A 57,671-nucleotide genomic window follows, 5' to 3' on the forward strand; every position below is an offset into this window, starting at 1 on the left:
GGTTCGCACGCCGGACGACCTGACATTGCCCGAGGCCATGCGACGCCTGCGCGAAGCGATGCCGGATGCGTTGATCGACACCAACGACCTGCTCGACCTTTCGCGGGGCGCGGGCAGAGGCGCGGGGCGGGACGCGGGCCGGGTGCAGATCGCCCAAACCCGCCAGGACTATGCCCGCGACGCCGTCGGCTGGGGGCAGGTACCGGAAAGCTGCGGCAAGGGCCTCGTCCTCGGCCAGATCGACGGCAAGGTCGACGCCAAGCATCCGGCGCTGATCGACCGGGACCTCGTCTATGAAAGCCTGATCAAGGCGGACCGCCGGGAGACGGCGGAGGATCACGGCACAGCCATCGCGATCATGCTGATCGGCAAGCCGCGCCCCGGCCGGTCCGGCGGCTTGCTGCCGGGCGCCAAACTCTATGCCGCCAATATCTTCGAATATTGGAAGGGGCGCCGTAAGGGCAATCTGGCCGCCCTGATCCGGGCGATCGATTGGTTGGTCGGCAATGGCGTGCAGGTCGCCAACCTCGCCATCGAGGGGGGCGACAATGTGCTGATGCGCATGGCGACCCACGCCGCGAGCGCGAAAGGACTGATCATGGTGGCCGCCGCCGGGAACCACGGACCGGAGGCACGCCCCGCCTGGCCGGCCGCGGCGGCGGAAAGCCTGGCTGTCACCGCGATCGACCGGGGATTGGAACTCTACCCCTTCGCCAATGCCGGGCCCTATATCGATTTCGCCGCGCCCGGCGTCGATGTCCTGACCGAGACGCCGACGGGATTGCGCCAGCAATCCGGCACCTCCATGGCCACCCCCTTCATCACCGCGATGGTGGCGCTTCATCTCGACGCCGGTTTCCCGGCCGACCCGGATAAGATCCGCGCCAGCATGAAACGTTATGCCCACGATCTGGGGGAGGAAGGACGGGACTCGCGCTTCGGCTGGGGACTGGTCAGGCTGCGGCCGAACTGTCGATAGCGCCTTGGGAGGTCAGCGCCCCATGAGGCTCGGCAGATAGAGCGCGAGATCCGGCACCGCCGTCAGGATCACGATCGCGCCCCCCATCAACAGGAAGAAAGGCAGCGCCGCCCAGGCGACTTGCAGGATATTCCTGCCCGTCAGCGATTGCAGCACGAACAGGTTGAAGCCGACCGGCGGCGTGATCTGCGACATCTCCACCACGAAGACGAGATAGATGCCGAACCATATCGGGTCGATGCCCGCCTGCTCCACGATCGGCATGATGATCGATGTGGTCAGCACGATGATCGATATCCCATCGAGGAAACAGCCCATCACCACGAAGAAGATCGTCAGCGCGACCAGCAACTCGTTGGCGCTGAGCCCCATATCGCCGATCCAGGCGGCCAGCATGCGCGGAATTCCGGCGAAGCCCATCGCCGTCGTCAGGAAGGCCGCGCCCGCCAGGATGAAGGTGATCATGCAGGAGGTCCGCACCGCCCCCATCAGCCCGTCCCGGAAGCTCGTCCAGGAGAGGTCGCCCGAGCGCCAGGCGAGGATCAGCGCGATTACCACGCCGACAGCGGCCGCGTCCGTCGGCGAGGCGATGCCGAGATAGACCGACCCGATCACGCCCAGGATCAGCAGCATCACGGGCAGCAGTTCACGCCCGGCCCGCAGCCGCTCCGCGAGGCTCGTCCGGTCCTCCTGGGATGGCACCCTGGCGCGATTGACGAGCGCCCAGGCGACGATGAAGCCGGAGAACAGCAGCACCAGCAACACGCCCGGCAGAACCCCGGCGACGAAGAGGCGCGCGATCGACTGTTCCGTCGCGACGCCATAGACGATCAGGATGATCGAGGGCGGAATCAGCAGCCCCAACGTCGCGGAGCCCGCCAGCGTGCCGATCATCATCCGTTCGGAATAGCCGCGCTTCGTCAGTTCGGGGATCGAGATTTTACCCACCGTCGCCGCCGTCGCCGCCGACGAGCCGGAAACCGCCGCGAAGACCGCGCAGGCGAAGACATTCACATGCAGAAGCCGCCCCGGCAGCCGCGTCAGCCAGGGCGCCAGGCCGGAAAACAGATTGTCCGAGAGTTTCGATCGGAACAGAATCTCGCCCATCCAGATGAAGAGCGGCAGGGCGGCCAGGGCCCAACTGTTGCTCGCCCCCCAGGTGGAAGTGGCGAGCACCGTGCCGAGCGGCGCGTTGGAGAAGACCAGCAGCGACAGCGCCCCCACGAGGAACAGCGCGAAGGCAACCCACACCCCCATCGCCAGCAGGGCGAAGAGCAACGCCACCACGCCGGCGGACAGCAGGATTTCCGTCATCGGCCGTCCCCATCCATGGGCCCGCCCCCATCCGTGGACCGACCCATGGCCCCGGCCGCGGACCCCGAGGCGCCTTCGTCCCTACCGGCGAGCAACTGCTGTCCTTCCGCGTTGAAGGCCGCTTCCCCACCCAGGAGCAGCACGACCAGGTCGTCCAGGCAGGCGATGGTCAGCACACCGAGCCCCAACGTCATCGCCCCCTGCGGAATCCAAAGTGCGACTGGCACCATGCCGGACGTCACGTCGCCGAACGCGTGGGATTCAAGCGCCAGCACGCCCATGTACCAGGTGAAATAGGCGCTGAAGAGCGTCACGATCGCCGCGCCCAGGATATCGCACCCCCGGCGCGCACCCGCCGGGATATGCTGCAGCACCAGCGAGACACGGATATGCGCGCCATGCCGGAAGGCATAGGGCAGCGCGAAGAAACTGGCCGCCGCCAGGAAAAGCCCGGCGAAGGTCGAATAGGAGGGGATCACCAACCCGATGGCGGAGCCGGTCAACAGCCCCGCCACGCGATCGATGGCGTTGAGCGCCACCTGCGCGACGACCACCGCGCAGATGGCGACCAGGAACGCGGCGGCGATCAGGCCGCTTACCTCATATAGCCGGTTCAGAATGGCGCGCATGGGCGCTTCGGGACCTCGCCCGGGTCTCGTGACGGCGGGCGCGGCGAAACCGGGCATCCGGCCCCGACGCGTCCGCCGGTCACCGTCAATCGGCCTGATAGGCTTCGAGGATACGCTCGCCGGCGGGGCCGGCTTCCGCCTTCCAATCGGCGATCATCTCCTCGCCGATCTGCTTCAGGCCCTGCATCAGCGCCTCGGAGGGCTGATGCACCTCCATGCCGTTCTCGCTCAACATATCGGTCTTGGCCTGGGTCTCTTCCTGGCTCATCTGCCAACCGCGCGACTCGGCGGCCTTGGCGGCGTTGAGGACGGCGGTCTGCACGCTCTCATCCAACGCGCGGAAGGCCTTGCGGTTCACCACCACGATATTCTTCGGCACCCACGCCTTGATGTCGTAATAATGCTCGACGAAATCCCACGCCTTCGAATTGGCGCCGGTGGAGGGCGAGGTGATCATCGCCTCGACCCGCCCGGTGGCGAAAGCCTGCGGAATATCCGGCACTTCGACCTGCGTCGGGGCCATGCCGGCGAGCTGGGCGAACTTCTCCAGCGCCGCGTTGTAGGAGCGGAACTTGATGCCCTTCAGATCCTCGACCGTCTCGACCGGCTCTTTCGTATAGAGCCCCTGCGGCGGCCAGGCCACGGCATAGAGCGGCATCAGATCCTGCTCCGCCAGAAGTTCGGTCACGACCGGCGCCTGCGCGCGCCAGAGGGCTTCCGCCTGCTCGTAGGTGGTGGCGAGGAACGGTTGGGAGTCGATCCCGAAGGCCGCGTTCTCGTTGGTCAGAAGCGACAGGAAGAACTCCCCGATCGGTACCTGACGGCTGCGGACGGCGTTCTTGATCTCCGGATGCTTGAAGAGCGACCCGGCCGAGTGAACCGTGATCTCCAGCGCGCCGTCCGTCGCTTCCTTCACATCCTCCGCGAACTGCATGATGTTCTGCGTGTGGAAGGTCGCGTCCGGATACGGGGTCGGCATATCCCAGCTTTCCGCCGACGCCCCGCCCGAGGCGAGGCCGCCCGTCGCGAGCACCGCGGCCAGCGCGGCCGCCCCGGCGGTCTTCCCGATTGTCTTGCTCCACTGCATGGCCGTGACACCTCCTGTCCTGTTCGACGACGCCCGGTCGGCGCCCTTATGATCGCGGATTGTGGGACGGCCGCCGCCGCGCTGCAACAATAACGACGCCGAGCCGTCACGTTTCACGCGGAATCACTGCTCGCCGGGCAGGCTCCGGCCGCCGCCATCCTCGATCGACAGCAGGGACGCGTTACCGCCCGAAGCCGTCGTATCGATGCTGAGCGAGCGTTCGTGCACGAAGCGGTGCAGGTAGTTCGGCCCCCCGACCAGCGGCAAGCCGGGTGCCGCCGATTCGCCCGGCGCCTCTTCCGGGCTTTCCCGGAAGAGGATCAGGGGGCGGATTTCTCCGTCGCTATCGGCCAGGATCGCATTGATGCCGCAAGCCCGCTCGAACGGCCCGGCATAGGCGACCGCGTTCACCTGCCCCGAGGCGACCAGATCGGTGAGCGGCCGGTCCTTGCCCGGCGCGACCGCCACCGCCTTGTTCTTGGGCACGCCGGCCTTGTGGAACAGGGTAGCGACGCCCCCGGCCAGCTTCCCATCCGGATGATGGATCAGCACCATGTTGCCGGCGGCAAGCGCGGCCCCGCACTGCGCGACCAGCGCGCTCAAGGCGCGCGGACCCTCGCCCGCCACGCAGGCGACCAGCCCGCGCGGCCAGAGGCTCATCTCGTTGCGCTCCCCCGTCGGGCCGGGCAGGGCCAGGGGCTCCGTGAACTCCGCCGTCACCTGGGCCGCATGGACGCGCAGGAAATGGGCCGCGCGCGCGCGCTCCGCCTTGTCGGCGCCGTCCACGCCCTTGAGCGGGCCGCCGTCCCGGTCGAGCATATCCGCCGCCTCATCGAGTGCATCGGCCCGCGTTTCCACGTCGCCGCCCCATTCGCGCCCCTCCGCCTCGATCGCGGCGAGGGCGGATTTCAGGCTCTCGCCCGAGAGCACCTTTTCCGCCAAATCCGGCGATGTCGCCCAGTCCGCGCCGGCGCCCGAACCGCCGCCGTTGGTCTCGGCCACGAAGCGGTGAAGATAGTGCGGCCCACCCGCCTTCGGCCCGGTGCCGGAGAGCCCCTGCCCGCCGAAGGGCTGGACGCCGACGATGGCCCCGATCTGGTTGCGGTTGACGTAGGTATTGCCCACCCGTGCCCGGTTGAAGGCCTGTTTCCAGGTCTCGTCGATCCGGGTGTGAATGCCGAAGGTCAGGCCATATCCGGTGGCGTTGATCGCATCGACGACCTGATCCAGCCGGTCGGCCTTATAGCGCACGATATGCAGGATCGGGCCGAAGACCTCGCGTTGCAGGACGTTGATATTGTCGATCTCGAAGGCGGCGGGGGTAACGAAACTTCCCGCGTCGGTGCCGCCGCCCAGCTTCGCGCGCTTCACCTCGTTCGCCTCGCCCAGCATGCGCTTGATGTGGCTGTTGAGCATCGACTGCGCTTCCTCGTCGATGACGGGACCGACATCGGTGGAGACCAGCGCGGGGTCGCTTACCGTCAGTTCCTCCATCGCGCCCGCGATCATGTCGATCGTGCGTTCCGCCACGTCGTCCTGGACATAGAGAACGCGCAGGGCCGAGCAGCGCTGCCCCGCGCTTTGGAAGGCGGAGATCATGACATCGCGCGAGACCTGCTCCGTCAGCGCGGTCGAATCCACGATCATCGCGTTCATGCCGCCGGTCTCCGCGATCAGCGGCGGAATCTCGCCCGCCCGCTTGGACAGCGTGCGATTGATGATGCGCGCGACCTCGGTCGAACCTGTAAAACACACGCCGGTGACGCGCGGGTCCTTGACCAGCGCGCCGCCGACCCGCTCCCCGTCGCCCGGCAGGAGATGCAGCACCTCCCCCGGCACGCCGGCGCGATGCAGCAGGCGCACGGCCTCCGCCGCGATCAGCGGGGTCTGCTCCGCCGGCTTGGCGATCACCGCGTTGCCGGCGACCAGCGCCGCCGTCACCTGGCCGTTGAAGATCGCGAAGGGAAAGTTCCACGGGCTGATGCAGGTGAAGACGCCGCCGCCGGTCAGCGCGACCTCCCCGCCCCGGCCGTCGGGCGCGCGCAGCCGCTCGCCCTTCGCCAGATCGTTGCGCGCGCGCAGGGCGTAGTAGCGGCAGAAATCGATCGCCTCCCGAATTTCCGCGACGGCGTCCATCACGGATTTCCCGGCCTCGATGACACAGAGGCCCATCAGGCGCGACATCTCCGCTTCCATCAGGTCGGCCGCCTTTTCCAGGCAGGCCGCGCGCTCCTCCGCCGGGCGGGCGGCCCATTCGCGCGCCGCCTTGCTGGCGGTGGCCAGCGCGCCGTCCACCTGATCGGCCGTCGCCTCGCTTACCTCTCCGATGGTGAGCGCGTGGTTCTGGGGCGAGACGACGGATTTCTCCGCCTGCCCGTCGCGCGCCGCGCCGTCGATGATGGGGCCGCCGCGCCAGCTTTTGCCCAGGACCTCCGACATCTCCTCGCGCAGACGGTCGAGCACCACGCGATCGCTCAAATCCACGCCCTTGGCGTTCGTCCGGTCATGGCCATAGATATCCGCCGGCATGGGAATGCGCGGATGCGGCTTGCGGCGATAGGCGGCGACGGTCCGGATCGGATCGGCGATGATCTCCTCGACCGGCGTGTCCATATCCTGCATCCGGTTGACGAAGGAACTGTTGGCACCGTTCTCCAACAGCCGCCGGACGAGATAGGCCAGCAGGTCCTCATGCTGGCCGACGGGCGCGTAGATGCGGCAGCCGGCGCCGATGCCGTCCTGCTCGATCACCTGTTCGTAGAGTTCCTCGCCCATGCCATGCAGGCGCTGGAATTCGAAATCCCGCTCATTGCCCGCGAATTCCAGCACGGCCGCGATCGAATGGGCGTTGTGCGTCGCGAGTTGCGGATAGAAGGCATCGCGGTTGGCGAACAGTTTCCGCGCGCAAGCGAGATAGGAGACGTCCGTGTTGGCCTTGCGCGTGAAGACCGGATAGCCGCCCAGCCCCAATTCCTGAGCGCGCTTGACCTCCATATCCCAATAGGCGCCCTTGACCAGACGCACCATGAAGCGGCGCCCGTGCCGCCGTCCCATGTCGGCCAGATAGTCGAGCACATGGGGCGCGCGCTTCTGATAGGCCTGGACGACCACGCCGAAGCCGCTCCAATCCTTGAGGTCCGGGTCCGCCGAGATCGCCTCGATACAATCGAGGGAGATGTCGAGGCGATCCGCCTCCTCCGCGTCGATATTGAGGCCGATATCGTGCTTCGCCGCCTCGACGCAGAGCGCGCGCAGGCGCGGCACCAACTCGTCCATCACGCGCGCGTAGTGACCGACCTCGTAGCGCGGATGCAGCGCCGACAGCTTGACCGAGATGCCCGGCCCCGCGATCGGCCCGCGCTTCCCGGCCCGGGCGCCGATCTTCTCGATCGCCTGCTTGTAGCTTTGGAAATAGCGCTTGGCGTCGGCCATGGTCCGCGCCGCCTCGCCCAGCATGTCGTAGGAATAGCTGTAGCCGCGCTTCTCGAAGCTCTCGGCGCGCTCCAGCGCCTCCTCGATGGTCCGGCCCATGACGAACTGCCGGCCCATGATGCGCATCGCCTGATTGACGCTCTCGCGCACCACCGGCTCGCCCAGGCGCGCCACGAGACGACGCATGACGGCATCCGGCGAACGTCCCTTGTAACCGTGCATCCCGACGACCTTGCCCGTCATCATCAACGCCCAGGTGGAGGCGTTGACGAAGAGGGAGGAGGAATGGCCCAGATGCTTCTTCCAATCGGCGGTGCCCAGCTTATCGCGGATCAGACGTTCCCGCGTGCCGTCGTCGGGCACGCGCAGCAGCGCCTCCGCCACGCACATCAACAGGACACCTTCCTGGGTGGAAAGGCCGTATTCATGCAGGAAGGCGTCGATGCCACCCTGGTGCGCGGTCTCCTTGCGCACCGTCTCGACCAGCTTGCGGGCATAGGAATCGATATTGGCGCGGGATTGGTCCTTCAGGTCGAGTTGGCCCAGCAGGCTCTCGATGCACGCGGTCTCGTCCGCGCGGTAGTGCCGGTCGATCGCCGCGCGCAGCGCGCTCCGCTCGCCCAGCGGCTTCCTCAGGACCATTGCTCCCGCCATTACCCGTTCTCCCTGCCCGTTCTCTGTCCCTGATCTTGGTTTCACCCGGCGGAAGCGAGCCCGCCGCCGGCCGAGGCCGGCGGCGGAACCCGATATCTTCCAGGCACCCGACGACACTTAGCGCGCCATCGAATGCTTTTCTAGAAAAGCATCACCCCGCCGTTTCTATCCGACCGGACCGCAGCGACGCCTCCGTGCGGTCGTAGTCGTCGGTGACCGTCTTCGACGGGGCGGGCCCGATCTTGCTGACCAGGATCGCCGCGACGCCACACAGGATGAAGCCGGGCACGATCTCGTAGAGGTCGAAAAGACCGCCCGAGAGCTGCTTCCACACGACGACCGTGACCGCCCCCACGATGAGACCGGCGGCCGCGCCGTTGCGGCTCAAGCCCCGCCAGAAGAGCGAGAGGATGACGATCGGCCCGAAGGCCGCGCCGAACCCGGCCCAGGCGTAGCTAACGAGGTCGAGGACGTTGCTGTCCCGGTCCATCGCCAGCAGCGTCGCGAGCAATGCGATCCCGACCACCGCGAGGCGACTGACCTGGACCAGTTCCTTCTGGCTGGCGTCCTTACGCAGGAAGGCCTTGTAGATATCCTCCGTCAGCGCCGAGGAGCAGACCAGCAACTGGCTATCGATCGTGCTCATGATCGCCGCCAGGATCGCCGCCAGCAGGAAGCCCGACACCCAGGGGTGGAACAACACCTGGACGAAGGAGATGAAGACGGTCTCGCTGTTCGCCAACGGGTTGTCGGCGAAATAGGCGATACCGGAATAACCCACGAAGATCGCGCCATAGAGGCCGAAGATCATCCAGCCCATGTTGATCAGACGCGCCGTCGGCACGTCGGACGGGCTGCGCACCGCCATGAAGCGGGCCAGGATATGCGGCTGACCGAAATAGCCGAGGCCCCAGGCCATCAAGGAGATGATGCCCATCAGGGTCATGTCCGTCATGACGCCGTTATAGCTCGGGTCCATCTGGCCGACCGTGTCGGTCAACTGGTCCCAGCCGCCCATCTCGTTGACCGCGATGATGGGAACGACGATCAGCGCCAGGAACATCAGGATACCCTGCACGAAGTCGGTCCAACTCACCGCCATGAAGCCGCCGAGGAAGGTGTAGGAGACGATCACCAGCACCCCGATCCACAGCGCCCATTGATAGGAGAGGTTGAACGTCTCCTCGAACAACACCCCGCCGGCGACGAGGCCGGAGGATACGTAGAAGGTGAAGAACAACAGGATCACCGCAGCCGAGATGATGCGCAGGATATGCGAGCGATCATCGAACCGATTCTCCAGATAGTCCGGAATGGTGATCGAATCCTTCGCGACCTCGGTATAGACGCGAAGCCGCTTGGCGACGAACTGCCAGTTGAGGTAGGCGCCGATGACGAGCCCGATGCCGATCCATATCTGGTTCATGCCCGATGCGTAGACCGCGCCCGGCAGGCCCAGCAGGAGCCATCCGCTCATATCCGACGCGCCCGCCGAGAGCGCCGCGACGGCGGGGTTCAACCCACGGCCGCCGAGAATATAATCCGAAAGATTGCTGGTCAGCTTGTAGCAGATCAGCCCGATCGCCAGCATCCCGATCAGATAGATCGCGAAGGCGAATATCGTTCCCATGGCCATGGTGCCGTTCCCTTCCCCTGTCCGCTACTTCTTGAGGAAGTAAGTGAGAAGAGAGAGCGCGAGCACGCTCAACATCGGCACGAACAGCCAGAACCACGTCGCCGTGGACAAAGCCCCTTGCATGATCAACCTCCACCCATCGTGATGCGGCCGCCGGTGGGTCCCGGAAACGCCGCTTATTAGTTCGGTTGCCTAATCACGGTAGGCGCGTCATCCAATGGTTGTCAAAAAGCAAATATTCCGGCGTTCATCGACTCTCGGACTGGCCGAATCGAACATGAGGGATTGGCACGGTCGGAAGGGGAAGCTTTTCCTCTATAGAATCAGGCGAGAATTGTCAGACATCGTCATCGAACCGACCGAAAAGAGGCCATGGCCTTCCAGGAACCCGACGTCCCCCTCACCCGCCCGGCCGCGGACGAAATCCGCAAGACCACCTGCTATATGTGCGCCTGCCGCTGCGGCATCCGGGTGCATATGAAGGATGGCGCGATCCGTTATATCGACGGGAATCCGGATCATCCGGTGAACCGGGGCGTGCTCTGCGCCAAGGGATCGGCCGGGTTGATGCAGCATCTCTCGCCCGCGCGCCTGACCAAGCCGCTGAAGCGCGTGGGACCGCGCGGCGCCGGCGAATTCGAGGAGATCGAGTGGGAGGAGGCCCTGCGCCTCGCGACCGACTGGCTGGGCGATGTCCGCACCCGCGATCCCAAGCGTCTGGCCTTCTTCACCGGCCGCGACCAGAGCCAATCGCTGACCGGCTGGTGGGCTGCCAAGTTCGGCACGCATAATTTCGCGGCCCATGGCGGCTTCTGCTCCGTCAACATGGCGGCGGCCGGGCTCTATTCGATCGGCAGCAGCTTCTGGGAGTTCGGCGAACCCGACTGGGAGCGGACCAAGCTGTTCCTGCTCTTCGGCGTGGCGGAGGATCACGAGTCGAATCCGATCAAGCTCGGCCTCGGCAAGCTGAAGACGCGCGGGGCGAAGGTGATCTCCATCAACCCGGTGCGGACCGGCTATTCGGCGATCGCCGACGAATGGGTCGGGGTGCGGCCGGGCACCGACGGCCTGTTCGCGGGCGCGCTGATCCGGGAGTTGCTGCGCGCCGACCGGATCGATCATGCATGGCTCGCCGCGATGACGGATGCCGCCTTCCTGGTGATCCGCGATCCCGGCGCGGCCGATGACGGCCTTTACGCCCGGGACGAGGAGGGGCGCGAACTGGTCTGGGACGGCGCGCGCGGCGCCTGCGCGCCCTCCGACGATCCGGACGCCCGGCCCGTCCTGGCGGGGGAACGCGCGCTGCCCGACGGCCGGCGCGCCGTACCGGCCTTCCAACTGGTGGCGGAACGGTTCCTGGAGCCCGGCTTCGCCCCGGAGGAAGCGGCCGCCAAGACCGGCGTGCCCGCCGCCACGATCCGCCGCATCGCGCGTGAGTTGGCGGAAGCCGCCTTCGACGATAGCGCGGATTTGGATGTCGCCTGGACCGATTGGGCCGGACGCCGGCACGACAAGATGACGGGACGCCCCGTCGCGATGCATGCGATGCGCGGGATTTCCGCCCATTCCAACGGGTTCCATACCTGTCGGACGCTTCATCTGTTGCAGATGATGCTGGGCGCGATCGACCGGCCCGGCTCCTCCCGCCACAAGCCGCCCTTTCCGCGCCCCTGCCCGCCGGGCCCGAAACCGGCGGGGCCGGCCGCCGGGCCGAACGAGGCGCTGTCCGGCATGCCCCTCGGCTTCCCGACGGGGCCGGAGGATCTGCTGGTCGAGGAGGACGGCACCCCGCTGCGCATCGACAAGGCCTATAGCTGGGAATATCCGATCGCCGCGCACGGCCTGATGCACATGGTGCTGCACAATGCCTGGGCCGGCGATCCCTACGAGGTCGACGTGCTGTTCATGTACATGGCGAACATGGGCTGGAACAGCGCGATGAACGTCCCGGCGACGCTGAAATACCTGACCGACAAGAAGGAGGACGGCAGCTACCGTATCCCGAGGATCATCTATTCCGATGCGTATTATTCGGAGACGGTGGCCTATGCCGATCTGGTCCTGCCGGACACCACCTATCTGGAGCGGTGGGATTGCATCTCGCTGCTGGATCGCCCGATCAGCGGGGCGGAGGGGCCGGGCGATTCCATCCGCTGGCCCGTGGTGGAACCCGACCGCGACGTGCGGCCGTTCCAGGATGTGCTGCTGCAACTGGGCGCGCGGCTGCGCCTGCCGGGATTCGTCGACGAGGCCGGCAATCCGGCCTATCCCGGCGGTTATCCCGATTACATCGTCAATCACGAGCGCGCGCCGGGTATCGGCCCGCTGGCCGGTTGGCGCGGCGAGACGGGCGCGGATCACGGCCGCGGCGCGGTCAATCCGGACCAACTGAAGCGCTATATCGAGAATGGCGGCTTCTGGCGGGAGCATTTCCCGGACGACCAGCTCTATTTCAAGCACGCCAACAAGGCCTATCTGGAGAACGCGCACGCCAAGGGCTGGATTCCCTCCAGCGACCGGATCGTCCTTCGCCTCTATTCCGAGGTGATGCAGAAGTTCCGTCTGGCGGCCCAGGGCCACGGCCCCAACCAGCCGCCGGAGAAGGACCGGGCCCGCGTCGCGCGCTATTTCGACCCCATCCCCTTCTGGTATCCGCCGTTCGAGGGAACCTCCGAGGAGGCGGGGCAGAGCGCGGCCGACTTCCCGCTCAGCGCCATCACCCAGCGCCCGATGCATATGTATCATAGCTGGGGAAGCCAGAATGCCTGGCTGCGCCAGATCACGGCGCGCAACCGCCTCTATCTCCACCCGGAAACAGCGACGGCGATCGGCGCGCGCGACGATGATTGGGTTTGGATCACCTCCCCCATCGCGCGGGTGAAGGCGCAGATCAAAACCATGCACGGGGTGGAGAAGGGCACCGTGTGGACCTGGAACGCGATCGGCAAGCGGCGCGGGGCCTGGGGCCTCGACGAAGGCGCGCCGGAGACGGAGAAGGGCTTCCTCCTCAACCATCTGATCAACGATCTGCTGCCGGTGCGCGACGGCGGGTTGAGCTATGCCAACGCCGATCCGGTGACGGGGCAGGCCGCCTGGTACGATCTGCGCGTGCGGGTCGAGAAATGCGCCCCCCACGAGGCCGGGACGACGGAGCCGATGTTCGAGCGCCTGGAGGCCCCGCCCCCCACCGGCGGACGGCCCACGGTTCTGCGCGCGGTCGGCCGCAATGACGGGGTCGCGCAAACCACCCCCGCCCGCCAGGCCGACTGGATCGGCCAGCGCGCGGTGCATGCCGCCGCCGGCACGGGCATCGCGGCCATGGGCGGCGGACGGCGGATCGACGAGGCGCTCCCGACCGAGGGCGCGGACGAAGAGGAGACGCGGCGATGACCAGCCTCCCGACCGTCGAACCGGCCCGCAAGCTCGGCCTCGTCATCGACCTGGACATCTGCGTCGGTTGTCATGCCTGCGCCGTCCATTGCAAGGAATGGAATACTGGCGGCCATTCCGGCCCGCTGCCCGACCACAACCCCTATGGCGCGGACCCGTCCGGCGTCTGGTTCAACCGCATCCACAGCTTCGAGGTCGAGGCGGAGGACGGCCAGGGCGGGCGGACCGTGCATTTCCCGAAAAGCTGCCTGCATTGCGAGGATGCGCCCTGCGTCACCGTCTGCCCGACGGGGGCCAGCTATAAACGGGCCGAGGACGGAATCGTCCTGGTCAATGCCGACCATTGCATCGGCTGCAAGCTGTGCAGTTGGGCCTGCCCCTACGGCGCGCGGGAATATGACGAGGACGCCGGCGTGATGAAGAAATGCACGCTCTGCGTCGATCGGATCTATAATTCGGCGCTGCCGGCGGATATGCGCGTTCCCGCCTGCGTCAGCACCTGCCCGGCCGGCGCGCGCAGCTTCGGCGATCTCGGCGATCCGGAGAGCGACGTGTCCAAGCTGGTCGCGGCGCGTGGCGGCTACGACCTGATGCCGGAGCAGGGCTGCAAGCCGACCAACAAATATCTGCCGCCGCGCCCCCGCCGGATGGAAGCGACGGGCGACGATCCCGACACCACCGAACAGGCCGCGCCGGAAAGCGTGATCGCCCGCTTCATGGATCGTATCCTGTCCCTTTAACGGGAGAGACGATCATGGCCGACATCCGTGCCTATGAAGACCGCGATTGGCCCGCGGTCTGGGCGATCCTGCAGCCGATCTTCGACGCCGGGGACAGCTATCCCTATCCCGGCGATATCGCGGAGGAGGAGGCGCGGCGCCTCTGGACCCGGGCACCGGAGGCAAGCTTCGTCGCCGAGGAGAAGGACGCGGAGGGAAGCACCCGCATCCTCGCCACCTATTTCCTGAAACCCAATCAGTCGGGGCGCGGCGCCCATGTCTGCAATTGCGGCTACGCCACCGACCCGGCCGCGCGGGGCAAGGGGCTGGCCACCGCGCTGTGCCGCCATTCCCAGGACGAGGCGCGGGCACGCGGCTATCGCGCGATGCAGTTCAATTTCGTCGTCGCCACGAACGTGGGGGCCGTCCGCCTCTGGCAGCGGGAGGGCTTCGCGATCGTCGGCACCCTGCCCGGTGCCTTCGCGCATCCGACGCACGGCTTCGTCGACGCCCATGTGATGTTCAAGCGGCTGTGAGTCCCCACCGTTCGGGGATGCGGCTATTTGATGCCCGCGCGCATGAAGCTCTGCACGAACTGGCGCTGGAACAACAGGAAGGCGATCAATAGCGGGCCGGAGGTCATCAGCGTCGCCGCCGTGATGATCGACCAGTCGATCCCCTGATCGACGGCGGAGAAGACGGAGAGCCCGACCGTAACCGGCCGCGTCTCGACCGAGTTGGTGACGATCAGCGGCCAGAGGAAATTGTTCCAATGATGGCTGACGGAAACCAGCCCATAAGCCAGATAGGTCGGCTTGGCCAGGGGCACATAGACCTTCAGCATGACGCCGAGGGGGCCCGCCCCCTCGACCCGGGCAGCCTCCTCCAATTCCTTCGGCACCGTCATGAAGGTCTGGCGCAGGAGGAAAATCCCGAAGCCCGACGCGATATAGGGCAGGCCGATCGCCGCGATGGTGTCCACCAGCCCCAGCATGCGCATGGTGGCGTAATTCTCCACGATCAGGATATCGGGCATCACGAGGAGTTGCAGCAGCACCAGCGTGAACAGGATAGACGAACCCGGAAAGCGATAGCGCGCGAAGGCATAGGCCGCGAGCGTGCAGAGCACGAACTGCCCCACCAGGATGAAGGTGACGAGCAGCACCGTGTTGAGGAAATAGCGCGCGAAGGGCGCCGCCTCCCAGGCGCGCGCGAAATTGTCGAGGGTAAGCGGCGCGAGAGGATCGAACCGGGTCGCGAATTCCCCCGGATGGAAGGCCGTCCAGAGCGCGTAGATCAACGGCAGGAACCAGATCAGCGCCAGCGCCCAGGCCCCCAGCGAATTCAACAGCCGGTCATAGTCCACGGACCGGCCGATACCGGCGGAGAGGGAGCGCGCCGTCATCGGTAATGCACCCTTCTGTCGATCAGATGGAACTGCCCGATCGCGAGCACGGAGAGAATCGCCAACACCACCACCGTCAGTGTTGAGGCATAGGCGGTATCCCAGAACTTAAACGCGGTCTCGTAGATGTAGTAGAGCAGCAGGGAGCTGTGATTGTCCGGCCCGCCCTCCGTCATGACGAAGATGTGGTCGACCAGCCGCACCGCGTTGATGACCGCGTTGATGGACACGAACAGCGTCGTCGGCATCAGCAGCGGAAAGGTCACGCGGCGGAAGAAGGTCCAGCGGCTCGCCCCCTCGATCGCGGCGGCCTCGCGCAGGCTGGGCGGTATCGATTGCAGGGCGGCCAGATAGAAGATCATGAAGAAGCCCGCCTCCTTCCAGATCGCCACCACCATGACGGCGCCGAGCACGAGTTGCGGGTCGCCCAGCCAATTGACCTGCGCGCCGCCGAACAGGGCACGCACCTGATCGATCAGACCGAAACCGGGGGTATAGAAGAACATCCAGATATTGGCGGTGGCGATCAGCGGCAGCACGGTCGGCGCGAAATAGGCCATGCGGACGAAACCGCGCCCCTTCAGCTTGCCGTCGACCCAAAGCGCCATGGCGATCGCCAGCGCGATCGATACCGGAATGGTGACAAGCGCGTAGAGCGCATTGTTCTCCAGCACCCGCCAGAAGGTCGCGTCGTTCAGCAGGAACTCGTAATTCGCGGTGCCGACGAATGTCGCCGGCCGCGCACCGCGCGGCGTGGAGAAGAAGCTGTCGATGATCGTCTTGACGGCCGGAACATGGGTGAAGGCGAACAGCAGCACCAGGGCAGGCGTCAGCAGCAGCCAGCCGTGGATCCATTCGATACGTCGCGTCATCGCCTCATATCCCCACCCGATGGGGGTCACGGCCGGGCCACCGGCGGCGGGGTCCAGGACCCCCGCCGCCGACGGTCGGCCGCCCCCGCCTCAGCGATAGGCGCTCAGGATGCGGTCGGCCTGGGCCTGCGCTTCATCCAACGCGGTCTTCGGGTCCTTCTGACCCGTGATCGCGGCTTCCAGCGCGTCGTTCAGGATCGTCGTGATGCGCTGGTTCTGGTAGGTGGCAAGCTCCGCCACCGCATATTCCAACTGATCGCGCGCGACCTTCGCCTGCGGGAAGCCTTCGACATACTCCTTCATCGCCGGCGTCTCCCAGGCGTCGGGACGCGGGGCGACATAGCCGGTCGCGATCGACCAGCGCGCGGCCTGCTCCGGCGCGGATATCCACTTGATGAAGTCGAGCGAGGCCTTCTGCTGCGCGTCGGTCGAGTCCTTGAAGATGTAGAAATTGCCGCCGCCGGTCGGCGCGCCCGGGCGCACCTTCGCGGGCAGCATGCCGACGCCGAAATCGAAGGGCGCGTTCTCGCGCACATTCGTCAGATTGCCGGTCGTCGTCCACATCATCGCCGTCTGCCCCTCGAAGAAGGCTTTCGGCGTCGCGCCCCATTCGATGATGCCGGGCTGCATGACCTCATGCTTGGTGGAGAGGTCGACGAGATATTGCAGCGCCTCGATCACCTTCGGATCGTCGAAATTGGTCTCGTTGCCGGCGTCGTTCGCCAGGATCACGTCGTTCTGCGTGGTCAGCCCCTGGAACAGCCAATAGGGAAAGCCGGAGGACGGGATGCGCACGCCCCATTGGGTGACGTTACCGTCGGCGTCGCGCTTGGTCAGCTTCTTGCCGAATTCGACCTGCTCCTCCCAGTTGGCGGGGGGCGTCTCGGGGTCCAGCCCGGCCTCGGCGAAGGCTTCCTTGTTCCAATAGAGCACCGGGGTGGAGCGCTGGAACGGAATGCCGTAGGTCTTGCCGCCGGTCGTGCTGTTATCCATGAAGGCCGGATAAAAAGCGTCGAGCCAGGCTTGGTCGGCCCCGTCCTCGATCACGTCCTCGAAGGCGACGATGGCGTCTTCCTCGATCAACGTAAACATATCGACCGACAGGATCACGGAGAGCTGAGGCGGCGTGCCGCCGCGAACGGCCGTCAGCGTCTTGGTGATCGTGTCCTGATAGCTGCCGGCATAGACCGCGTCGATGGTCACGTCCGGATTGGCCTTCACATAGTCGTTCGTCAGATCCTCGATCGTCTGGGCGGCCTTGCCGCCGACCGCGACGGGAAAGAAGAACTGCAATTCGACCGCCTGCGCGCTGGTCGAGAGCATGGCGCCAAGCGCGGCCGCGCCGGCGAGCATACCCGCTTTCTTCAGGATGGACATGGTGACCTTGCTCCTCATGCTTGGGGAAGGATGGTGGGTTCGGAATACCGGCGCGCCGTCGACCATCGGGTCACGCCTTGCTTATCGCGGGGATCGGCGCGGGACCGTCGCCATCCAGGCGCCGGCCGCTCCCGCCGTCGAAGAAATGCTGCGCGCGCGCGGGCCATGTCAGCCGAATCGGCGCGCCGGCCTGAAGCCGCCGCCGATGCGGCAGGCGCGCCGTCAGGACCTGATCCGCCGTTCGGCAGGAAACCAGATTGTCCGCGCCGAGATATTCCACGCTCTCGACCGTCGCCTCGATCCCCGGCGTGCCGGCATCGGCCAGCGCCAGATCCTCCGGCCGCACGCCGAGAAGTACGGGACGCGCGTCGGCCACCGGCACCGACGCGCGATCCAGGATCGCGCCGCCGCGCGAGGTGCCGCCATTCTCCACGCCGGCGGCGCGCCACCCGTCCTCGCAACGCGCGATCTCGATCAGGTTCATCGGCGGGGTGCCGATGAAGCGCGCGACGAAGGCGCTGGTCGGCCGGTCATAGAGGGCGCGGGGGGCGTCCGCCTGCTCGACCCGGCCCTGGTTCAGCACCACGATACGGTCGGCCATGCTGAGCGCCTCGGCCTGGTCGTGCGTGACATAGACCATGGTAAGGCCCAGCGCGCGTTGCAGGGCCCGCAGTTCGTTGCGCATCTCGTGCCGCAGCTTGGCGTCGAGATTGGAGAGCGGCTCGTCCATCAGGCAGATCGGCTTCTCCGCGATGATCGCGCGGGCCAGCGCCGTGCGCTGCTGCTGACCGCCGGAAATCTGGGATGGCTTGCGATGAAGCAGGGGTGTCAGCCCCAGCATCTCGGCAACCCGGTCGAGGCGCCGCGCGCGCTCCGCCTTGGCCACGCGCCGGACCTTGAGGCCGAAGAGGATATTCTCCGCCACGTTCAGATGCGGGAAGAGGGCATAGGACTGGAAGACCATCGCGATATCGCGACCGTTCGGCGGGCGATGCGTCACGTCCCGGCCGTCGATCAGGACCTGCCCGCCGCTGGCGCTTTCCAGCCCCGCCACCAGGCGCAGTGTCGTGGACTTGCCGCAACCGGACGGCCCCAGCAGGACGGTGAAGGCCCCGGCCTCCGCCGTGAAGCTCACCCGGTCCACGGCCACCGTCTCGCCCCAGCGCTTCTCCAACGCGCGCACCTCGATCGACACGCCGCTCATGCGACCTCCTCGTCCCGGCAGAGGACGAGGGTACGGCCCGCCGCCTCCAGCGCCGCCACGATCGTCGTCGGCGGTGGCGCGTCGCAGAAGATGACATCGGCGTCCGTGATATGGCCGCCGCGCACATGGGCGGCACGACCGAACTTCGTCGAATCCAGGACCAGATAACTGGCGCGGCAATTGCGCCGGATGGCCTCCCGCACCCGAATCTCGTCCTCATGGAAATCCAGAAGTTCGCCGTCCGCGTCCACACCGCCCACGCCGTAGAGGCCGATATCGACCTTGAAGCGGGCGAAGAAGGCCTCGACCTCCGGGCCGATCACGTCGCGCGCGGCCAGCCGGATGGTGCCGCCCGGCATATGCACCTCCGCCCCCGGCGCGTCGCAGGCGCTGAGCGCCGCCATCAGATTGTTGGTATAGAGCCTGAGCCCGCGATGGCGGACGAGGTGACGCACGGCGATCTCCGGCGTCGTGCCGATGCTGACCGCGATGCTGGCGCCCGTCGGCACATGGCGGGCGACGGTGCGGGCAAGTTGCTCCTTCGCCGCGCCGTTCAGGATGCGCCGCTCGCCATAATTCAGGTTGGTTTCGGGGCTGGGAAGCTCGACCCCGCCATGTCGGCGCTTCAATACGCCGAGGTCACTGAGATCGTTTATGTCGCGACGGATCGTCTGCGTCGTCACCGCGAAATGCGCGGCCAGTTCCGCCACCGTCTGAAATCCGTGCTGGCGCACGCGCTCGGCGATCTGCGCCTGCCGCTCCGTCACACCGCCGATCGACCCGCCCGTCATCTCGTCCGCGCCTTCGCCTTCCCTTGGGTTGGGTGGGGAGGCCGGACGCATCGCCGCGCGACCGGCCACCCCGACCGTCGATGTCAGGGATAGACGCGGTCGGTTTCACCACGACGTCGCGCGCATGACGTTTTGGTTTCAAATGAACGTTCGGATGAACTTTCCGTATGCGATCGCGCGGACACGCACCCGCAGCCCCGCGCCGTGACGGCCCGGCGGAATGTTGGCGAAATCTATGGTTAAGGGATACGGCGGGTAAGGGATACGACCGGTCAGGCGATCGGCTTGCGGGCGACGAGGTCGATCAAGGCGGACATGCCGGAATGGCCGCTTCCTTCCTCGATCTCGCGGTCGTAACTCATCAGTTCCAGAATCTCGAAATCGCCGAACGCCTCGTTCAACAGATCCTCGGTATACATGTTCTCCGCATGCGGCGGCCCGCCCGTGCCGTAGGCGATCTGCTCCGGCCGGTAGCCATGCAGCAGCAAGGTGCCGCCGGGCTTCAGCGCACGTTTCATGCCGGCGAACAGTGCCGGGCGTTCGTCCGGCGTCGCGAACTGAATGAAGATCGCGACGACGAGGTCGAAGGCCGCCTCCGGCCAGTCCCAGTTCAGCACGTCGACCGCTCGGAAATGAACCGACACCGCGCGGTTGGACGCCAGGGCGCGGGCCTTCTCCAACGCCACCTCGGACGCGTCGATTGCGGTGACTTCCAGCCCCTTCCGCGCCAGGAAGACGGAATTGCGTCCCTCCCCGTCCGCGACGGAGAGCGCGCGCTGCCCCGGCAGAAGGAAGCTTTCATGCGCCGTCAGGAACCCGGCCGGTTCCGTCCCGAAGAGATAGCCGGGGACGGCATAACGCTCGTCCCAATTGCTCATGACCGGGCCTCCTTCTCATGCTCCGGCGTCGGCTGGCACAGCTTGCCGCGCTCCGTAATGAATAGGATCACGAGCGACAGCGCGGCGAAACCGCTGAATCCCGTCGCCAGAGGGAGGATCGTGCCGTCGAAGGCTTGACCGACCAGGAACCCGCCGCCTGCGCCGACCAGGATCGTCACCGCCCCGATGATGGAGGAGGCGATGCCCGCCACATGCTGCTGCGGTTCCATGGCGATCGAGTTGAAATTCGCGAAGATCAACCCCACCAGCGGCATGGTGCACCCTAGCAACGGCAGGAAAACATAGGCGGAAAGAAGATCGAGATGCGCCAGCACCAGCATCACGACGGAGAAGACGAGGAACATGATCACCGCGCCGTGCCCCATGATCCGCATGCCGAACCGCTCCACCAGCGCCGAATTGACGAAGGAGGCGAGCGCGATTCCGCTGGCCACCACGGCGAAGACCAGCGGGAACCATTGGCCGAGGCCCAGCACCTCCGCCAACACCTGCTGGGCGGAATTGATGAAGCCGAAAAGCGCGGCCAGGAAAGTACCGGCGGACAGCATATAGCCCACCGTCTGCCGCGCGCCGAAGATCGAGCCCAGCGCTTCAAGGACCGGCGCGACCTCGATCGGCCGCCGATACTCGGGATTCAGGGTCTCCGGCAAGCGGCGCAGACAAATCCAGAAGACGATGACCGCATAAACGAACAGCAGCACGAAGATCATGTGCCAATTCGCGAACAGCAGCACCCCCTGCCCCAGCGAGGGCGCGACCACCGGCACCGCCATGAAGACCATGAAGACCAGCGACATGACCCGCGCCATCTGCCGGCCGCCGTAACAGTCGCGCACCACCGCCACCGCCACCACGCGCGGCGCGGCCGAGCCCAGCCCCTGCACGAAGCGGCCGATCAGCAGCGCCTCCATCGACGGTGAGATCGCGCAGAAGAACGCCGCCGCGCCGTAGATCACCAGCCCGGCCAGCAGCACCGGCCGCCGGCCGTACCGATCCGAAAGCACCCCCATGGCCAACTGCCCGAGACCGAACCCGATCAGATAGGCGGAGATAACGGTCTGGGCATAGTTCGGGTCCGAGAGATGGAAGCTCCGCTCGATATTCGGGAAGCCCGGCAACATGATGTCGATGGCGAGCGCGTTGAGGGCCATGAGAGCCGCGACCAACGCGACGAAACCGCCGAAGCTCAGGGGAGCATGGCGGTTGGCGGGGGAGGGTTTTTCAGGCATGAGTTTCGAATAGGCGAGCACGCGCGGCCTGTCCACCCCCAGCGCCATGCCCAAACCGCAAAGCTGCTAGGCCGTGGCGGATAAGATGAGTCTCCGCGCCCCTCCCCTGATAAGGGAGAGGGGCGCGGAGACGGCCTCAAGCCGCGCGCTCGCGCTGCTTCGTTTGCCAATCCGGGGCGATCCAGACATCGGCGTTGGACGGCGCCAGGGGATCACGGCCACGCACGATATCGGCCGCCTTCTCCGCCACCATGATGGTCGGGGCGTTCAGGTTACCGTTGGTGATGGTGGGGAAGACCGAACTGTCGATGACGCGCAGATTCTCCATCCCACGCACCCGCGTCTCGGAGTCGAGAACCGCCATTGGATCGTCCCCCGCCCCCATCTTGCAGGTGCAGGAGGCGTGATAGGCACTCTCCGCCGCGCCACGAATCCAGGCGTCGATTGCCTCGTCCGACTGGATATCGTCGCCCGGTTGAATCTCGCCCGCATTGTAGTCCGCCATGGCGGGCTGGGCCATGATCTCCCGGGTCAGGCGGATCGCGCTGCGGAAGGCTTCGCGATCCTCCTCCGCCTCATTGTAGTTGAAGAGGACGGAGGGCTTATGACGCGGGTCGGTCGATTTGATCGCGACGCGTCCCCGGCTCTTCGGCTTGTTCGGCCCGACATGCACCTGGAAACCATGGCCGTCGAAGGCCGCCCGCCCGTCATAGCGCATCGCCCCCGGCAGGAAGTGATATTGAATGTCCGGCCATTCCAACCCGGCGCGGCTGCGGATGAAGGCGCAGCTCTCGAAGTGGCAGGTCGCGCCGAGGCCGGTCTTGAAGAAGTACCATTGCGCCCCGATCAGGAACTTGTGCCAGGGGTCCAGATGGGCGTTGAGGGTGATCGGCTGCTTACAGCGGAACTGGAAATAGACCTCCAGATGGTCCTGCAGGTTCGCGCCGACGCCCGGCAGGTCGTGCACCACGTCGACGCCCGCGTCCTTCAGCACCGCGGCCGGACCGATGCCCGACATCTGCAACAGCATGGGTGAGCCGATCGAGCCGGCGGAAAGGATGACCTCACGCCGGGCGGTCGCCCGGATCACCTTGCCGCCGCGCTCATATTCGATCCCGGTGGCGCGCTTGCCGTCGAGCAGGATGCGGCGGGACACCGCCTCGCTCACGACATGCAGGTTCCGGCGGTCGCGGATCGGCTTCAGATAGGCATTGGCGCAGGAGGAGCGCACGCCATCCTTGATCGTCATGTGCATCGGGCCGAAGCCTTCCTGACGATAACCGTTATAATCCTCCGTCACGCCGTAACCGGCCTGATCCCCGGCCTCGATGAAGGCACGGTAGAGCGGGTTTCGCATCCGGTTGCCGAGCGACGTGCCCAGCGGCCCGTCGCCGCCGCGATAGGTATCCCCACCCTCGACCCAAGTCTCGGCCCGCTTGAAATAGGGCAGGCAGTGACGATACCCCCAGCCGTCGAGACCACCTTCCGACTCCCACTGGTCGAAGTCGCGCGCATGGCCGCGCACATAGGCCATGCCGTTGATCGAGGACGAGCCGCCCAAGACCTTTCCGCGCGGGCAATCGAAGCGGCGGCCGTCCATATGGGGCTCGGGCTCCGACTCATAGCCCCAGTTGAAACGCGGCATGTTCATTGGGATCGACAGCGCCGTCGGCATCTGGATGAAGATCGACTTATCGCTGCCGCCCGCCTCGATCAGCAGCACGCTGACCTCGGGATCCTCGGTCAGTCGGTGCGCCATGACGCAACCGGCGCTGCCCGCGCCGACGATGATGTAATCGAAGCTCTCGCCGTTCTCGCTCATGATCCTTGTATCCCATCGCGTTCCGCGAGCGCGATTTGCGCGCGCACATAGTTCCAGGCGATCCGGCGCGCCGCCGCCGGATCGATCGAGCGCGGAGCCACGGCCGCCGTCAGCCACAGCCCGTCGATAATGGCGGCAAGGCCATCGGCCGCCTCCTCCACCGCCGCCTCGTCCGCGATCACGCCGCGCAGCGCATGGCGTAGCGTGCTGCGCAGACGGCGCAGATAGAGCCGCGCCAACCGCGCCAACGAGGGCGAATGCGGCGTCTGCGCCCAAAAGCTGAGCCAAGCCGTCTGCACCGCGCCGGAGAATTGATCGATGGAGAAGCTGGCCTCGATCACCGCCTCCAGGCGCGCCTCGGGCGTCTGGGCGGTGGCGAGGCGCGTATTCACCTCCCGCCTTAGATCGCGCAGCATCGCGCGCATCGTCGCCGCCAGCAGCGCGTCCTTGCCGCCGAAATAATGATGAATGATCCCGGAAGAGACCCCGGCGCGCGCGCTGATCTGCTTTACCGTCGCCTCCGCCAAGCCCTGCTCATGGATCGCGGCGACCGTCGCCTCGATCAACTGGCGGCGGCGGATCGGCTCCATTCCAAGTTTCGGCATCGATCCACTCGCCTGATTAGAGATGCGAACGCTATTGTTTTTATATTGGACGGTCAATTAAAAAAAACGAGAACACACAATTATAACGATAATATCATGATGTTCCGACATCTTCTCCATAGTGGAATTGATCCCCATGTGGAGAAGAGAAGGTCGACGATCCGGTCCTGCCGCCGCGCCATGTCGGATGCCCGGCCGTGAAGCAGTGGCTTCCGCCCGGCGCGCACGTATTGAACAAGGAGGAGAAGTTCCCGATGGGCGATATGATCAAGTTCGACTGTCCCGAAGGCCATCAGGCCGACGGCTATCTGGCGGAGGCCGAGAACCCGAAGGGCGCCGTCGTCGTGATCCAGGAATGGTGGGGCCTCAACGACCAGATCAAGGGTGTGGCCGACCGGTTCGCCGCCGAAGGCTATACCGCGCTGGCCCCCGACCTCTTCGCGGGGCGGATCGCGGGCGACGCCGACGAGGCGAACCACATCATGACCAACCTCGATTGGGTCGGCGCGGTCGATCAGGAGGTCAAGGGCGCGGCGCGGCTGCTCAAGGGCAAGGCCGACAAGGTCGCGGTCATGGGCTTCTGCATGGGCGGCGCGCTCAGCATTATCGCGGGCGTGAAGCTCGACGAATGCGACGCCGCCATCTGCTATTACGGTATCCCACCCAAGGAGCAGGCCGATCCCAGGCAGATGCGCGTCCCCTTCCAGGCGCATTTCGCGACCAATGACGGGTGGTGCACACCGGAAGCGATCGGCGCGCTCGAACAGGCGTTGAAGGAATCACCCGCGCCGGTGGTCGAAATCCATCGCTATGACGGCGAGCACGCCTTCTTCAACGAGACCTCGGACGTCTATGACAAGAACGCGGCCGAGACCAGTTGGGACCGCACGATCGCCTTCCTGGACAAGCAGTTCGGAAGCTGATGCGCCCGGGTACCAGGTGGCCCGGCCCGCCGGGTCGGGTCACCCGCGCTCCAACACGCGAAGACGCGACCAGGCGTCGTCGCAATCGACATAGCAGCCTTCCAGCTTGCGCCGCCCCGCATTGGGGTCGAACGCACCGCGCCCGTGCAAAACCCGACGATTATGGAAGGCGATCAGGTCGCCGGGACCGAGCCGCAGCCGCAGTTCCATCGCCGGATCGCGCAGGATTTCCGTGAACCGCCGCAGCGCATCGCGAAGCGGCGTCATATCGTCGAACGGCACGTTCAGCGGCGCCGTCAGCGCGTCGTGATAGCGCACCTCCATCAAATCCCCATCGGGATCGAGCGCGATGGTCGGCGCCCGCCACCTGATATCCTCGCCGCCATCGACGAAGCGGAAGGGGATGGCGTGGCGGGTCAGGCGATCGAACGCCTCGGGCGCATCGGCACGCAGACGCTCGGCCGCGCGGAATCCATCCACCAGCAGGCTTTCCCCGCCCGGCGCCTCTGACAGATGACAATGCAGGAATTGAATGCCCGGCGGCATTTCCCGGTTCGGCAGGTCGGTGTGCGCCTTCAACTCCAACGCGGTGTAGGCGACATTGTTCGGATCGGGCTTATTCTCGACCTGGAAATTCACGCCGAAATTCGTCTCGCGCAGGAAGGAAATGCGCCGCGCGACATCCATGACCGCCCCCTCCCGCGTCGGCACGCCACGCAGGATGGCGAGGCCGCGCTCGCGCAGATCGACCAGCATCGCATGCAACACCGCGTCGTCCGCCATATAGGCGTCGTGGGTGTGTTCCGGCATCGCCGCGCGCAGGTCGGCCGCGTCCCAAGTCCTGACCGGCCGCTTGTTCGCCAGATGGCCGGCGCCGTCATAATCCTTCGCGGCCAACCAGCCGGCGCCCAGCCGCGTCTCGTGTCCATCGGACCATATCAGGCGCAGGGCCGCGCCCTCCTCCACCACCGACTGTTCCATGGGCGCGATGGCCGGGTCGATCACGAAACTGTCCACCGTTCGCTCCCAGGTATGGGGATGCAGGCATTCGACGCACCGGCAATTGCCGCGCAGCCAGAAATGATGGAAGCGGCTTTCCCTCCTGCCGTCCGGATGATCGCGCCAGAGCAGCACCATATGATCCCCGCGCGCCTCCACGGCCGCGATCCGAACATTTTCCGCGATCTCCCCACCCGTGCGATCGGCACGGTCGGTCTCGCTTACCAGGATGTTGCCCGCAAGCATCGTTCGCCTCGTATTGAATGGATCGTCTAAACGGAAAGCATCGATCTGGTTCGGATCGCCCGGACATGCAAGAAGCGTCCCCGCTCGGACCTTCTCCGCGCGATAGCATGCGCCCCCGCCCCATCCGGTGACAAGCGCCCTCGCAAAGGATATAGAGCGCCATGAAAATCTTTCGTTTAAGCGAGGGGACATCCCCCGTTCTGATAAGCATCCCCCATGTGGGAACCCGGCTTCCGGGCGAGATCGTCGAGCGGATGACGCCGGAGGCACGGATGCTGGCCGACACCGACTGGCATGTCGATCGGCTGTATGATTTCGCGGCCGACATGGGTTGCGCGGTGCTGGCGGCGGATTATTCGCGCTATGTGATCGATCTCAACCGGCCGCCCGACGACGCCAACCTCTATCCCGGGCAGGACACGACGGGTCTCCTTCCGATCGACACGTTCGCGGGTGATCCCCTTTATGTGGACGACGCGATCCCGGACCATGCCGAGACCATCCAGCGGCTGGATGCCTTCTGGCATCCCTATCACGATACGCTGGCGGAGGCATTGAGCCGCATCCGCGAGCGTCACGGCCACGCCGTCCTATGGGAAGCGCATTCTATTCGCGGCGATGTTCCCCGCTTCTTCGAGGGACGCCTGCCCGACTTGAATATCGGTACCGCCAACGGGTCCGCCTGCGCGCCGTCCCTCGCCCAAGCCGTCGAAGACGCCGCGGCGCGCCACGGCGCGGCCTTCAGCCGCGTGACCGACGGCCGCTTCAAGGGCGGTTACAGCACGCGCCACTATGGGCGCCCGGATGCGGGTTGGCACGCGATCCAACTGGAGATCGCTCAACGCGCCTATATGGACGAGGATCCCCCCTTCACATACCGGCCGGAACGGGCGGAGCTATTGCGCGCGGTGCTGACCCCCATGCTGCGCGCGGCGATCGACTGGCGCCCCGGCTGAGAGCGGGGCCCTGCTGAACCGGCGATGCCAGCGCCGTTCAGGACGCCTTCGCGCTCACCGCGCGTTCCTCCGCGCAAGAGGACGGCTCCAACCGTCTTTCCGGCGGGAAGGTAATGCGCACGGCCGTTCCCTCGCCCAGCTTGCTTTCAATCGCAATGCTGCCGTCGTGCAGTTCGACCAGCCGCTTGGACAACGCCAGACCGAGGCCGATGCTCGTGCCGCCCTGGGCGTCATCCGCTTCGCTCGCGGCGAAGGGCTCGAACACCCGATTCACCGTCTCCTCGGCCATTCCTATGCCGGTATCGCGCACCGTCAACACGACCGCGCCGCCTTCCTCCTCGACAAGGGCGATCGTCACGCACCCGCCCGAAGGCGTGAAGCGGATGGCATTGGCGACGATATTGATCAGCACCTGACGCAGCTTGGTGGCATCGCCTCGAATACACGGGCGGTCGCGTTCCGCGCCGCCGGCCAACCCGGGCGTATGGATAGCCACCCCCTTCTCCCGCGAAAGCCCGTTCAGCATGTCTCGGCATTCAACGACGATCCGGTCGAGCGAGACAGGCGCCACGGACAGCGTCAACGCGCCATACTCGCTACGCCCGAGGTCGAGCACGCTGTTCGCCAGATCATTGAGATGCTGGGCGCTGAGCATGATCCGCTCCGAATAGTCCTTATAGCGGGGATCGCCGACCGGCCCCCAGATCTCGCTGCGGATCGTATCCGCGAAGCCGGCGATCGCGTTCAGGGGGCTTCGGAATTCATGGCCGATGATCGCGAAACTGTTCGATTTCAACCGCTCCGCGATGGCGGCGCTCTCCTGCGCGGCGGCGAGTTTCGCGACCAGGGCCTCGTTCTCCAGGATCAACCGAACCCGTCGCGTCGATCCATGGCCGAACCGATGCCCGGTGCTCCAAACCACGAACGCATAGATGCATCCCATCGCGGCCGCGCTCAGATGCTCGACCGTCTGGATCGATGCGAAGCCCAGAATCGGGCCGACCGAGGCCGGAAGGACGTAAAGCCGAAAGGCGACGAGATCCGGGGTAAGCGAGAAGATCGCGCCCGCCATCATGCCGCCGACGGCGATCGCCACCAAGGCCTCGGACAAAGGCGGCAAGGAGCCGAATGCGACCACAAGCCCGCAAAGTCCCCAGAGCACCCCGCTCAGCAAGACACTGGCCCGCGCCATCCGATCGAGGCGCGAAGCCTCCATGCGGCTCCCAGACCCGGTGGCCACCCGCCGGCACCATAGCCGCAGCCCGCAACTTCCGGCCATGGCGGCCAGCCAAATGACGAGCGCCCAAGCAATATCCGGCCGCCAAAGCGCCCCTACGAGAATCGTTCCGACCGCCATGTTCGAGAGCGCCGGAAAGGGAGATTGGTGGAATCGCGCGCGCAATTCCTCCCGCAGCCGCGCGTCGGAAACGTCGGGCTTTTCGATCGAGGGCGCGGAATGGGCATACCGACTATCGTCGAGCATGGAAAACCGCCGGTGCGCGCTGCGGGAGCCAATTCGTCATGATTATTGTAGCGTGTTCCAATTCACATCCGCGAGTGACATTCCATCGATTCCGACAGCATGCCCATTAAGACAACTCGAACGAAGGCGGTCTTTCCCATCGGAAACCCATGCCTGGAAACATGGCTTTCAAACATCGCTTATGAACATGGTATTGGCCGCCAGTGATCCAAGACGGGCCCTTCACGCATGGGATGCCACCCGTTTTTAATCCACCAAGCCGCCGCGATCGTACTCTTTGGGAGATAATAGCGAGGGCCGAGACGGAATAGAAGGACACTCACGTCCGACCGTCGCATGGTAACGGCATTTTTACGAATGGTCTGATATTCGCCCGCCCGTTCGCCGCGCCCCCGGCAAAGCCGCATCCAAGGAGTCGACGATAAATGCGCTTTTATACCGCCATGACCCATCTTTCCCTGCCACGCAGCTATTTGGGTAAGATACTGCTGGTCAGCTTCCTGGGCGTGCACGTCCCGCTAATCGGCACGGTTCTGTACGTGGTGATTGGAAGCGGACTTTCCCTCGACGATTCGTTCGGCATCCTGCTCGCCCTGCTCATGGCCACGTTGCTGGGAACGGTGGCGACCCTCGCCGCCCTTCATGCCCTTCTGGCCCCTGTCACGAAGGCATCGGACGCGCTGCGCGCCTATCTGGCGGACGGGACGATACCCGTCTTGCCGACCCGTCACGGCGACCGGGCGGGAATTCTGCTCGCCAATGTGCAGGAGGCGGTAACTCGCCTCGACCTCGCGCTTGACGCCACGCGCCGCCAGCGCGACGAGGCCGTGACCACCAAGCGCGAGAAATTCGAGATGCTGGCCGGCCTCAGCCACGATCTGCGCACGCCGCTCAATCATGTGATCGGTTTCGCGGAACTTCTCTCGACCGAAGCGTTGGGGCCGCTCGGCCGAAAGGAATATGTCAATTACGCCGAGGATATCGGAACCAGCGGCGGCGATCTGTTGAGCGTCGTCACCGCGATCCTGGACCTGAGTGGCGCGGAGGCCGGCACGGCGTGCATAGAAATGGAGCCTCTATCGCTGCTCGACGGTATAAGGCGGGCGATCAATCTGGCGCATCACAAGGCGCAGCGACGGGGCATCGCGCTGGAGATCGATTCGGATATCTCCGGCGATATGATGGTCACAAGCGATCCGCGCTATCTGAAGCAGGTTCTTCTCCACCTTCTGGAGATCGCGATCGACGCCCCGGATTCAACGACGCGCGTGTTCGTGGCGGCCGCGCCGCGCGGTGGAAAGGTAACGATCTATATCGAAAGCGACGCCGCCTGGGCCGACGGGGACGTTCCGCCGGAATTTCAAACCGCCCCGGGCGTTCTGGAATCCTTCGAGAAGGTCAAGGCGTCGACGATGCGCCATACCAGCCCCTCCGCGCTTCGCCTTTCGCTCGTAGCCTCGCTCGCCCGGTTGATCGACGGGTCGCTCAAGGTCGGCACCTCGATCAATGGCGGCCGTCAGATGGCCGTCGCCCTCCCGGACGGCGGCGCGCCGCTTCAAGAGGTCACCCGCCACGCGACGGAAAGGCTGTAATCCATCCTCAACGATTGCCTCCCAGGGTGACCGCGACGCGAAACCCGACGTCGTAGGCCTTGTGGGTCAATCGGCCGCCGGCACGATAGGCCGGAATCGAGACCGTCCGGTCGAAGTACCAGGAACCGCCCTTACGGGTGCGCCGGGTGCAGTCGCGAACGGCGGATTGCGAATGGTCGGGACGCCAGCAATCGGCCGTCCATTCCATGACGTTGCCAAGCATCTCATGCAGGCCGTAACCATTGGGCGGCAGACTGCCGGCGGGAACGGTGCCATGCACCGCCTCCGCGCGGCAGCCGCTGCACTGGACGCGTGCTTCACCGCCTTCCTCCCCCGGGGCGGGCGCGATGCCGGGGGCGGGGGCGCCGCCCAGCGCGGCATATTCCCACTCCATCTCGCTCGGCAGGCGGTAGGGACGGCCGGTCCGCGCGGCGAGCCAGGCCGCATAGGCCGTCGCCTCCGCATGGGTGACATAGATCACGGGGCGCGCGCCCCGGCCCCAATCCCGGTCCCAGGGCAGGGTCGGGCAACCACCGTCCTCGACGCAGGCCGCGTATTGCGCGAAGGTCGTCTCCGTCCGCGCCATGGCGAAGGGATGGTCGATCACGGCCCGATGGGCCGGCGCCCCGGCGCGGCGCCCACCGTCGCGCCCCATGGTGAAGGTTCCGGCCGGAATCGGCACCATTTCCGGACAGTCCGCGCAATCCCGAAACGACCCCTTCTCGTACGCGTACGGCTGGCTCTCCGCGCAAGCGCCGAGCACGAACGCCACGAACGGAAGAAGCGCGAGAACGCGCGCCCTCACCGCACGACCTGACCGCCGCGCACCACGCCCGCGCACGGGTTCCAACCCATCCGATAGGCGAGCGCCGCCGGCGTCTCGATATCCCAGAGGACGAAGTCCGCCCGCTTCCCCACGCGCAGCGATCCGCGATCGTCCGCCAACCCAAGCGCCCTGGCACCATTGATGGTGATGCCGGCGAGCGCCTCCTCCGGCGTCATGCGGAAGAGCGTACAGGCCATGTTGAGCACCAACAGCAACGAAGTGACGGGCGAGGAACCCGGGTTGACGTCGCTGGCCAACGCCATCGCGACCTTGTGCCGGCGGAAGGCATCCATCGGAGGTAATTGCGTTTCCCGTAAGGTATAGAAAGCCCCCGGCAGCAGCACGGCGACCGTTCCCGCCCGCCCCATCGCGGCGACCCCGGCTTCGTTGGTATATTCCAGATGGTCGGCGGAAAGCGCGCCGAACGACGCCGCGAGCGCCGCGCCGTCGAGGTCGGAGAGCTGGTCGGCATGGAGTTTCACCGGCAGACCAAGCTTCGCCGACGCCTCGAACACCCGGCGCACCTGATCGGGGGAGAAGGCGATACCCTCGCAAAAGGCATCGACCGCATCGGCCAAACCTTCCTCGGCCACGCGCGGCAGCTGCGCCGTTATCACATGGTCGATATAGCCGTCCTTGTCGTCCTTGAAGGCGGCGGGCAGCGCATGGGCGCCGAGAAAGGTCGTCCGCACATCGACCGGCCGGCTCTCCCCCAGGCGGCGGGCGACGCGCAGCATCTTGGCTTCCGTCTCGGGGTCGAGACCGTAGCCCGACTTGATCTCGATCGTCGTCAGCCCTTCGGCCAGCAGATCGTCGAGGCGTCGACCGGCACTATCAAGCAGTTCTTCCTCATCGGCGGCGCGGGTCGCCTCGACCGTGGAGACGATGCCGCCGCCTGCCTTGGCGATCTCCTCGTAGGAGGCGCCCTCCAGCCGCAGCTCGAACTCCCGCGCGCGGTCGCCACCATGGACGATATGGGTATGGCAATCGACCAGCCCCGGCGTCATCCAGCGCCCCCCGGCATCGCGCACCTGCCGGGCCAGGGCCTCCGGCGCATCCGGCAGCTTGGCGCGCGGGCCGACCCAGGCGATGCGGCCATCCTCCACCGCGAGGGCGCCATCGGGAATGGCCCCATAGGCGGCCCGCATCGGCTCCATCGTCGCGAGATCCGCATTGATCCAGAGTTGATCCCACATCGCCCGCGCTCTCCATAGCCGTTCGGCAATTCGACGGTTCGCAAACCCGCGCGACCGGACTTGCCGGGCGGCGGAAGAGGCGTCAGGTTGCGCCAACGACCACCGTCGGGGCAAGCGGACGATGACCGAGCTTTTCGCGGAACGGGCATTATTGGCCGATGGCTGGGCGCGCGATGTCCTGATCACCTGGGACGAGGGCGGGCATATTACCGGCCTGCGACCCGGCGCCGATCCAGGACGGGCGCCCCGCGCGCCGGGGCCCATCCTGCCCGGCATGACGAACCTGCACGGCCATGCCTTCCAGCGGGCGATGGCCGGGCGGGCCGAGACGCGCGGGCCGTCGCATGCGGGGGAGGACAGCTTCTGGACCTGGCGCGAGACGATGTACGACCTCGCCCTCGCCCTACAGCCGGAGGATGCCCGTATCATCGCCCGCCATCTGGCGATCGAATGCCTGAAACGCGGCTATACCGCACTGTGCGAGTTCCATTATCTTCACCATGACACGGACGGCCACGCCTATGCCGACCCGGCGGAGATGAGCCTCGCCACCGTCGGCGGCCTGCGGGAAAGCGGGATCGCGGTGACGCATTTGCCCGTCCTCTATGCCCGTGGCGGTTTCGGCGAAGCGCCGCTGGGCGATCGTCAACGACGTTTCCATACCACGCCCGAGACGATCCTGGAGATCGTCCGGCGCACCGCCGCGCGGCATGGGACGGACCCGCTGGTTCGGGTCGGCCTCGCGCCCCATTCGTTGCGCGCCGCCCCGGTCGAGATGATCGCGGAGGCGGTGGACGGGCTGGACGACATCGACGATGCCGCCCCGATCCATATCCATGTCGCGGAGCAGGAGAAGGAAGTCGCCGACTGCCTTGCCACGCACGGCGCGCGTCCCGTCTCCTGGCTGCTCGACCGCGTGGCGGTCGATGGGCGCTGGTGCCTCGTCCACGCGACCCATCTGGACGGGTCCGAGACGCGTGCCCTGGCGGCGCGCGGCGCGGTGGCCGGGCTGTGTCCGACGACGGAGGCCAATCTCGGCGACGGTCTCTTCCCCCTTCTGCCTTACCGCGAGGCGGGCGGCGCCATCGGCATTGGATCGGACAGCCATGTCAGCCGCGACCCGGCGCGGGAACTGGCGTTGCTGGAATATGGCATCCGCCTGACGGAACGTCGCCGCAACCGCGCGACCGACATGGATACCCCCTCCGTCGGGGGGACGCTCTGGCGGGCGGCGGCCGCGGGCGGCGCCCAGGCGGCGGGCGCGGATGCCGGCGCGATAGCCCTCGGCCGGCGCGCCGACCTGATCGCGCTCGACGGCGCGCATCCGGATATCACGGAACGCGACGGGGACGCGATCCTGGATGGCTGGATCTTCGCCGCCGATGAAACGCCGGTCGATTCAGTCTGGGTGGCGGGCCGGTGGGTCGTCGGCGAGGGGCGGCACGCGCTGGAGGGCGAGGCCGCCACCGCCTATCGGCGGTGTCTCGCGCGGCTGTTCGCGGCGGCATAGCCACCGCTTCGGCGCGGGCGCCCTACCCCGCCTGTTCGTGTCCGCCCAGGGCCTGATGAACGATCAAATCCTGCAGCCGGTCGAAAACCATCGGATCGACGCGCGTGAAGGCAATGCAATAGACCATGCCCTCGTCATCCTGGCCGACCACGAGGGCGGGAATCTCGACCGGCTCTTCATGCGGGGGCATCAATTGGGCGGCCACCGTCTCGCCGACCTCCAGCACATCCCCTTCATTGGTGTAGAAACCGCATCCACCGAGACTGAGATCGGTGACCCGTCCGGCGAAGCCGTTCATGGTCGCGGGCACGCGTATCGGCACCCGACGTTCCTTTCGCCGGTCACCTCCCTTGATGATACGCATGAGACGGCTGAACATGATAGAACAGTCCTTGTATCGAACGCTCCCGCCCTTTTGGATGCGAGAACCATGCCACGCCCTTAAAGCCCGTGCCAGGGCCTTTCCCGTCCATGACATAAGGATCGATGAATGAGTGACGCCGCTTGGACCCGCCCCCCCAGCTTATGGGCGGCCACCGCGCCGGTCGGGCCGGATTGTCCACCCCTCGTCACTGCGGAAACGGCCGAGGTGGTCATCGTGGGAGGCGGATTCACCGGCCTTTCGGCGGCACTGCATCTGGCCGAGGAGGGGCGAAGCGTTCGGCTCCTCGAAGCGGCGGAGCCCGGATTCGGAGCGTCCGGGCGAAACGGCGGTCAGGTCAATCCCGGCTGGAAACCGGATCCGGACGCAACGGCCAAGGCCTTCGGCGGCGGGGCCGGCGGACGACGCGCCGTCGCCTTCTCCGGCGGGGGACCGGATCTCGTTTTCGATCTAATAGAGCGTCACGGCATCGCATGCGAGGCCGTGCGTCCCGGCTATGTCCAGGCGGCGAAAACACCGTCAGGCGCCAAGCTGCTGCGCCGCCGGGTCGAGAGTTGGGCACGGCACGGCGTAACCATCGACTATTTGGAACAGGGCGACGCGTCGGAACTTCTCGGAACGGACGCCTATATCGCGGCCACCCGCGATCCGCGCGGCGGGAACCTCAATCCGTTGGCCTATGCACGGGGTTTGGCGCGGGCGGCGCTTGCCGCCGGGGCGGCACTACATGGCGAGAGCGCCGTGACGCGGATCGAGCGCATCGGCGAGGACTGGCGTATCGACACCGCGGGCGGTTCGGTCATGGCCCAGCATGTCCTGATCTGCACGAACGGCTATACGGACACGCTCTGGCCGGGTTTGCGGGAAACAGTCGTGCCAATCGCCAGCGTCATCGCCGCCAGCGAACCGATGCCGGAGCACGTCGCCCAAAGCGTCCTGCCGGGTCGTCACGCCCTCTCCGACACCAGTCGGGAGATGTTCTATTACAAGCGCGACGAGGCCGGCCGGTTCCTGATCGGCGGGCGGGGTCCGATTTTCTCGCCCCCCGATTCCGGCCCCGCGCATCGTGCCCGAAAGATGGCGGTAAGGCTCTTCCCGCAATTGGCGCGGATCGGCTGGCATTATGAATGGGGCGGGTATGTCGCGCTCACGCCGGATTGGTTCCCGCGCCTGATGCGGCCGGCGGAAGGGGTGATCGCGGCGCTCGGCTATAACGGGCGGGGCGTGGCGATGGCGACCGCCATGGGCCGCGAACTGGCCCGCGCCCTGACGGGAGAGGAAACGGCGCTGCCGATCACGGACGGGTTGCGGCGCGTGCCCTTGCATCGCCTCTACAAGGTGGGGCTTCTCGGCAACAAGGTGAAGGCGAAGCTGCTCGACCCGCTGGGGATCTGATCCCGCGACGCGGCGCGGGCCTCCCACACGGCCAGCGCGTGACCGGCATGGGCTTCACGCGCGCGCGCATTCGATATTATCATCCCCTTCGCGGCCTATATTCAGGATGCCGGGCGCGGGGGGAAATTCGGTGGGATCGCCGCTTTTTCTTATGAACGAGGCCGAGGGGACGGAGCCCGGATTCTGGGCGGAAACCCGATTCCTCGACCTGGAGACGCGTTCCAGCGGCCTGCATCTCCTGGAGCCGTTCAGGGCCTTCGAATTCGCCCTGCAGGTTCTGGACGCGGGCGCGGAAACCTTCCGGCGCTTCTCGCCCTGGGACATAAGTGGCGCGCTCGAACGCGAGGTGCGGAAGGAAAGCCGTGCCTGGGCGTTATTCGGCGTCTCCGCGAACACCTATGCGCGGGAATCCTTTCGCACCAAAAGGGGTGGAACCGTCGAGATCACCTGCCATTGGCTGATCGTGGAGGCCTATTGGGCGATCCTGTTCTTCACCGAGGCGCACGGCACGGCCAGGCTGATGGTCGCGTGCCCCCATGGCCCGGATCTCGATCCCGACGACCTGCGTGTCGCGCAGATGAACGCCAGCAACCTTCCAGAGCCGCCGCGCCGGCAGATCGAGCGTTTCGTATGGGACAATGGGTAACGATCGAAACCGGCCCCCAACCCGACGCACGGTGGCGTTCGGGAGGCGAAATGCTATATAATGAGACATCGCATGATCGCGCGCGCCCCGTCGGCGGAACATCCTATTGGGGAGCATCTGCTGGGAAGTGCGCGGCGAGGAGACGGCTAGATGGCTGAATTCCAAACGAACGGCGCCCCGCTGAAGGCCGCCGGGTCCGAGGGTCATGGCACGAAGGACGCGGGCCGGCGACGCCTTCAGCCGATGTATTCCGCGTTGAGCCTTCGGCCGGACGGGCCCTATATCGCGGCAATGGAGGCCGACAGCGTCTCCGACGGCCCGGCGACAGCCGCGCGCGCGGCCGCCGCGCGCATCGTCGATTCCTTGGCGGAGCGTGACCGGGGTGAGCGAGAATAACGCCGCCGACACCCGACACGCCTCCCCCGATGCCCACGCCGGCGGATCGGGACGCTGGTTCCAATCCCCTTTCGTCCCGCGCCATCCGTTCGTCCTTCTTCTGATCCTGGCTGTCCTGGCGGGCGGCGCGGGCGTCACGGTCGAGGCCGCCTTCTTCCGCGCCAACTATCAATTCTTCCTGAACCTGCTCGCCGGTCTCTATGGTTTCGCCGGGACCATCATCCTCGTGATACCGACCTTCAAGGGATATCGGGACACTTCGCGAAGCGACGGGGGCGAGCCGAAAGGCTCCATTCAGCCGTTCCCGGAGACAAGACCGCCCGAACAGGGCCCGCTCGCGCCGCGTACCCTGCACAGGCGGATCGTCGCGATCGAGGCCAAGGCCACCATCCCGCCCGACGCGATCCAATGGTACGTGGACGGCCTCTGGCTCGTGGCCGGGGCCTTCTTCCTGCAGATCGTCACGGCCCTGCTCGGATGGTGCCACGCATAGATCATGCGAGCGGTGATAATGCGCGCTTGCGTTCTCGACGGCGCTACGCGAACACTTCCCGCATTGATCCATCAAGACGTTCGGGGGCTTCGTGAAGGACCATGTACAAGTCTGCGTCATCGGCGGCGGCGTCGTCGGGGCGAGCGTGCTCTATCATCTGACCAAGTTCGGCTGGAAGGACGTGGTGCTGGTCGAGCGTTCGGAGCTTACTTCCGGCTCGACCTGGCACGCGGCCGGCGGCTTCCACACGCTAAACGCCGACACCAACATGGCGGCGCTGCAGGGCTATACGATCAAGCTCTATAAGGAACTGGAGGAAATCTCCGGCCAGGCCTGTGGCCTGCACCATGTCGGTGGCCTCACCATCGCGACGGACAAGGATCGTCTCGACTTCCTGCGCGCGGAACGGGCCAAGCACCGCTATATGGGCCTGGAGACCGAGATCGTCGGGCCGGAGGAGATCGCCAAGCTCTCCCCCATCACAAATACCGACGGTATCCTGGGCGCGCTGTACGATCCGCTGGATGGCCATCTCGACCCCTCCGGCACGACGCACGCCTATGCCAAGGCGGCGCGCATGCAGGGCGCTGAAATCTATCTCCGCAACCGGGTGCTGGAACTGAAGCCCACCCCGGACGGCCACTGGGACGTGGTGACCGAACAGGGCACCATCCGCGCGGAGAAGGTGGTGAACGCCGCCGGCCTCTGGGCGCGCGAGGTCGGCGAGATGGTGGGCCTCCAGCTTCCCCTCCACCCGATGGAGCACCAATATCTCGTCACCGGCGACATCCCGGAGGTCTATGATCGCGACCGGGAACTGCCGCATGTCATGGACCCGGCGGGGGAAAGCTATCTGCGCCAGGAAGGGCGCGGCCTCGTCCTCGGCATCTACGAGCAGGAGGCCGAGCCCTGGGCCGTCGACGGCACGCGCTGGGACTTCGGCCACGAACTGCTGCCCGATAAGCTCGACCGCATCGCCGAGCCGCTGGAGGCCGCCTATCGCCGCTATCCCTGCCTGGAGCGCGCCGGGATCAAGAGCGTCATCAACGGCCCCTTCACCTTCGCCCCAGACGGCAATCCGCTGGTCGGACCGGTGCCGGGCCTGCCGGGCTATTGGACGGCCTGCGCCGTGATGGCGGGCTTCAGCCAGGGCGGCGGCGTCGGCCTGACGCTGGCCGAATGGATGGTGGAAGGCGAGCCGACGCGCGACGTCTTCGCCATGGATGTGGCGCGCTTCGGCGATTACTGCACCAAGGACTATACGCGCAAGACGGTGGTGCAGAACTATCAACGCCGCTTCGCCGTCAGCTATCCGAACGAGGAACTGCCGGCCGGCCGGCCGCTTAACACCACGCCGGCCTATGGCATCTGGAAGGCGCGGAACGGCGTCTTCGGCCATGGCTACGGCATGGAGGTGCTGAACTATATCGCGCCGGCGGGGGAGGAGCCGTTCGAGATCCCCTCCTTCCGCCGTTCCAACGCCCATGACGTGGTGGGCGCGGAATGCCGCGCCGTGCGCGAGGCGGTCGGCATCAACGAAATTCACAATTTCGGCAAGTACGAGTTGTTCGGCCCGGCGGCCGAGGACTTCCTCAACCGCATCATGGGCAATCGCGCGCCGAAGCCGGGGCGCATCTGCCTGTCCCCGATGCTGAGTCGGCGCGGCAAGCTGATCGGCGACTTCACCATGAGTTGCCTGGACGAGGGGCATTACCGCCTGACCGCCAGCTACGCCGCCCAGGCCTTCCATATGCGCTGGTTCCTGGAGCATATGCCCTCGGACGGCCTGGAACTCACCAACATCTCCGATAGCCAGATCGGCTTCCAGATCGCCGGTCCGAAGGCGCGGGAACTGCTTTCCCGGGTGACGCGCGCGGATGTCTCCAACACGGGCCTGCCCTTCCTGTCGGTCATGCGCGCCGATGTCGGCGGTGTTCCGGCGGTGGTCGCCCGGGTCAGCTTCACCGGCGATCTCGGCTATGAAATCTATGTCGATTGGCGCCATCAGATCGCGCTCCATGACGCCTTGATGGCGGCCGGCGCGGACCTGGGCATCCGGCCCTTCGGCATGCGGGCGATGATGTCGCTCCGGCTGGAGAAGACTTTCGGCGCCTGGCTGCGCGAATACCGGCCGGACTTCACGGCGGCGGAATGCGGCCTCGACCGGTTCATCCGGTTCGACAAGAACGAGGATTTCATCGGCCGTGCCGCCGCCGCGGCGGAGCGCGAAAGCCCGCCGCGCATGACCCTGGCGGCCTTCACGGTCGAGGCGGCGGACGCCGACGTCGTGGCCGACGAGCCGATCTTCAAGGACGGGGCCGTGATCGGCTTCTGTACCTCGGGCGGCTACGCGCATTATGTGGGCAAGTCGGTCGCGCTCGGCATGATCCCGCGCGAGATGGCGGCGGACGGCGCCGCCTTCGAGATCGAGATCCTGGGCGAACGCCGCGCGGCCACGCTCTTCACCGAACCGTTGTTCGATCCGAGGGCGGAGCGGATGCGGGGATAGGACGAAGGCGCGAACCCGCGTCTTTCATCGCGGCGTCGGCGTGCCTATTTTCAAGGGCATGAAACAGACCCTCGCCGCCCTATTCGCGCTGCTCCTCCTCGCCCCCTCCGCGCACGCGCCCGCCGCGCATGCCGACGAGGTGCCGAGGAGCCGCGCGCAAATAGACCTGTCCTTCGCGCCGATCGTGAAGCAGGTCGCTCCCGCCATCGTGAACATCTACGCCAAGAAGACGGTCGAGAGTCGGGGATTCTCCAGCCCGTTGCTGGAGGATCCGTTCTTCAAGCGGTTCTTCGGCGACATGTTGAAGGGATTCGGCCAACCGAGGGAGCGGGTGGAAAATTCGCTCGGCTCCGGCGTGATCGTCTCCGAGGACGGGCTCGTCGTCTCCAACCACCATGTCATCGCCGGCGCGGACGAAATCCGCGTCGTGCTGGCCGACCGGAGGGAGTTCGACGCGGAACTGCTGATCTCGGACGAGCGCACGGATATCGCCGTCCTGAAGATAAAGGATCCGGACCCGGACCTGACCGTCGCCGAGCTGGGCCGATCGGACGACCTGGAGGTCGGCGACCTCGTGCTGGCCATCGGCAACCCCTTCGGCGTCGGCCAGACGGTGACGAGCGGGATCGTCTCCGGCCTCGCCCGCACCTCGGTCGGCATCACCGACATTCAATCCTTCATCCAGACCGACGCGGCGATCAATCCCGGCAATTCCGGCGGGGCGCTGGTCGCTCTCGACGGCAAGGTGGTGGGCATCAACACCGCGATCTTCTCCAAATCCGGCGGCAGCCACGGCATCGGCTTCGCGGTGCCGGTCGATATGGCGCGTACCGTGGTCAGCGCGGCGATCGAAGGGCGGCCGGTGCGGCGTCCCTGGCTCGGCTTCGCGGGGCGGGACGTGGACGCCGACATCGCCGAGGCGCTGGGCATGCGCGCGCCGCGCGGCGTCATCGTGGAAAGCGTCAGCGCGGACGGGCCGGCATCGGACGCGGGCCTGGAGCCCGGCGACATCGTCACCGCCATCGACGGTCACCGGATCACCGACGCGCAATCGCTGCGCTTCCGTCTCGCCACCAAGGGGGTGGGCAAGCATGCGGAATTGACCTTCCTGCGCGACGGCGCGGAGCAAAGCGCCGATTTCGCCCTGATCGCCCCGCCGGAGGAACCGCCGCGCGACCCGGTGGCGGTCGGGGGGCGCACGCCGCTTTCCGGCGCGACCTTCGTCAATCTCTCCCCCGCCGTCGCGGACGAGCTCGGTCTGCCGACGGACCTGGAAGGCGTCATGGCGCTCAAGGTCGCCGAGCGCAGCCCGGCCGCGAGCGCCGGATTCAGGCCGGGCGATATCCTGCGCGCGATCAACGACATCGAGATCGAACGAACGGCGACATTACGCCGCGTGCTCGACGACGGACCGGTCGAATGGCGCCTGGAGATCGAACGCGATGGCGAGATCCTGCGCGCGGCGCTGCGCTGATCATGGCACCGTCGTCGGGAGGAATGGGCAGCCTGTTCGAGGGGGACGCGCCGCGCCCCCTCGCCGACCGGCTGCGTCCCCAGGCGCTGGAGGATGTGGTCGGCCAGGAGCATCTGGTCGGCCCCGACGGTGCCTTGCGCCAGATGCTGGAGACGGGGCGGCTGACCTCCCTCATCCTCTGGGGCGGGCCCGGATGCGGCAAGACGACGATCGCGCGGCTGGTGGCGGAGCGCAGCGGCCTCGCCTTCGAGCCTCTGTCGGCGGTCTTCTCCGGCGTCGCCGATCTGCGCAAGGTCTTCGACCGCGCGAAGGACAGACGCGCGGCCGGCCAGGGGACCGTCCTGTTCGTCGACGAGATCCACCGCTTCAACAAGGCGCAGCAGGACGGCTTCCTTCCCTATGTGGAGGATGGCACCGTCGTGCTGATCGGGGCGACGACGGAAAACCCGAGCTTCGAGTTGAATGCCGCCCTGCTCTCCCGCGCGCGGGTCTTCACATTGAACCGCCTCGACGCCGAGGCGTTGGAGCGCATGCTGGCCCGGGCGGAGGCGTTGGAGGAACGCCCCCTGCCCGTGACGGCGGAGGCACGCCGGGCGATGCTCGCCATGGCGGACGGCGACGGGCGCTATCTGCTCAACATGGTCGAGGCGCTCTACGGCATGGGCACCACCACGCCGATGGACGCGCAGCAACTGGCCAAGGCCGTGCAACGGCGCATGCCCGTCTACGACAAGTCGGCGGAGAGCCATTACAACCTGATGAGCGCCCTGCATAAGAGCCTGCGCGGCTCGGATTGCGACGCGGCGCTCTATTGGCTGGGCCGGATGCTGGCGGGCGGGGAGGACCCGCTCTATGTCGCGCGGCGCCTGGTGCGCTTCGCCTATGAGGATGTCGGTCTGGCCGATCCGGCGGCCTGCCAGCAGGCCTTGGCGGCCTGGGACACCTACGAGCGCCTCGGCTCGCCGGAAGGGGAGTTGGCGCTGGCCCAGGCTGTGATCTACCTCGCCACCGCACCGAAATCGAACGCCGCCTACACGGCCTATAAGGCGGCGATCAGGGCGGCGAAGGAAACCGGCAGCCTGATGCCGCCCAAGCATATCCTGAACGCGCCGACGAAGCTGATGAAGGATCTCGGCTATTCCAAGGGCTATGCCTACGACCATGACGCGGAGGATGGTTTCTCCGGCCAGAACTACTTTCCCGACGAGATGGCGCGTCTCCCCCTCTATGAACCGGTGGAGCGCGGTTTCGAACGCGAATTGAGGAAGCGCCAGGACTATTTCGCGAACCTGCGCGCCAAGCGCCGCAAGGCGGAGCGGGAATAGGAGATATCCCCTATCCCTTCCCCGCCGCCGGCTTGCCGCCGGCGAAACTCATCTTGAAACCACACAGCGCTTCCGCCGGGCCGGTCCAGGCATAGGCGAGCAACACCGGCTCCCGGTCGGAGGTGGTGATCGCGTGCTCCCGGTTCGCTTGGTTCAGGATCAGCGCGCCGGGCGGATAAACGCCCGCGTCGTTCTCCGACAACGACCCCGACAGGCACAGATAACTTTCCGTGATCTCCACATGGCTGTGCGCCGGATAGGTGCATTTCGGCGAGAACAGCACCAGCCCAAGGATCAAATCCTCGCACTGAACGGGTCCGCGCGGCCCCAGCAATTCGGCGTACGCGTACTTCTTCTGGAGGCTGCGTGGCATCCGGTCATAGCCGTACTGCCAATTAAGCTCGTCGGTGATCTTGGCGAGCGCGCGAATGAAGCTCGCCATCCGGTCCGTTTCCCCATTGTCCAGGGCGCGGCCGAGATGGGCGACCACCGGCTTCGCCTCCGGCGTTTGGGGGGTCAGCCTGGGCTCGCTGTTCAGGCACCGGGAAATACAGGACTGCACCACCCGTTGGTGGCGGCGGATTTCGGCGCTGCCGCCGGCGGGCCCGAAGCGATAGGCGAGATAGAATTCCTGCAGCACATAGTGCCAGTTCGGATGATCCAGGAGGAAACTCGCCGCCGCCTTCGCCATCGCCGTCCCTCGATTTCAGGAAACTCAGCCGTCCTCGCGCGCACCCTGCGGCCGCCCCATCTCGTCGAGACCGAGCAGGCGAAGAACCCTCTGATGATCGCCGCCATTCTCCATCAGTTCGACGAGCAATTCGCCGAAGCTCATATTCCCCCACACCACCGCCCGCCGGACAAGATAGGGCACGGGGCTGTGCGGCTCCGTACGCATCAGGTAGTCGGCCGCCTCGGCCAACCGTCGATAGGCGTCGGCGCGGCTCTCGATCGGCCCCCCGACACCGCCGGAAGGGGTGCCGCTTCCCGGCATCTTGGACGTGGGCTTGTTCTCGCTCATCGTCAACTCCTTCGCGGAAACGGCCGCCTCCCGCGCATCCGGGTCGTGCGTCGACCCATATCCGGGCTCCTCGGCGGCTTCGTCCTCGGGGTCGGGCAATTCGCCGCCCTTATCCGACAGATAGCGTCGGGCCAGTTCGTCGATCTCGACAAGGCTGTCACGCATGCGGGCAAGGCTCGGCGCCTCGTTTCCCGCCTTCGTATCCAGCACGGCATCGAGGCGGGCGACCTCCCCCAGCGACGCCTCGACCACGGTGACCAGATCGGCGTAGAAGCGGACGTCGGTCATGCTGACGCTTGCCTCGAAGGCGCCGCGGCTCGGCTTGCGGCGCGCCTCGCGCTCGGCCGCCGCCTTGTCGCGTTGGCGCAGATTCTCGACGCGAAGCACGTCGTGCCAGTCATGCAGATCGTAGGGCCGCTCATCCCCCTCCGGCCGCGTTATCGGCACCAGTTGCAGCAGTCGGCCGAACTGCGTGTTGGCCCATTGCACGGGCCCCAGCCGGAAGTCGAGATCACCGTCCTCGTCGATCCGGGGATGCAGATCCTCCCAATAATCTTCGCATAGGGAGGCGGCCAGATCGATGCCGCGCCGAAATCCCCGGAACCCTTCCAGATGGGTCCAGGCCTCGGCCAGCCAGAAGGCGAGGTGCAAATCCTTGCTCCGCGTCGCCAGGGCCTCAGTGCAAAGATCACGGACCGTGGCCCATTCCGCATGCTTGATATCGCGCTCCCAGACGCCCTGGGGCAAATCCGCCTCCTCCCGGCGGGCGGCGCGGATACGGTCGAACAACGGATCGTAGCGCAGGCTTGGTCCGCACGGGCCGTCCTTACCCGTTAGCTCGGCCAGCAGCGCCTCCGCCGGGCCGTCCTCGGCCACCGGGCGCGGCGGCGTGTTGACGCGCGCCGCCGTCACCGCCGCATCCGACGACTGGTCCTTCTCCGCTTCGGGCTCGGCCATGGCTTCGTCCCTCTCCCTCACTCGCCGATGTCGGGCGCGCTCGCCGGGAAGACCGGCACGGTCACCGGCACGGCGCCCCCATCCGCTTGCGCGCTCAACTCCACCCGCAGGAAGAGCCGCGCCGTCTCCACCGGGCCACCGGCCGCCGGCCGCGTCGGCAGATCGACCCTCAGCGTATGTGGCCGGGGGTCGACGAACTGCGCGAAATCGTCGGAGCCCGCGCGGTGGCGCCGGATCAGCTCAAGCAACGACCACGCGTTATCATAGCCGATCGTGACGGTGCGATCACTGACGCTGAGTTCGGGGCGCTCCGGCACGGGCACCGGCACGGCGGTGGAATTGCCGGCCCAGCGGAGCGTGAGGCGCACCGCCTCCCCCAGCCCCCAGCGCGCCGTACGGTCCCCGGAGCGCTGATCGAGCCGCGTTCCCCCCACGCTCAACGACCAATCGATCACCTGATTGGCCCCCGATTCGCGCTCCCGATTGACACGGAAGCTGGCGGTCACGTCATAGACCGGCCCATCATCGACACCCGGCGCGCCGAGCCAGGGGGCGAACAGCGCGCGGGCGCGGTCCATCCGGTCGAGGAAATCGAGCGCGCGTTCCCGCGCGAGGCCAAGGTCGACACTCTCCCGCAAGGCATTGCGGGCCGGCCCCACCTCCCGATCATAGAGCGCGAAGAAATCGGCAAGCTCGCGCGGGCCCACCTCCGGCAGGTCGGGACGATACCCGCCGCTGACGAAGGGATAGCGCCCGGCCAGACGCGTATCGAAGGCGTCGCGGATCTCGCTATAGGAAATCTGTGCCTGGACGCCCGCCAGATCGCCGCAGCGATCGCGGATGCCGCGTATCAGCCGGCTCATACGCGCGGTGAAGAAATCACCGCCGCCGCCATCATCCGCGACCGCGTCCAGCGTCTCGCCGCAATCGGCGAAGCTGATCGTCATCATCGGTCCGGTAATGAAACTCTCAAGCTCCGCGACGCTGTTGTCCGCGCGGCGCAGAGAATATTTCTCCAATTCGTCAGCGATCCGCCGCCAGCGCGCGACCAGATTCTCCGCCGCCTCCGGCAGACGCACCTCCCGCTCGTCCAGGAAGGTGGCGACGGGGCGGACATAGTCCCTGGCGATCAGGCCGATACGCTCGCGCTGGCGGGTCAGGATATCGTTCAGCTCGAACCGGTCGCGGGCGCGATAGGCGTCGAGTGCCATGCGCGCCTCCCCCTGCCACCAGCGGAAATCGCCGCCCTGAGGCTCGTAGAAAGCTTCCTCCGCGAAGAGCGTGTCGGCCTCCTGCAAAAGACCGACCGCATGGCCCAGCACCAGATCGCCGAGGTCGAGATAACTGTCCTCCATCGCCAGATCGTCATAGGTCGCGAGAATTCGGGCCAGCGGCTGGGCCGCGCCGGTGAAGCTCGCCACCGACCGGCGCAGGCTTTCCTCCTGCCGCAAACCGGCGGTCCGGCCGTCGCCTCCCACCTCGAGCGCGCGGGCGACACGGTCATCCACGGTGCGCGTCAAACGTTCGGCGGCGGCCGCCCGGATCATCGGATGCAGCGTGCTGGGCGCGCGGACGAGGTCGTTCTGCATGAAGTCGCGATAGCCGTCGATCAGCCCCGTGGCCTCGCCCAACCGTTCGGCATTCCACAGCGCCACGACCCCGGTCGGCGGCGCGGCCGGCAGGGGTTGCAGGCGACCGTCAGCCATGAACGGCCGCTGGAAAAGCGCGGAGACGAGGGTATCGAGCGCCGCCACCGGCTCCGCGAAGCGCAAGACGGGCCTGTCCCCTTCCCGCGCCAGCAGCGCGCCGATGGTGTTCGCGCGCAGGTCCGGCAGTTCGCCGCGCACATCGGCCAGCCCCTGCTCCGCCCGGCGGCGGAACCCCTCCGCCAGATCGGGACCGAGAAGGCTCGCCCCCCCGATCCGTTCGATCACGCCACCAAGCTGGCTTGCCGGGTCGAAATCCGGGTCCTCCATCCAGGCGAAACGCGGCGCGTCGAACATCCCACGGATCGCCGCGATGCGCGCGCGCAGATCCTCCAGCATGTCGATTCCGCCGGTACGGCGGTTGGCGGCATCGTCGATCAGGATACCGAGTTGGCGCAGCGCGGTGATCAGCGGGTTGTCGGCGAAAAGCGACGGCAGCGCTTCCTCCGCCAAGGCATGATAGCGCTCGACCGCCGGCGCGCGGAAGCTGGACAGGTCGAGGGCCTGATACTCCACGGAATCGAGCGCCGCCTCGTAGAAACCGGAATTCTCCACGAACTCCTCCGGCAACACCACATCGAAGAGGTAGGCGACGAGCGCCTTCAAATCCCGGAGGTCCCGTGTCTGGTCGAGGGCATTATAGCGCGCGACCGCTTCCTCGAACCGGCGCAACGCGCGAACATAGCCGTCCAATCGTTGGAAGGCCGCGCCACGCTCCACCGCCGGCTCCGCCTCAGCCTGCGAGGAAATCCCGATCGCATCCAGCGCCTGGGCGACCGTGTCTCCCCGAGACTCCGCGCCCGTCTCCGCGCCCAACCGACCGGCGACGACCGCGCGCCCGCGCTCCGCCAGCGCGGCGCGCATCGACTGCAGGATGAAGAGGTTGAAGGCCCGCGTCGTGACCTGGACCACCTCCTCGTCGACCGAACTGACCCAACTGGTCGGCATGAAGAAGCTGTCGAAGCTGTCGGTATCGACACGGCTCATCCCCGCCAGCAGGGCGAGCGCCTTTTCCCGGTCGAAGCTGCCACGCTGCCCCGGCGTCTCGCCGCGGGCAACGGCGTCGCGACGGAAGCGTTCCTCGGCCGCGATGTCGCGGCGCACCGCCTGGATGAAGGGATCGACGGAAGCGACACCCGCGCCGACCCGCGCGTAATCCCAGGCCAGCCCCGCGCCCCCGAGGACGAGAAGCGCGAGCGAGGCCGCCTGCGCCGCGAGCGCGGTGCGATTGCGCGACAGCAGCGCGCGGCGGGCCGGCCGGCCCAGACCATCCTCCGGGAATATCTTCTCGACGAACAGGTCATGCAGGAAGACCGGCCTTATCTCCTCCTTCGGGCCGCTATAGACACCGGGCAGGACAGGAATCGGACGCAAACCCGGCGGCGCGGGGACCCCGCCGTCGCCGGTCAGATAGAGCCCACGCAGGGAAAATGCCTCGTGATAGGCGCTGGCCTTGAAGATCGCGCGCAACGCCTGAGCCAGCGGCGCGCGCAACCGCTCGATCTCCGCCGGGAGTTGGAAGAGCGCTTCCGCCTCGTCGAGGTCCGGTCGCTCGGCGAAAATTTCCATCTGGCGCGCGCGGACGGCGGCGCCGATCCGGTCGATCGCGTCATCCACCCATTCGCGGCGAAATTCCGTCTCGATGCTGTAGGGGCTGGACCAGCCGAGGATATCGGCATGCGCGCTGTCCGGAAGTTCCCGCACGAAGGGCTGAAACCCCGTCAGCCGGTCCAGCTTGGTCACCAGCACATAAACCGGAAAGGCGAGGCCGAGCGTGCTCTGCGCCTGCCAGAGCTTCTTGTAGATCGCTTCCGCCCGCTGGACGACATCCTCCGGCGGGCGCGGCGCACCATGCTCGTCCAGCAGATCCTCGATCGGAATCGCCAGGATCACGCCGTCGACCGGGCGTCGGGGACGATGATGGTCGAGCAGCCGCAGAAGCTGCGCCCATCCCCGCCGGTTCGACGCGCGGCTCGCCCGACCGCGCACGAACTGCCCGGCGATATCCAATACCACGCCGTGATCGAAGAACCACCATTTGCAGGCGGGGCGCACATCCTCCCAATCCTCCGCCGGCGCGCCGACAGGCAAATTCTGGTCGGTATGGGCGATCAGGGTGGACTTACCGGCCCCTTCCGGGCCGATCAGCAGGTACCAAGGGATGGCATATCGCCAATCGCGGCCCGCGACATGAGCCTTCAACAGCTTCAGCGCATGCTTGAAGCTGCGCTTGAGCGGCAGGAGCGGCAGATCGTCCGGTTCGAGTTGGAAGGGTTCGGCCGCATCCAGGGCCTGTGTCTCGCGCGCGTCCGTGTCCGCCGCCTCCCCCGCCGGCTTCTGCTTCGAGCGGCGCAGCAACATCCATAGAACCAGCAGCAGCGTCAGCGCGAAGCCCACCAGCATGCCGATGATGCTCGGCAAATAGGGGGTGAGCATGATCAGGAAGTCGCGGATCGCGTCGAGCCACCTCATCAGCCGCCCCCGGCCAAGGTGCGGGAAAGCGGCGCGATCGCATCGAGCCAGGCGACATGAGCGACACCCAGATAAAGGACGACCACCGCCCCCAGCAGCCAGAACCAGCGCGCCGGCGAGGGCAGCATGCGCGGCACGGCATCGGCCTGGGTATGCTCATAGGCATCCGGCATCATGCGGCGGGTGTGATCGGCCAAATCAGGACGGCGTTGATAGATGTAGTAATAGAGCTGCTTGCGGTAATCGAGCAGCTTCCGGTCATATTTCGCCCCACGATACTTGCCCCGAAAGCCGAGCGACAAGGCCAGCAGGTAGACCACCGCCAATTCCGCCTGCACCCGGTCCCCGGTCGACAGAAGCTTGTCGAGGCGCTGATAGAATCGCTCACCCGCCGCGTAGGTGCCGAAAAGCCGGGTTTCCAGCAAATCGTCCTTCCAATAGCCACGCCCCGGCCAATCGAGATGGAGGAATATCTCGTCGGCGAGCGCGGCCATCACATATTGCGCCTCCTTGTAATAGAGGACGCCATATTCGCCGCCACGACGTCCGGCCTCCAGCGCCTGCATCTCCAGGAGGGATTGCAGACGCTGCACCGCTTCCTCCGCCGTCAGCAGGGGGCCCGGGCGCCGCCCTTCGCGCCCGGCCTCGGACTCATCGTCCTCCGGTGGCTCGGCCTCCGGCTCGGCGGGTTTCGGGCGGCCGGGCAAGGGTGGCGGCAGGGGCCGGAGCACGCCGTCCGGCGGTGGGGTCGGGCGGGCGGGCGACGCCTTTCTGTTCCGGGCACCGGCGCGCCCGCTCTTCAGCGCATCATCCCTGAGCCGCACCGCCTCCGCGTGGAACTCCCGGAACTGATCCAGGACATAGGTGCCGGCGCTGCCGGTCGAAACGGGGCTGCCCAGGGATGCCATGGCCGCCTAGCCCGCGTCCGGGCCCGCGGGGTTGCGGACATAGAGGACGATTTCCTGCGGCGGCTCGCTGCGCCCCCGGTCGCCGGAAAGCACGAGCAGCGGTTCGCCCGCCTCGATGAACTCCGGATCGATTTCGACACGGAACAGCACGACGCCGCGCGTCGGCACGAGGTCGAGCGCCTGATCCCGGTCGATGCGACGCCGCCCGGCGCCCAGCACCCGGCGTTCCTGCATCGAGGTCAGCACGCCCTCCACCCCGATCAGCGCGCTTTCCATCCAGGCGATCACGTCGGGTTCCGTCATCTCCGGGCGCGCGCGCACACCGAGCGTCAGGGCGTCGTCGCACCAGGACGGGTCGAGGGTCAGCCTGAAGACGCCATCCTCCTCGCTGAAGGGAATCGCGACATAGGCTTCGGACACCCGGTCCAGCATCTGCACCGCGAACTGGATCGCCGCATCGAAGGATGCCTTCATGTCGTCATGGTCGTAGGTCGGCAATGTCGGCGGCACCAGCGCGCCACCGACCGCCGTCATATGACCGACGATGTTATTGAGCGCGAGATAGAGCACGAAGGGATGGCAGCGGTCCGTCTTCAGGATCGCCTCGAACTGCGGCAGGCCGGCGACCAGGGCATGGATCACGGTCTGGGTCTGTTGCAGCATCGGCCGGTCGCTCTGCCCGACCGGGGTTTTCGCGCGCTCCGCCAGGAAGACCGCCTTCTCACGCAGCTTGGTCGCGAGCGCGGAGCACGCCTCGCCCACCGGCGAGGTCCGGGAGACCCACAGCGCCGGGGGACAATAGCCCGTCTGGGTGAAGGCTTCCTCCTTCAGCGCGATCTCCGCGACCGGGAAGCCGGTATATTTCTCCGGCAGGCTCCGCGTCGCCATGAGGCTCAGGCGCGGCGTCATGCGCGGAATCTGCAACGCGTTCTCGCCGGAGGTCTCGTCGCTGACCGGCGCGCCCTCCGTGCTGCGATAGCGGGGGAGATCGCCCGCCGTCGGCCGTCCGCCCGCTCGACGTACCGGGACCGCGACATGGATACGCAACCGCCCACGCGCCAGCGCGTCGGCATGCTGGGTCAGGTCGAGCTCCAGCGGCTCCCCCTCCCCCTGCACATGATGGACGATCAACCCGTCGGGCAGGACCGCCTCCATCTCCAGCACCCGGAAGATGCCGGAGACCAGCAGCACCGGATCGGCCTTCAAATGGCGCACGCCCCAATGGAAGGGCTGGGCCGTCAGCATGTGATAGGTGGTCAGTTCCTCCCCGCGCAGCGCGAGCTGCTGGAAATGCTGCGGGGCGAGCAGCATGCCCTCATGCCACTCGATCGCTTCCGGCAGGTCCTGAGCCGATCTCGGCATGGTTCGGTATCCCCCTGGGTGACGCCACCGGGTCGACGCCGCGATGCGCGCCCAGCCTAAAGAAAACGCGCCGAAAGACTACAATAAAAATAAGGGGCTGTCGTCTCGGCCCTTCCCTGTGGAAAGAAATCCGTCAGTCGTCAATTGGGGGGCTCGAAGGATTCGAGGGTGAAGTCATCCTCTCCCAGACGGATGCGCACCGCGCGCTGGGATTCGAGGCGCGCGCGGTGATCGCCGGGCGTGAAATAATCGGCGAAGACGAAAGCGGCGGCGGGAAGGTCGCCCTCGTCGTTCTCCAGATCCTCGTCGGAAAGCTCGCGCGGCCGGATCGCCTGGGCCGGCACGACCTCCCAGCCGATCACCTTGAACCCCTTCGGAAAGTCGCGCCGGAACTGTCCCTTGCGCTGGAACCATTCGCCGGCGCTCAACGCCCCGATCGCATCCGTCACGCCGGGGTCGTGGACCAGGACCAGATCGACCGCCGTCGGATTGTTGCGGTTGGCATCCGGGTCGGAGGCGACCGCGACCCAGTTCATTGAAAAGACCGATCCGTCGTCGCCGATCAATCCGCAGGCCGACAGCAGCAGCGCGGCCGACATCGCCATCGCCGTTCCTAGCCGGCTCGCGCGACGCGTCATATCCCCTCCCCGCATGGGTTCTAGCCCGCCGTGCCGGGCGCGCGATGAATGAAGCTTTTCAAGCCCGCCTGCTGCTCCACCGTCCGGCCGGCCTCACGCGCCGCGCCCGGCGTGGCGAAACCCATGCTGCGCACGTAATGGAGCGGCCGCCCCTGGCTGTCGGGCGCGGTTACGATGCGCGCGCCCAGGCGGTCCGGAATCCTGGCGCGCAAAACCTCCGCGTTCGCCTTCTCCCGGAACGCACCGAATTGCAGACGATACGGGCCCGCGTCAGACGGCGCGGCGACGGTTGCCTGCGCCGCGCCAGTTTTGGGTGGTGGCGGCGGCGTGATGACGGAATCGGATGCCCCGGCGCCGTTCCCGGGCTTAAGCCGCGCCGTCGGCGGACTGGCCGGAGAGGGTGTCGCGGCGCCCTGCGGCGCGGGGCTCCGTTCCGCGTTATCGGACGCGGAGGCCGCGGCGTTCTTGGGTTCCCCCGCCTCGGGCAGGGCGGCCATTTGGGCCCCGGGCGGGTCGTCATTGGCCGCGCGCATCGCCTCGACCGCCGCGATTTCCGGTGACGGCGGCGCGGGGTTCTCCGGCGCGCCGTCGGCCTCCGCCTCCCCGATCAGATAGGAATGTCCCGTCGCGGCCGGTACCGTTCCGCCGTCGCCGTCAGCGTCGCTTGGGGACGATCCCACCACGCCGGTCGCCGCGACTTCCGGCGCGCGGGCCTGGGCGAAGGGGCTTTCCGGCGCGAACAGCCAGAAAGCCGCCATGAACCCCGCGACGAACAGCAACAATGCCGCCGTCGCCGCCCCGCCGACGAGACCGTAGGCCGCGCCGGGCGTCAGCGTGAAGCGCAGCCGGTCCCCGCCATGGCGGATGCGCGGCGCGCCCTCATAGGCCGTGCTGTCGAACCTCGGCGCGGCGCGGCGGCGCCCGCGGGGCGCCCCCCCGTCGGCATCGGCGCCCGGCCCCGTCTCCCCGCGAGGCCCGGCATCCATCGGACCCTCGGGGCGGATACCCGCCCGCCCGCCCAGCCCCAGCAAGCCCAGGAGGGAACCACCATCGCCCCACCCGCCTTCGGTTCGGGCATCACCATCCCGCGCGGCCGACAGGCGTGCGCGATCGCCCACGCCGGACCAGCGGCTGCCGCCCGATCGGCCGCCGCCCAATCCCGCGCGGCCCGTCCCGCCGCCGTCGAAGCTCGCCGCCGCCATCGCGCCGGACCTCCATCTCACGCCCCGCCGCGCCACAACATATCGTGCCGCAACGACAAAATGACGCTAAATATAGAATTTTCAAAGTAATGATATCACTTCAAGAATCTTGAATACAAGAAAGCATTGCTAAGAAAAACGGAATATTCGCCCGAACAACCCAATGGATTCCTTGCAATGATTTCGCGCGCCATGCGGCGCGGCGCCAATCACGCGACCAGAACCGTCGGCATGGGCACGACGATCAGACCGCCATGGGCGCAGGTGTCGGTGACGCGCGCCATCGGCAGGCTTCCGGCCAACACGGTGGGGGACCCCATCGCGACGGTGTCGGGCGGGCCGACGCACACCGCCATCGACCCCGGGCCGATCGCCGGCAGCACACCGACCAACACCGTCGGCATGGAGGGCGAGACCACCGGCCCGCCCACATGCGGCACGATCCCCGTCACCATGGGACAGACATGCATGGCGGTCAGCGTGGCGGCGGGCATCGGCATGGGGTGCGATCCTCCCTGATCGAGCCGGCGGAACGGTCCCGACATTGTGGCACGACGGCCGGCGGCTGGGGAGGGCCCTTCGGCGAAGGTCCTTCCTTATACCGAATCTTGTCGATCACGACCCATGGGGACGTCCCTCCCGGGTTCTCGGCCAGGAGCGCGTGCCCCGGCGATGCCCCGCATCGCCCGCGCCACCCTTCCTACCCGCCTCCGTCCGTTCAAGGGAAAGCCGAACGCGATCCGCATGGGGCATGAGCAACAAGATTTGGTATTACCCTTCCGCGTCGCCTCCCCCCTCCGCCTCGCGGTGACCGAAGCGGGTCTTCTCAAGCTTGGGGCCGGCGGGTTCGCCCTGCCGGAATTCCTGGCGCGCGGTCTCCCGGCCCTTCGGCGAATACTCCACGACCCAGCCGTCGAGGACACCGTCCACGAAGGTGCTCTCCTTCACGCACGGGCCGCCCGGCATATAGTCGCGCGTCGGTCCGTCGAGCTTGTCGGCGGCGTAGCATTCGGTCTTCACCAGCCGCCCCTCGGGATCGAAATAGCGGGCTTCGCCCTGCTTCAAGCCCGCCTCATAGGGGATGCGCGCCATCGGCTTGCCGTTCGGGCCGTAGGTGACGAGCCAGCCGGTCTGGGCGTTCTCCACGAAATCCATGGTGACGAGGCGGCGGCCCTGCTCGTGGATGACCGCGGTTCCGTCCCGCATGCCGCCGCGATAGGGCAGACGCTGCAGCACCGCGCCCTGGGGGTCGAAGAACAGGGTCTCTCCCTCCAGATAACCGCGATCGAAGCTGGAGCGCTGGGAAAGCCGGCCGTCCTCGTAGAACTCCGCCGTCCCATGCGGCTGGCCGTCCGCGAAGGTCATGCGCAGGCGCGGCGCCGCGCCGTCATATTCCACCGCCTCGCCATCGATCACGCCGTCGACATAATGGGTGCGCTGGACCAGCGCGCCACCCTCGTAGATCAGGCATTCGCCGTGCAGCAGCCCCGCGCGAAAGGCGCAAGTCTGGGTCAACCGGCCCGAATCGTAGAACTCGGCCGGGCCTTCCAGCTTGCCGTCGCGCACGCTGTAGCGGCCGGCGAGCGCGCCCGCCTCGTCCCGATCCTCATGATCGCCGTCCGGCAGGCCGCCGGCGTCCGGCCCCTCCGCCTCGTCCGCGAACAGCGCGTCGAAGGCGGGATCGTCCGGGTCGGGCGGCGGCGGTGTCTGCTCCTCCTCGGCCATCGTCCCTATCCCAGCTTGTTGATGGCACCCTTGAGGGCCGCCATCACCCCGCCCTTGAGCGTGCTCATCAAACCGCCTTCATAGACGCCCTGAAGGCCGCCCTTGATCGTCGCCATCATGCCGCCTTCCTGGGTCATCTGCATGCCGCCCTTGGTCTGATAGGTCATGCCGCCCTCGGCCTTGAAGGTCATGCCGGCCTTCTCGGTCATGTTCATGCCGGCCTGATTGGTCATGTTCATGCCCGCCTTGTTGGTCATGTTCATGCCCGCCTTGTTGGTCGTGTTCATGCCGGAACTGATGGCGAGGTTCTTGCCCGCCTTCTGGGTCCAGTCCATGCCCGACTGGGCGGTCAGGTTCTTGCCCGCCTTCATCAGCGTGTCGGTCCCGGCCTGAAGGGTCATCTTCTTGCCGGCCTTGATGGTGACGTTGCCGGTCGCGTTGATGACCAGATCGCCGGAGACCTTGAGCGTGTAATCGCCCGTCACCTTGTGGGTGAAGCCGTCGCCGGTCTTGTGGTTCTGCGCGCCGTCGACGGTCAGGGTGCGGGTGCCCTTCACGCTGTGGGTCTCGTCGCCCTTCTCGACCGCGAAGGTGCGGTTGCCCTTCTTGATGGTAAGCGTGTCGTCGGATTCGTTGATCGTGGTGGTGCGAAGATTCTCCACCACGCTGTTCCAATCCTTCTCGGCGTGGAGATAGACCTCCTCCGAGCCTTTCTTGTCCTCGAAGCGCAATTCGTTCGATCCGCCGCCGCCCTTGGAACTGTTGGTCTTGATCCAGCTCTTGGTCTGGTCGCCCGGCAGGCCGTAGGCCGGCATGTTCTCGCCGTTATAGACGCAGCCCGTGACCAGCGGCCGGTCGGGATCGCCCTCCAGGAAGCTCACCACCACCTCCATCCCGATGCGCGGAATGAACCAACTTCCCCAACTCTTGCCCGCCCAGCCCTGGGCGACGCGCACGAAGCAGGTGGTGTTCTCGTCCTTCTCGCCCTCGCGGTCCCAATGGAACTGAACCTTGATGCGGCCGTACTTGTCGGTCCAGATTTCCTCCCCCGCCTTGCCGGTGACCAGCGCGGTCTGGCTGCCGTGGATGCGCGGGCGCCGGGTGACGCGCGCGGGCCGGAAGGGATGGGTCGCGGGCTGGGCGACGAAGCCGTTCTCGTACCGGTCGGCATCGGCGCGCAGGCTGAGTTCGCGGATCATGTAGCTGTCGTTGAGACTCTCGCGCTCATGCCAGATCAGGGAGAAATTATAACCCGCGACGAAGCCCTTGACGCTCGACCGGCCGCTCAGTTCCTTCACCGGCGTCTCGAACGCCTGCAGGCGGATATCGCCCAGCTTGTCGCCGGCGTCCTTGGCGGTATAGCCGCCGGGATATTCATAGACCTCCATGTCGGAGCCGGTACCGTCCCCCGCGGCCTGGGTTGTCAGGTCGGTCGAGGGCTGCTCGAAATTATAGTCGCGCGCCGCCACCTTGTCCGTCGTCACCCGCTGGACGTAGGCGAGTTGGAAGATCGTATCCTCCTCCTCCCGCCGGCCGGGGATGGTGGGGCGATAGGTCGCCTGCTCGGCGCCGGGGCAGTCGGCGTGGACATCCGCGTCGTCCGCCAGGACGAGGGTATGTTTTCCGTCCTCGTGGCGGAAGAAATAGAAGATACCCTCCTCCTCCATCAAACGGCTGAGGAAGTCGAAAGCGCTTTCATTGTATTGGACACAATATTCGCGGGCGGCATAGCTGCCCGCCGTCTCCAGCGAATAGTCGCTGACACCCAATTCCCCCAGCACCGTTTCGATGATGTCGGTCACCGACTGGTCCTGGAAGATGCGGCAATCCGCCTGCCGGGTGCCGAGCCAGAAGGTCGGCTCCACCACCGCGCGGTAGAGCCAGAAGCGCGGGTCGCTGTCATGCTGGGAAAAGGCGGTGACGATGCCGTTCACATAACGGCTTTCCGTGCCGTCGCCGATCTCGATCCGGGCGGTGACGCTCTCACCCACGATTCCGGCGAAGTCGATCGCCGGATCCTCCGACGTCATTTCGAATTCGAAACGAAAAAGCCTGGAAACCGCCTCCGTCCCGCGCACTGACTTCAGGAGCAGTTTGTCCTTGCCCAGCGGCGTGGTGACCGAGAGATAGAGGTTATCCTGGCTATAGCCGAAATCGTCGGACATCAGCGGTCATCCAAACGCACCGCGAAGCCCCCGCCCTCGCCGAGCGTCACCTGCGCGCGCGCGAAGGCGGTTCCCTCGGCCATCGCCGCCAGCACGGCATCGGAAATCGCGGGCAGAAGATTGTGCGTCAGGATCGCGTCGATCGAGCGCGCGCCACTCTCCACCTCGGTCGAGCGTTCGGCCACCGCCGCCGCCACGCCGGGGTCGAGCACGAGTTCGGCGCCGTTATTCTCCGCGAAGCGCGCGGCGACACGGGCGAGCTTGAGATCGACGATGCCGCGTATCTGATCCTCGCCGAGCGGCAGATAGGGCACGGCGACGAGACGCCCCAGGAAGGCCGGCTTGAACCGCCGGAGGAGCGCGGGCCGGACCCGCGCCGCTAGGTCCTCCACCGTCAAATCGGCGCCGGAGAAGGCGGCCTCCACGATCACGTCGTCGCCCAGATTGCTGGTCAGGATCAGGACGGTGTTGCGGAAATCGACCTCGACGCCCTCGCCATCCTCCATCATGCCCTTGTCGAACACCTGGAAGAACAGTTCCATCACATCGGGATGCGCCTTTTCCACCTCGTCCAGCAGCACGACGGAATAGGGATTGCGCCGCACCGCCTCCGTCAGCACGCCCCCCTGGCCATAGCCGACATAGCCCGGCGGCGCCCCTTTGAGGGCGGAGACGGTATGCGCCTCCTGGAACTCCGACATATTGACGGTGATCAGGTTGGTCTCCCCGCCATAGAGCAGTTCGGCGAGCGCCAGCGCCGTCTCCGTCTTGCCCACGCCGGACGGCCCCATGAACAGGAACACCCCGACCGGCTTCACCGGGTCGTCCAGGCCCGCGCGATAGGTGCGGATGCGCTTCGCGACGGCGGCCAGCGCATGATCCTGGCCGACGATACGCTCCGCCAGACGGTCCTCCAGTTCGAGGACCCCCTTCACCTCGTCGCGCATCATCCGGCCGACAGGGATGCCGGTCCAGCCGGCGATCACCTGCGCCACGACGGCCCCGTCGACGCGCGCCGGCACCATCGGATCGTCGCCCTGAAGGGCGGCCAGCTTCTCCTCCAGTTCGGCATAGGCCTCACCCGGCGGCTCTCCGTCCTCCGGGCGGTTGGCCAGCATCT

Annotated in this window: 45 protein-coding genes (2 of these 45 only partly in view); 15 read left to right on the plus strand and 30 right to left on the minus strand. The window is 66.7% G+C overall.

The genetic code is table 11. The annotated features are described in order from the left end of the window. Window positions 1–979, plus strand: the 3' portion of a protein-coding gene (locus KAJ83_RS12050; RefSeq protein WP_210682322.1) for a S8 family serine peptidase. The gene continues 314 nt to the left of window position 1, outside the view; 979 of the gene's 1,293 nt are visible here — the last part of the coding sequence; the start codon falls outside the window, past its left edge; it ends in the stop codon at window positions 977–979. Window positions 980–991: 12 nt separating this feature from the next. Here KAJ83_RS12050 and KAJ83_RS12055 read toward each other — a convergent pair whose 3' ends face one another. The 5 genes from KAJ83_RS12055 to putP all read right to left on the minus strand — a co-directional run bounded on the left by KAJ83_RS12055 (window position 992) and on the right by putP (window position 9,731). Next, window positions 992–2,293: a TRAP transporter large permease gene (locus tag KAJ83_RS12055; protein WP_210682323.1), complete on the minus strand. Its 1,302-nt coding sequence runs from the start codon at window positions 2,291–2,293 to the stop codon at window positions 992–994. Further along, a complete protein-coding gene (locus tag KAJ83_RS12060) occupies window positions 2,290–2,922 on the minus strand; it encodes a TRAP transporter small permease (protein WP_210682324.1) in 633 nt (210 codons plus the stop codon). Before KAJ83_RS12060 ends, KAJ83_RS12055 begins: the two co-directional genes overlap by 4 nt. Window positions 2,923–3,007: 85 nt before the next feature. Beyond that, window positions 3,008–4,009 (minus strand): TRAP transporter substrate-binding protein, encoded by a 1,002-nt coding sequence (locus KAJ83_RS12065; RefSeq protein WP_210682325.1) that lies wholly within the window; start codon window positions 4,007–4,009, stop codon window positions 3,008–3,010. A gap of 123 nt (window positions 4,010–4,132) precedes the next feature. Then, window positions 4,133–8,095, minus strand: a complete 3,963-nt coding sequence (gene putA / locus KAJ83_RS12070) for a bifunctional proline dehydrogenase/L-glutamate gamma-semialdehyde dehydrogenase PutA (protein WP_246484473.1) — start codon at window positions 8,093–8,095, stop codon at window positions 4,133–4,135. A gap of 151 nt (window positions 8,096–8,246) precedes the next feature. Beyond that, entirely contained in the window at window positions 8,247–9,731 is a 1,485-nt protein-coding gene (gene putP / locus KAJ83_RS12075; protein WP_210682326.1) for a sodium/proline symporter PutP, read from the minus strand. Between the two features lie 372 nt (window positions 9,732–10,103). Here putP and KAJ83_RS12080 point away from each other — a divergent pair, with 372 nt between their 5' ends. Genes KAJ83_RS12080 through KAJ83_RS12090 form a run of 3 tightly spaced genes read left to right on the plus strand, consistent with a single transcriptional unit; the run spans window position 10,104 to window position 14,376 of the window. Further along, window positions 10,104–13,121, plus strand: a complete 3,018-nt coding sequence (locus KAJ83_RS12080; protein WP_210682327.1) for a molybdopterin oxidoreductase family protein — start codon at window positions 10,104–10,106, stop codon at window positions 13,119–13,121. Further along, complete coding sequence (locus KAJ83_RS12085; RefSeq protein ID WP_210682328.1) at window positions 13,118–13,861, plus strand: 4Fe-4S dicluster domain-containing protein; 744 nt, start codon at window positions 13,118–13,120, stop codon at window positions 13,859–13,861. The genes KAJ83_RS12080 and KAJ83_RS12085 overlap by 4 nt, the downstream gene beginning before the upstream one ends. 14 nt (window positions 13,862–13,875) lie before the next feature. Then, window positions 13,876–14,376 carry a GNAT family N-acetyltransferase gene (locus KAJ83_RS12090; protein ID WP_210682329.1) on the plus strand — a complete coding sequence of 167 codons (501 nt, stop codon included), beginning with the start codon at window positions 13,876–13,878 and terminating at the stop codon, window positions 14,374–14,376. 23 nt (window positions 14,377–14,399) lie between these two features. On the opposite strand, the gene KAJ83_RS12095 is transcribed toward KAJ83_RS12090, so the two are convergent. The 9 genes from KAJ83_RS12095 to betI form a co-directional block, all read right to left on the minus strand. Then, window positions 14,400–15,245 (minus strand): carbohydrate ABC transporter permease, encoded by an 846-nt coding sequence (locus KAJ83_RS12095; RefSeq protein ID WP_210682330.1) that lies wholly within the window; start codon window positions 15,243–15,245, stop codon window positions 14,400–14,402. Further along, window positions 15,242–16,117, minus strand: a complete 876-nt coding sequence (locus tag KAJ83_RS12100) for a carbohydrate ABC transporter permease (protein ID WP_210682331.1) — start codon at window positions 16,115–16,117, stop codon at window positions 15,242–15,244. Before KAJ83_RS12100 ends, KAJ83_RS12095 begins: the two co-directional genes overlap by 4 nt. A gap of 90 nt (window positions 16,118–16,207) precedes the next feature. Then, window positions 16,208–17,494 (minus strand): ABC transporter substrate-binding protein, encoded by a 1,287-nt coding sequence (locus tag KAJ83_RS12105; protein WP_246484474.1) that lies wholly within the window; start codon window positions 17,492–17,494, stop codon window positions 16,208–16,210. A 70-nt stretch (window positions 17,495–17,564) separates the two neighbouring features. Next, a complete protein-coding gene (locus KAJ83_RS12110) occupies window positions 17,565–18,698 on the minus strand; it encodes an ABC transporter ATP-binding protein (RefSeq protein ID WP_210682333.1) in 1,134 nt (377 codons plus the stop codon). Next, the gene (locus KAJ83_RS12115; RefSeq protein WP_210682334.1) at window positions 18,695–19,489 is read right to left on the minus strand and encodes a DeoR/GlpR family DNA-binding transcription regulator; all 795 of its coding nucleotides are present in this window, start codon (window positions 19,487–19,489) and stop codon (window positions 18,695–18,697) included. Before KAJ83_RS12115 ends, KAJ83_RS12110 begins: the two co-directional genes overlap by 4 nt. A 272-nt stretch (window positions 19,490–19,761) precedes the next feature. Then, a complete protein-coding gene (locus tag KAJ83_RS12120; protein WP_210682335.1) occupies window positions 19,762–20,367 on the minus strand; it encodes an SAM-dependent methyltransferase in 606 nt (201 codons plus the stop codon). Further along, a complete protein-coding gene (locus KAJ83_RS12125; RefSeq protein ID WP_210682336.1) occupies window positions 20,364–21,665 on the minus strand; it encodes a multidrug effflux MFS transporter in 1,302 nt (433 codons plus the stop codon). Before KAJ83_RS12125 ends, KAJ83_RS12120 begins: the two co-directional genes overlap by 4 nt. 88 nt (window positions 21,666–21,753) lie before the next feature. Continuing rightward, window positions 21,754–23,439, minus strand: a complete 1,686-nt coding sequence (gene betA, locus KAJ83_RS12130; RefSeq protein WP_210682337.1) for a choline dehydrogenase — start codon at window positions 23,437–23,439, stop codon at window positions 21,754–21,756. Then, window positions 23,436–24,044: a transcriptional regulator BetI gene (betI, locus tag KAJ83_RS12135; protein ID WP_210682338.1), complete on the minus strand. Its 609-nt coding sequence runs from the start codon at window positions 24,042–24,044 to the stop codon at window positions 23,436–23,438. The genes betA and betI overlap by 4 nt, the downstream gene beginning before the upstream one ends. Window positions 24,045–24,298: 254 nt before the next feature. Between betI and KAJ83_RS12140 the strand changes: the two genes are divergently transcribed. Further along, window positions 24,299–24,967 (plus strand): dienelactone hydrolase family protein, encoded by a 669-nt coding sequence (locus tag KAJ83_RS12140; RefSeq protein WP_210682339.1) that lies wholly within the window; start codon window positions 24,299–24,301, stop codon window positions 24,965–24,967. A gap of 39 nt (window positions 24,968–25,006) precedes the next feature. On the opposite strand, the gene KAJ83_RS12145 is transcribed toward KAJ83_RS12140, so the two are convergent. Continuing rightward, a complete protein-coding gene (locus KAJ83_RS12145) occupies window positions 25,007–26,212 on the minus strand; it encodes a TauD/TfdA family dioxygenase (RefSeq protein ID WP_210682340.1) in 1,206 nt (401 codons plus the stop codon). Window positions 26,213–26,373: 161 nt separating this feature from the next. Here KAJ83_RS12145 and hutG point away from each other — a divergent pair, with 161 nt between their 5' ends. Beyond that, window positions 26,374–27,168: an N-formylglutamate deformylase gene (gene hutG / locus KAJ83_RS12150; protein WP_210682341.1), complete on the plus strand. Its 795-nt coding sequence runs from the start codon at window positions 26,374–26,376 to the stop codon at window positions 27,166–27,168. A 37-nt stretch (window positions 27,169–27,205) separates the two neighbouring features. Here the strand turns inward: hutG and KAJ83_RS12155 are convergent, their stop codons facing one another. Then, on the minus strand, window positions 27,206–28,651 hold the full coding sequence (locus KAJ83_RS12155) for a sensor histidine kinase (RefSeq protein WP_210682342.1): 1,446 nt from the start codon (window positions 28,649–28,651) through the stop codon (window positions 27,206–27,208). 425 nt (window positions 28,652–29,076) lie between these two features. Between KAJ83_RS12155 and KAJ83_RS12160 the strand changes: the two genes are divergently transcribed. Continuing rightward, entirely contained in the window at window positions 29,077–30,243 is a 1,167-nt protein-coding gene (locus KAJ83_RS12160; RefSeq protein WP_210682343.1) for a sensor histidine kinase, read from the plus strand. 7 nt (window positions 30,244–30,250) lie between these two features. Here the strand turns inward: KAJ83_RS12160 and KAJ83_RS12165 are convergent, their stop codons facing one another. Further along, window positions 30,251–30,928 carry a formylglycine-generating enzyme family protein gene (locus KAJ83_RS12165; protein WP_210682344.1) on the minus strand — a complete coding sequence of 226 codons (678 nt, stop codon included), beginning with the start codon at window positions 30,926–30,928 and terminating at the stop codon, window positions 30,251–30,253. 116 nt (window positions 30,929–31,044) lie between these two features. Next, on the minus strand, window positions 31,045–32,265 hold the full coding sequence (gene hutI / locus KAJ83_RS12170; RefSeq protein ID WP_210682345.1) for an imidazolonepropionase: 1,221 nt from the start codon (window positions 32,263–32,265) through the stop codon (window positions 31,045–31,047). 121 nt (window positions 32,266–32,386) lie between these two features. Here hutI and KAJ83_RS12175 point away from each other — a divergent pair, with 121 nt between their 5' ends. Then, a complete protein-coding gene (locus KAJ83_RS12175) occupies window positions 32,387–33,775 on the plus strand; it encodes a formimidoylglutamate deiminase (RefSeq protein ID WP_210682346.1) in 1,389 nt (462 codons plus the stop codon). Window positions 33,776–33,797: 22 nt separating this feature from the next. Here the strand turns inward: KAJ83_RS12175 and KAJ83_RS12180 are convergent, their stop codons facing one another. Then, window positions 33,798–34,154 (minus strand): PilZ domain-containing protein, encoded by a 357-nt coding sequence (locus KAJ83_RS12180; RefSeq protein ID WP_210682347.1) that lies wholly within the window; start codon window positions 34,152–34,154, stop codon window positions 33,798–33,800. 111 nt (window positions 34,155–34,265) lie between these two features. Between KAJ83_RS12180 and KAJ83_RS12185 the strand changes: the two genes are divergently transcribed. From KAJ83_RS12185 to KAJ83_RS12215, 7 genes are all read left to right on the plus strand, one after another. Further along, a complete protein-coding gene (locus tag KAJ83_RS12185) occupies window positions 34,266–35,552 on the plus strand; it encodes an NAD(P)/FAD-dependent oxidoreductase (protein WP_210682348.1) in 1,287 nt (428 codons plus the stop codon). Window positions 35,553–35,703: 151 nt separating this feature from the next. Next, window positions 35,704–36,198: a hypothetical protein gene (locus tag KAJ83_RS12190; RefSeq protein WP_210682349.1), complete on the plus strand. Its 495-nt coding sequence runs from the start codon at window positions 35,704–35,706 to the stop codon at window positions 36,196–36,198. Window positions 36,199–36,348: 150 nt separating this feature from the next. Beyond that, window positions 36,349–36,594: a hypothetical protein gene (locus tag KAJ83_RS12195; protein ID WP_210682350.1), complete on the plus strand. Its 246-nt coding sequence runs from the start codon at window positions 36,349–36,351 to the stop codon at window positions 36,592–36,594. Beyond that, on the plus strand, window positions 36,581–37,087 hold the full coding sequence (locus KAJ83_RS12200) for a hypothetical protein (protein WP_210682351.1): 507 nt from the start codon (window positions 36,581–36,583) through the stop codon (window positions 37,085–37,087). Before KAJ83_RS12195 ends, KAJ83_RS12200 begins: the two co-directional genes overlap by 14 nt. A gap of 91 nt (window positions 37,088–37,178) precedes the next feature. Then, window positions 37,179–39,596 (plus strand): GcvT family protein, encoded by a 2,418-nt coding sequence (locus tag KAJ83_RS12205; RefSeq protein ID WP_210682352.1) that lies wholly within the window; start codon window positions 37,179–37,181, stop codon window positions 39,594–39,596. 58 nt (window positions 39,597–39,654) lie between these two features. Beyond that, complete coding sequence (locus KAJ83_RS12210; protein WP_210682353.1) at window positions 39,655–41,070, plus strand: DegQ family serine endoprotease; 1,416 nt, start codon at window positions 39,655–39,657, stop codon at window positions 41,068–41,070. 2 nt (window positions 41,071–41,072) lie between these two features. Beyond that, complete coding sequence (locus KAJ83_RS12215; protein WP_246484475.1) at window positions 41,073–42,395, plus strand: replication-associated recombination protein A; 1,323 nt, start codon at window positions 41,073–41,075, stop codon at window positions 42,393–42,395. 10 nt (window positions 42,396–42,405) lie between these two features. Here the strand turns inward: KAJ83_RS12215 and KAJ83_RS12220 are convergent, their stop codons facing one another. The 11 genes from KAJ83_RS12220 to tssH form a co-directional block, all read right to left on the minus strand. Continuing rightward, window positions 42,406–43,086, minus strand: coding sequence for a dimethylsulfonioproprionate lyase family protein (locus KAJ83_RS12220; protein ID WP_210682354.1), 681 nt, complete (start codon window positions 43,084–43,086; stop codon window positions 42,406–42,408). 24 nt (window positions 43,087–43,110) lie between these two features. Beyond that, window positions 43,111–44,373: a type VI secretion system protein TssA gene (gene tssA / locus KAJ83_RS12225; protein ID WP_210682355.1), complete on the minus strand. Its 1,263-nt coding sequence runs from the start codon at window positions 44,371–44,373 to the stop codon at window positions 43,111–43,113. A gap of 17 nt (window positions 44,374–44,390) precedes the next feature. Then, window positions 44,391–48,551, minus strand: coding sequence for a type VI secretion protein IcmF/TssM N-terminal domain-containing protein (locus KAJ83_RS12230; RefSeq protein ID WP_210682356.1), 4,161 nt, complete (start codon window positions 48,549–48,551; stop codon window positions 44,391–44,393). Beyond that, on the minus strand, window positions 48,551–49,459 hold the full coding sequence (locus KAJ83_RS12235; RefSeq protein WP_210682357.1) for a DotU family type IV/VI secretion system protein: 909 nt from the start codon (window positions 49,457–49,459) through the stop codon (window positions 48,551–48,553). Before KAJ83_RS12235 ends, KAJ83_RS12230 begins: the two co-directional genes overlap by 1 nt. 6 nt (window positions 49,460–49,465) lie before the next feature. Next, on the minus strand, window positions 49,466–50,821 hold the full coding sequence (gene tssK / locus KAJ83_RS12240; protein WP_210682358.1) for a type VI secretion system baseplate subunit TssK: 1,356 nt from the start codon (window positions 50,819–50,821) through the stop codon (window positions 49,466–49,468). Between the two features lie 140 nt (window positions 50,822–50,961). Beyond that, a complete protein-coding gene (locus KAJ83_RS12245) occupies window positions 50,962–51,459 on the minus strand; it encodes a hypothetical protein (protein WP_210682359.1) in 498 nt (165 codons plus the stop codon). 20 nt (window positions 51,460–51,479) lie between these two features. Next, on the minus strand, window positions 51,480–52,661 hold the full coding sequence (locus KAJ83_RS12250) for an SPOR domain-containing protein (RefSeq protein WP_210682360.1): 1,182 nt from the start codon (window positions 52,659–52,661) through the stop codon (window positions 51,480–51,482). 209 nt (window positions 52,662–52,870) lie between these two features. Then, the gene (locus KAJ83_RS12255) at window positions 52,871–53,161 is read right to left on the minus strand and encodes a PAAR domain-containing protein (protein WP_210682361.1); all 291 of its coding nucleotides are present in this window, start codon (window positions 53,159–53,161) and stop codon (window positions 52,871–52,873) included. Between the two features lie 271 nt (window positions 53,162–53,432). After that, window positions 53,433–54,386 carry a toxin-antitoxin system YwqK family antitoxin gene (locus KAJ83_RS12260; RefSeq protein WP_210682362.1) on the minus strand — a complete coding sequence of 318 codons (954 nt, stop codon included), beginning with the start codon at window positions 54,384–54,386 and terminating at the stop codon, window positions 53,433–53,435. A 5-nt stretch (window positions 54,387–54,391) separates the two neighbouring features. After that, on the minus strand, window positions 54,392–56,551 hold the full coding sequence (locus KAJ83_RS12265) for a type VI secretion system Vgr family protein (protein ID WP_210682363.1): 2,160 nt from the start codon (window positions 56,549–56,551) through the stop codon (window positions 54,392–54,394). Further along, window positions 56,551–57,671, minus strand: the 3' portion of a protein-coding gene (gene tssH, locus KAJ83_RS12270) for a type VI secretion system ATPase TssH (RefSeq protein ID WP_210682364.1). 1,576 nt of this gene lie beyond the right edge of the window; 1,121 of the gene's 2,697 nt are visible here — the last part of the coding sequence; its start codon lies off the right edge, out of view; the stop codon is at window positions 56,551–56,553. The genes KAJ83_RS12265 and tssH overlap by 1 nt, the downstream gene beginning before the upstream one ends.

Origin of the sequence: Marivibrio halodurans (genome assembly GCF_017963645.1) — a bacterium.
GTDB lineage: Bacteria > Pseudomonadota > Alphaproteobacteria > UBA8366 > Aestuariispiraceae > Marivibrio > Marivibrio halodurans.

What these genes read in the sequence shown, in the direction of transcription:
- KAJ83_RS12115 (WP_210682334.1), bottom strand. Translation starts at nt 19,489, where the DNA reads ATGACGGGCGGGTCGATCGGCGGTGTGACGGAGCGGCAGGCGCAGATC.
- KAJ83_RS12125 (WP_210682336.1), bottom strand. Translation starts at nt 21,665, where the DNA reads ATGGCGCTGGGGGTGGACAGGCCGCGCGTGCTCGCCTATTCGAAACTC.
- KAJ83_RS12085 (WP_210682328.1), top strand. Translation starts at nt 13,118, where the DNA reads ATGACCAGCCTCCCGACCGTCGAACCGGCCCGCAAGCTCGGCCTCGTC.
- KAJ83_RS12190 (WP_210682349.1), top strand. Translation starts at nt 35,704, where the DNA reads ATGAACGAGGCCGAGGGGACGGAGCCCGGATTCTGGGCGGAAACCCGA.
- betA (WP_210682337.1), bottom strand. Translation starts at nt 23,439, where the DNA reads ATGAGCGAGAACGGCGAGAGCTTCGATTACATCATCGTCGGCGCGGGC.
- KAJ83_RS12100 (WP_210682331.1), bottom strand. Translation starts at nt 16,117, where the DNA reads ATGACGCGACGTATCGAATGGATCCACGGCTGGCTGCTGCTGACGCCT.
- KAJ83_RS12155 (WP_210682342.1), bottom strand. Translation starts at nt 28,651, where the DNA reads ATGCTCGACGATAGTCGGTATGCCCATTCCGCGCCCTCGATCGAAAAG.
- hutI (WP_210682345.1), bottom strand. Translation starts at nt 32,265, where the DNA reads ATGTGGGATCAACTCTGGATCAATGCGGATCTCGCGACGATGGAGCCG.
- KAJ83_RS12215 (WP_246484475.1), top strand. Translation starts at nt 41,073, where the DNA reads ATGGCACCGTCGTCGGGAGGAATGGGCAGCCTGTTCGAGGGGGACGCG.
- KAJ83_RS12180 (WP_210682347.1), bottom strand. Translation starts at nt 34,154, where the DNA reads ATGTTCAGCCGTCTCATGCGTATCATCAAGGGAGGTGACCGGCGAAAG.
- KAJ83_RS12210 (WP_210682353.1), top strand. Translation starts at nt 39,655, where the DNA reads ATGAAACAGACCCTCGCCGCCCTATTCGCGCTGCTCCTCCTCGCCCCC.
- KAJ83_RS12265 (WP_210682363.1), bottom strand. Translation starts at nt 56,551, where the DNA reads ATGTCCGACGATTTCGGCTATAGCCAGGATAACCTCTATCTCTCGGTC.
- KAJ83_RS12065 (WP_210682325.1), bottom strand. Translation starts at nt 4,009, where the DNA reads ATGCAGTGGAGCAAGACAATCGGGAAGACCGCCGGGGCGGCCGCGCTG.
- KAJ83_RS12250 (WP_210682360.1), bottom strand. Translation starts at nt 52,661, where the DNA reads ATGGCGGCGGCGAGCTTCGACGGCGGCGGGACGGGCCGCGCGGGATTG.
- KAJ83_RS12055 (WP_210682323.1), bottom strand. Translation starts at nt 2,293, where the DNA reads ATGACGGAAATCCTGCTGTCCGCCGGCGTGGTGGCGTTGCTCTTCGCC.
- KAJ83_RS12235 (WP_210682357.1), bottom strand. Translation starts at nt 49,459, where the DNA reads ATGGCATCCCTGGGCAGCCCCGTTTCGACCGGCAGCGCCGGCACCTAT.
- KAJ83_RS12175 (WP_210682346.1), top strand. Translation starts at nt 32,387, where the DNA reads ATGACCGAGCTTTTCGCGGAACGGGCATTATTGGCCGATGGCTGGGCG.
- putA (WP_246484473.1), bottom strand. Translation starts at nt 8,095, where the DNA reads ATGGCGGGAGCAATGGTCCTGAGGAAGCCGCTGGGCGAGCGGAGCGCG.
- hutG (WP_210682341.1), top strand. Translation starts at nt 26,374, where the DNA reads ATGAAAATCTTTCGTTTAAGCGAGGGGACATCCCCCGTTCTGATAAGC.
- KAJ83_RS12090 (WP_210682329.1), top strand. Translation starts at nt 13,876, where the DNA reads ATGGCCGACATCCGTGCCTATGAAGACCGCGATTGGCCCGCGGTCTGG.
- KAJ83_RS12220 (WP_210682354.1), bottom strand. Translation starts at nt 43,086, where the DNA reads ATGGCGAAGGCGGCGGCGAGTTTCCTCCTGGATCATCCGAACTGGCAC.
- KAJ83_RS12060 (WP_210682324.1), bottom strand. Translation starts at nt 2,922, where the DNA reads ATGCGCGCCATTCTGAACCGGCTATATGAGGTAAGCGGCCTGATCGCC.
- KAJ83_RS12195 (WP_210682350.1), top strand. Translation starts at nt 36,349, where the DNA reads ATGGCTGAATTCCAAACGAACGGCGCCCCGCTGAAGGCCGCCGGGTCC.
- KAJ83_RS12095 (WP_210682330.1), bottom strand. Translation starts at nt 15,245, where the DNA reads ATGACGGCGCGCTCCCTCTCCGCCGGTATCGGCCGGTCCGTGGACTAT.
- KAJ83_RS12185 (WP_210682348.1), top strand. Translation starts at nt 34,266, where the DNA reads ATGAGTGACGCCGCTTGGACCCGCCCCCCCAGCTTATGGGCGGCCACC.
- KAJ83_RS12145 (WP_210682340.1), bottom strand. Translation starts at nt 26,212, where the DNA reads ATGCTTGCGGGCAACATCCTGGTAAGCGAGACCGACCGTGCCGATCGC.
- KAJ83_RS12110 (WP_210682333.1), bottom strand. Translation starts at nt 18,698, where the DNA reads ATGAGCGGCGTGTCGATCGAGGTGCGCGCGTTGGAGAAGCGCTGGGGC.
- KAJ83_RS12230 (WP_210682356.1), bottom strand. Translation starts at nt 48,551, where the DNA reads ATGAGGTGGCTCGACGCGATCCGCGACTTCCTGATCATGCTCACCCCC.
- tssA (WP_210682355.1), bottom strand. Translation starts at nt 44,373, where the DNA reads ATGGCCGAGCCCGAAGCGGAGAAGGACCAGTCGTCGGATGCGGCGGTG.
- KAJ83_RS12260 (WP_210682362.1), bottom strand. Translation starts at nt 54,386, where the DNA reads ATGGCCGAGGAGGAGCAGACACCGCCGCCGCCCGACCCGGACGATCCC.
- KAJ83_RS12105 (WP_246484474.1), bottom strand. Translation starts at nt 17,494, where the DNA reads ATGTCCATCCTGAAGAAAGCGGGTATGCTCGCCGGCGCGGCCGCGCTT.
- putP (WP_210682326.1), bottom strand. Translation starts at nt 9,731, where the DNA reads ATGGCCATGGGAACGATATTCGCCTTCGCGATCTATCTGATCGGGATG.
- betI (WP_210682338.1), bottom strand. Translation starts at nt 24,044, where the DNA reads ATGCCGAAACTTGGAATGGAGCCGATCCGCCGCCGCCAGTTGATCGAG.
- KAJ83_RS12080 (WP_210682327.1), top strand. Translation starts at nt 10,104, where the DNA reads ATGGCCTTCCAGGAACCCGACGTCCCCCTCACCCGCCCGGCCGCGGAC.
- tssK (WP_210682358.1), bottom strand. Translation starts at nt 50,821, where the DNA reads ATGCCGAGATCGGCTCAGGACCTGCCGGAAGCGATCGAGTGGCATGAG.
- KAJ83_RS12140 (WP_210682339.1), top strand. Translation starts at nt 24,299, where the DNA reads ATGGGCGATATGATCAAGTTCGACTGTCCCGAAGGCCATCAGGCCGAC.
- KAJ83_RS12255 (WP_210682361.1), bottom strand. Translation starts at nt 53,161, where the DNA reads ATGCCGATGCCCGCCGCCACGCTGACCGCCATGCATGTCTGTCCCATG.
- KAJ83_RS12165 (WP_210682344.1), bottom strand. Translation starts at nt 30,928, where the DNA reads ATGGTGCCGATTCCGGCCGGAACCTTCACCATGGGGCGCGACGGTGGG.
- KAJ83_RS12160 (WP_210682343.1), top strand. Translation starts at nt 29,077, where the DNA reads ATGCGCTTTTATACCGCCATGACCCATCTTTCCCTGCCACGCAGCTAT.
- KAJ83_RS12120 (WP_210682335.1), bottom strand. Translation starts at nt 20,367, where the DNA reads ATGAGCAATTGGGACGAGCGTTATGCCGTCCCCGGCTATCTCTTCGGG.
- KAJ83_RS12245 (WP_210682359.1), bottom strand. Translation starts at nt 51,459, where the DNA reads ATGACGCGTCGCGCGAGCCGGCTAGGAACGGCGATGGCGATGTCGGCC.